The following is a 56,230-nucleotide window of genomic DNA, read 5'->3' as shown; positions in this document are numbered from 1 at the left end:
GCAGGCGGGTGGCGGCATTGTCGTCGAGCGCGGACATCACCATGCCGTCGACGATCACACGTCCCGCGTCGGGCGCGTCCAGGCCCGCGATCAGGTTCAGCAGGGTCGACTTGCCCACCCCCGATTCGCCCATGATCGCCACGAAGCGGCCCGCTTCGAACACGTGCGACAGGCCGGCCAGCACGCTGCGGCCGCCATAGGATTTGCTGAGATGGTCGAGTTCGAGCATGGCTTATCGCGTCATCATCGGGTCAAGCTGCGCCGCAGCAGGTAGCTGGCGGCGTCGACCAGGGCCACCAGCAGCAGCATCGCGATCACCACCGTGGCGGCGCTCTGCATCTGGAACAGGGACAAATGGTACTTCAGCATCTGGCCCAGGCCTCCGGCCCCGACCACGCCCAGCACCGCCGCCGCGCGGATATTGTTCTCCCAGCGGTACAGCGTGTACGACAGCATCTGCGGCAGCGCCTGCGGCAAGGTAGCGTAGAAGAAGGCGCTCAGGGCCGGCGCGCCGTTGCTGCGCAGGCTCGCTTCCGGCAGCGGCGGCACGTTCTCCAGCGCGTCGGCGAACAGCCGTCCCAGCACCCCGCTGGTATGCAGGGCCAGCGCCAGGGTGCCGGCCAGCGGTCCCAGGCCGGCCGCGATCAGGAGCACCACGGCCCAGACCAGCTCGGGCACCGAACGCAGCACGTTGAGCACGATGCGCAAGGGGGCGCGCACGGCCGCGCCGAGCCGCCCGGACGCGGGCAGGGCCAGCGCCAGCCCGGCCAGCGCGGCAAGCAAGGTGCCGACGGCCGACATGGCCAGGGTCTCGAACAGCGCGTCCAGGCATTTGCGCAGGAAGCTCGGGGCGAGATCGGGCGGCGCGAAGCCGGCCACGAATTCGCGCGCCGAGCCGATGGCTTCGGCCGTGAAGAAGGCGCTCCATTGCAGCGGCAGCGAGGCGAAGCTGGCCGCGACCAGCGCCATCAGTCCGGCGAGCAGTGCCAGCGTACCGTAGGAGGGGCGAGGGCGCGGCGGCAGATTCATCCCAGCCTCCGGCGCAGCAGCTTCGAGACCAGGTCGGCGCAGGCCACCAGCAGCACGAACACGATCAGCATGGTCGCCACTTCGCCGCCCGCCATCATCTTGGTCGATTCGTCCAGGCGCTGGCCCAGGCCGCCGGCGCCCACGAAGCCCATCACGGCCGAGCCGCGGATCGCGCACTCCCAGCGGTAGACGGTATAGGACACCAGCTCCGCGCTCGACTCGGGCAGGGCGCCGTAGAGCAGGGCCGGCAGGCGCCCGCTGCCGTTGGCGAGCAGGACGTCGGTGGCGTGGGCGTCGGAGGATTCGAGGATTTCGGCATACACCTTGGCCAGCATGCCGCAGTAGGACAGGGCGATGGCCAGCACGCCGGCGGTGGGGCCCAGGCCGACGATGCGCACGAACAGCAGCGCCCACACCAGCTCGGGGACGCTGCGCAGGAACACCAGCACCCAGCGCAGCCCCTGGCGCAGGGCGGCGCCGGCGGGATGCATGCGGCCGGTGCCCAGGCGCGACACCGACAGGCGTTCGGTGATCAGGATGGTCGCGGGGATGGCCGCGGCAAGCGCCAGGCTCAGGCCCGCGGTGGCGATGGCGATGGTCTGCCAGGTGTCGCGCAGCACCATGCGCAGGAATTCCGGCTCGAGCGAAGGGCGCAGGAAGTCGCCCAGGAACATGGCCGTGGCGCGCAGGCTTTGCGGATCGAACAGGATCCAGGGCTTGAATTCGCTGGCCGCCAGCATGGGCCACAGCAGGGCCAGGAAGACAAGGGAAGCGGTGACGCGGGTGCGCCAGGCCGGATCGCGGAACTGCGCGCTCATCTCAGTAGCAGGCGCCGACCGCCAGCCGGTCCGGCGTTTCGTGCGGCGGCTGCGTCTGCGGCTGCACGCTTTCGTTGGCGTACAGCTCGGCGATCATGGCGTCGCTGACCTCGGCGCTGGGCGCGTCGAACACGATGCGGCCCTCGCGCAGGCCCACCAGGCGCGGGAACTGCTCGCGCGCGAGGTCGACCTGGTGCAGGCTGCACACCAGGGTGGCGCCGCGCGCCGAGGCTTCCTCGCGCAGGATGCTCAGCGTATGGCGCGCCAGCAGCGGGTCGAGGGCGGCGATCGGCTCGTCCACCAGGAAGGCTTCGGCGCTCGAGAGCAGCAGGCGCGCCAGGCCGCAGCGCTGGCGCTCGCCGCCGGACAGGCGGTCGACGCGCGCGTACAGCTTGTCGCCGAGGCCGAAGCGCGCCAGGGCCGCGTGCGCGGCTTGCGGGTCGCTGGGGTGGACCAGCGAGGCCAGCGCGCGCCACAGGCTCCAGTGCGGCAGGCGCGCGGCCAGCACCGCCGTCACCACGCGCTGGCGCGGCGGCAGCGGCGGCGTCTGGGGCGCCAGGAACAGATGGGCGCGCAGGCGGTGGCGCTCGCCGTGGGTCAGGCGCCACGGCTCCTGGTGCAGCACTTCCAGGCGGCCCTCGGCGGGACGGTGGGCGCAGGCCAGGGTGGACAGCAGGGTGGTCTTGCCGGCGCCGGACGGGCCGATCAGGGCCAGCTGCTCGCCGCGCCGCACTTCCAGGTCGAGCGCGTGCAGGGCGGGCGCCTTGCTGCCCGCCAGGTGGCGCACTGTCACGCGCTGGAGCCGAAAGGTGGTCATGTAAGCGCCGGGATTACTTCAGCAGGCCCGCGTTGCGCGCGGCCGCTTCGATGGCGGCGTAGTTCGCGGTCTTGGTCGGCACGAATTTGGTCGCGCGCTGCAGTTCCAGGATCTCGCGGCCTTGCGGCGTCGATGCGTCCAGCGCCAGGAAGGCGTCCGTGATCTTTTTCTTGAGCGCCGGGTCCATGTCGCTGCGCACGGTCCAGTTGTAGTCGTAGTAGCCCGGCGTGGTGTAGAACACGCGCACCACCTTCGGGTCGACCTTCTTGGCTTCGACCAGCTTTTCCCACACCGAGATGTTGAGCGCGCCGGCATCGACCTTGCCGCCCGCCACCGCCGCGACGGTCGCGTCATGCGCGCCCGAGAAGGCGACGCGCTTGAGGTCTGTATCCGGATTGATCCTGGCGCCGAGCAGGAAGGAACGCGGCATCAGGTGGCCCGAGGTCGAGGATTCCGAACCGAAGCTCAGGGTCTTGCCGCGCAGGTCTTCCAGCTTGGTGATGCCGGGCTGGGTGGTGATGAAGACCGAGCGGAATTTCTCGTCTTCGGCGCGCTGCACCAGCGGCGTGACCTGGCCCTTGCTGCGCACGTTGGCTTGCACGAAGGTGAAGCCGCCGAACCAGACCATATCGATCTTGCGCTGGATCAAACCTTCGACCGAGGCCGCGTAATCGGTCACCGGGGTAAACTCGACCTTGAGGCCGGTCGCCTTGGCCAGGTAGTCGCCCAGCGGCTTGAACTTGCGCTGCAGTTCGGTGGGCGCCTCATCCGGAATGGCGGACACGCGCAGCACGCCGCTGCTGCTCTGGGCAAAGGCTGCGCCGGTGAAGAGCAGGGCCCCGGCCGAGGCAGCGAACAAGGTGTGCAGGAAACGACGACGGAGGGAAAGGGTCATGATGGTTCTTCTTTTTGAGTCAGGGAAATGGTGCGCCGAAGGGGAAGCACGCTAGAAACTGGCGGGTGCGGTGCAATGGCGGATTCCGCTATGATAGCAAAAACTGCAAGAGTTCCAGGCCATCTCGCATGGTGCGGCATGGCGGCACGAATGATAAACCTTATGCTGACATCCTGCACGACCGACAATCTGTCCAGCGCTGCGATGGCGCAGGTTGCAAATGCGCACGTAGCCGACGAATTGCATGCGGGCCTGCTGGCGCCGGAGGCCTGGATCTCGCCCAAGTTCCTCTACGATGCGCTGGGCTCCAAGCTGTTCGAAGCCATCTGCGAGCTGCCCGAGTATTACCCGACCCGTACCGAGGCCGGCATCTTCGAGCGTCATGGCGCCGAGATCGCGCGCGTCGCCGGCAGCGGCGTGACCCTGATCGACCTGGGCGCGGGCAACTGCGCGAAAGCGGCCTCGCTGTTTCCGCTGCTGCAGCCGGCCCAGTACGTGGCGGTGGACATCTCGGCCGAGTTCCTGTGCGACGCCCTGGCGCGCCTGCGCCAGCGCTTCCCGCACATCGCCATGGAAGGCCTGGGCATGGATTTCTCGAACCGCTTCGAGCTGCCGCCGCAGGTAGCGGCCGAGCGCCGCCTGTTCTTCTATCCCGGCTCGTCCATCGGCAACTTCACGCCCGAGGAAGCCCACGGCTTCCTGCAACGGCTGCGCGCCCAGTGTGGAAAGGACGGAGGGGTGCTGATCGGCATCGACCTGGCCAAGGACAAGGCCGTGCTCGACGAAGCCTACGACGACGCGCTGGGCGTGACGGCCGCCTTCAACCTGAACATCCTGCGCCACGTGAACGGGCTGGTGGAGGCCGACTTCGACATCCGCCAATGGCGCCACCACGGCTTCTACCGGCCCGAGCTCGGCCGCGTGGAAATGCACCTGGAGGCGCGCGCCGCCCAGGACGTGCACTGGCGCGGCGGCAGCCGGCGCTTCGAGCCGGGCGACTGCATCCACACCGAGAACAGCTACAAGTACCAGCAGGCCGACGCCATCGCGCTGCTGGAGCGTTCCGGCTTCGAGGCGACCCATGTCTGGACCGATCCCCAGCGCTGGTTCGCGGTCATCCACGCGCAGGCGATCTGAATGGACGCGCTGCGCACAGGAGGCATGCCGATGGGCGAACTGGCGCAAGCCTTTGCCGCGGTCCGCCAGCGCTCGCTGGGCATTGCGGCGCCGCTGTCCGCCGAGGATTGCTGCGCCCAGTCGATGCCGGACGCCAGTCCGGTCAAATGGCACCTGGCGCACACCACCTGGTTCTTCGAGACCTTCGTGCTGGAGCCGCACGAGGAAGGCTTCGCGCCTCACCACCCGGCCTTCCGGATGCTGTTCAACTCCTACTACAACGGCATCGGCGACAAGCATCCGCGTCCGCGCCGCGGCTTGCTGACGCGGCCCTCGCTGGACGAGGTGCGCGCCTACCGCGAGGACGTCGACCGGCGCGTACAGCGCCTGCTGGAAGGACAGCCGCGCGAGGCGCTGGCCAGGCTGGTGGTGCTCGGCCTGCAGCACGAGCAGCAGCACCAGGAACTGATGCTCACCGACCTCAAGCACCTGCTGGCCCAGAATCCGATGTATCCCGCCTTCACGCCCGATACGCTGGACAGCGCCGCGGCGCCGCCGCCGCTGGAATTCATCGAGTTCGACGGCGGTCTGGCCGAGATCGGCTACGGGGGCAGGGGCTTTTGCTTCGACAATGAACTGCCGCGCCACCGGGCCTACGTGGCGCCGTTCTCGCTGGCTTCACGCCTGGTCACGAACGGCGAATACCTGGAATTCGTCGAGGCGGGCGGCTACCGCGATCCGGCGCTGTGGCTGGCCGAAGGCTGGGACCGCGTCTGCGCGGGCGAGTTCAGCCAGCCCTTGTACTGGCTGCGGCAGGACGGGGCATGGCAGGAGTTCACCTTACACGGCGTACAGGCGCTCGACCTGGCGCGGCCCGTCACCCATGTGTCGCTATACGAGGCCGACGCCTACGCGCGCTGGCGCAAAGCACGCCTGCCGACCGAGTGCGAATGGGAATTCGCCGCGCGCCAGGCCTCGCTGTCCGGCGGCAGCCTGCACCCGGACGGCGCCGACGGCGAGGGCCTGCAGCAGATATTCGGCGCCTGCTGGCAGTGGACCAGCAGCAGCTACGGACCGTATCCAGGCTACGCCCCGGCGCCGGGGGCCATCGGCGAATACAACGGCAAGTTCATGGTCAACCAGTATGTCTTGCGGGGTTCCTCCTGCGCCACGCCCGACGGCCATGCGCGTCCGAGCTACCGCAACTTTTTCCCGGCTGGAGCGCGCTGGCAGTTCACCGGGATCAGGCTGGCGCGATGATCCGCGCGCGAGACTGGCGTGCGCGCCTGCTCGACCACCGCGCCAACCGCTACGTACTGTCGCATCCGCTGGCCTTCACCCTGCAGGTCATCAAGTGTTTCCGCGCCAACCAGGGCCTGCTGCTGGCCGGCGCCGTCGCCTATTACGCGCTGCTGTCCATCGTGCCTTTCCTGATGCTGGTGGTGGTGGTGCTGTCCCACTTCATCGACCAGACCGAGCTGCTCGACACCCTGCGCCGCTACCTCGAGCTGCTGGCGCCGGGCCAGTCGCGCTCGATCGTCACCGAGGTCGCGAACTTCCTCGACAACCGGCCCATCATCACCTGGGTGCTGGCGCTCACGATGCTGTTCTTCAGCTCCCTGGCGTTCACGGTGCTGGAGAATGCGATGAGCGTGATCTTCGTGCACCGTTTCGCGGTGCGGCGCCGCCATTTTCTGGTGTCGGCCGTGCTGCCGTACTGCTACATCGTGGCGCTGGGCTTCGGCATCATGATCGTCTCGCTGGTGGCGGGCGCCCTGCAGGTGATGGGCACCGAGAGCGTCTGGCTGTTCGGCTACGAATGGTCGCTGGGCGGGGTGTCGGGCGCGCTGCTCTACCTGCTCGGCCTGGCGGGCGAGATCCTGGTGCTGACCTCGATCTACCTGGTGATGCCGGTCGGCCGCCTGTCGGTCTGGCATGCGCTGATCGGGGGCGTGACGGCGGCCTTGCTGTGGGAGCTCGCACGCCACGTGCTGGTCTGGTATTTCTCGACCGTGTCGCAGGTGAACGTGGTCTACGGCTCCATGACCACGGCCATCGTGGTGATGTTCAGCCTGGAGATCGCGGCGACCCTGCTGCTGCTGGGCGCCCAGACCATCGCCGAATACGAACGGGTGGGACAGCTGGGCGGGGGCACGCCGCCGCCGTCGACCGACACCTTGACGACCGAACCGGCGCCGCCGGTCACCGGTTCCTGAGTATTGCGCTTAATCAATTTTCCCTTCCAACCGTAGTGGCAGAGTACGGTCTTGCGCCAAACCAATCGGGCGCAACAAACCTGGAGGGATGTGATGAACCAAGTCTTCTTGCCCCTGCCGGTCGCACTCGCGCTGGGCGCCGTGCTGCTGGTCCTGCTTGCGGTGACGGCTATCTTGGTCTCGTTGCGCAAGCCGGTCCGGGTGCGGGCGCCGGACTGGGTGCATGGACGCGAGTTCGAGGCAGCGCAGGGCGACGATGGGGAGAGCATGTTCCATCTCGGCTGCCGCCGGATCGAGCCTACGGCCGGCCTGTCAGTGCCGCCGGACGGCCGGCAATGAAGGACTCGCGGCCTGGCCGCATGAGGCGCGCTCAGCTACACTGCCGAGCATGGCGCACTTTACATTCTGCTGGGAGCTGGGCGGCGGACTCGGTCACGCCGGCCGCATCCGCTCGCTCGCACAGCCCTTGAGCGCGCGCGGCCACCGGGTCAGCCTGGTGCTGCGCGACCTCGTCCTCACCCGCAAGCTGCTGGCCGACCTGAAGCTGCCGAGCTTCCAGGCCCCGGTCTGGCTGCACCGCACCGCCGGCCTGCCGCCCGAGCCGGCCAGCCTGGCCGAGATCCTGCTCGCCTGCGGCTACCTCGACGCCGACGCGCTGTCCGGGCTGGTGGACGGCTGGCGCGCCCTGCTTACCCTGGACCAGCCCGATCTCGTGATCGCCGATTACGCACCGACCGCGCTGCTGGCCGCGCGCAGCATGGGGATCAAGAGCGCATCGGTTGGCGCCGGCTTTTATATGCCTCCGGCACACGCGCCTTTGCCGCCGCTGGCCCTGCACGGCGAACTGCCGGCCAGCCGCCTGGCCGCCGGCGAACAGCGCCTGCTGGCGTCTTGCAACGCGGTGCTGGCGGCGCACGGCGCAGCCCCGATCGCGCATGGCGCCGAGCTGCTGCTGGGCGATCATCCGCTGCTGTGCACCTGGCCGGAGCTGGACCATTACGGACGCGGCGGCGCCAGCACCTGGCTGGGACCCAACCTGCCGGCAGGCGGCGGCATCGCCCCGGAATGGCCGCAAGGAGAAGGGCCGCGCGTCTTCGTCTACCTGTCGCGCAACGGGGAGGAAGACAGCGCCTGCCTGGCGGCGCTGGTCCGCCAGGGATGCCGGGTGCTGTGCTATGCGCCCGCGATCGCGGCGGGCAAGGCGCCTCCATTCGCCGCGCCGGCCTTGCGCTATGCGCGCGCGCCGCTGGCGCTGGAGCAGGTGTTCGCGCAGTGCGAACTGTTCGTCGGCGTGGCGGGGGAGTCGAGTGTGACGCGCGCCCTGCTGGCGGGCGTGCCGGTGCTGTTGATGCCGCATTCGGCGGAGAGCTTCATGCTGGCGCGCCGGGTGCGCCATCTTGGCGCGGGCATCAACGTGGCCGAGACCTCCCGTCCGCACGACTGGGACGGGATGGTGCGCGCGCTCCTTGGCGCGCCGGGCTACCGCGCGGCGGCGAGGGCCTTCGCCGCGCGCTACGCGGACTACCGCCCCGGCGAGCAGGCGCGCATGCTGGCCGGGCGCTTCGAGCAGATGGTGGCTTAGGCGACGCGTACGCGCGCTGCGCCGGCTTCCATGCGGCCGATGACCGCGGCGTCGCCGAAGCCTTCGCGCTGGAACAGGGCCAGCACCTCGTCCACGGCGGACGGATCGCAGGAGACCAGCAGGCCGCCGGAGGTCTGCGGATCGGTCAGCAGGGCTTGCTGGGCCGGGGTGATCGCCGGGTCCAGGTCCACGTCCTTGCCGTAGGCGTCCCAGTTGCGGCCGGAGGCGCCGGTGAAGAAGCCGTCGTGGGCAAGCTGCAGCACGCCGGGGAGCAGCGGCACCTTCGCCATGTCGAGCTGCGCCGCCAGCCTGGCGCCGCGCGCCAGTTCCAGCAGGTGGCCCAGCAGGCCGAAGCCGGTGACGTCGGTCAGCGCATGCACGCCCGGCATGTCGGCCAGCAGGCGGCCTGGCTTGTTGAGCTTGGTGGTGTTGGCGATCATGGCGGCGTAGCCGTCCGCGTCCAGCTTGTCCTTCTTGAGGGCGGCCGAGAGCACGCCCACGCCCAGCGGCTTGCCGAGCACCAGCACATCGCCGGCGCGCGCGTCCGCATTGCGCTTGACCTTGGACGGGTGCACCAGGCCCATCACCACCAGGCCGTAGATCGGCTCGACGGAATCGATGGTGTGGCCGCCGGCGATCGGGATGCCGGCTTCCGAGCACACCGACTCGCCGCCGCGGATGATCTGGCCGATGGTCTCCAGGGGCAGCTTGTTGACCGGCATGCCGACCAGGGCCAGGGCCATGATCGGGGTGCCGCCCATCGCGTACACGTCGGAGATCGCGTTGGTGGCGGCGATGCGGCCGAAGTCGAAGGGATCGTCGACGATGGGCATGAAGAAATCGGTGGTGGCGATCAGGGCCTGCTCGTCGTTGAGCTTGTAGACCGCGGCGTCGTCGGCGGTCTCGATGCCGACCATCAGCTCCTTCGGCACCGGGAAGCCGCTGGACTTCTGGAGGATTTCCGCCAGCACGCCGGGAGCGATCTTGCAGCCGCAGCCGCCGCCGTGCGAGAAGGAAGTGAGTTTGATGGCTTGTTCGGGCGTGGTGCTCATGTCGGTTGCTATCCTTGTGTGTTGCGTTACATATTTGCGTGCAGCAGATTATCCACCAAGTCGCGCAGGGCCGCTTGTTCGGCCCCTGGGGCGAACAGGCGGGCGCGTTCGGCGCACTGGCGGCGCAGCAGCGCGTAAAAATCCGGGTCGGCGATGCTGCGCTCGATCAGGCGCGCCAGGGCCTCGTGGTCGCCGGGCGGGAAGTAGCCGGCATAGTCCGCGCCCAGCATCCCGCGGTTGCCGCCGATGTCGGAAGCGAAGACCGGCACGCCGCAGGTCACGGCTTCGATGATGACGTTGGCGCCGCCTTCCATTTTCGAGGCGATCGCCATGGCGTGGCAGCGCTTGAGGCGCTGGCGCGCGTCGGCGTGGGGCAGGGGTCCGAGCCAGCGGTAGCGCGGGCGAGGCTGCATTGCCGCTTCGCCCAGCGCCGGGTCGAGTGCGCCGCCGATGTGCAGAAGGCGCGCCGCCGGATGGGTGAGGTGCCCGGCGGCGCGGATGAAGGTCAGCGGGTCTTTTTCGTCGCGCAGGTGGCCGATCATGCACACGTCGATGTAGCGGCGTTGTGCCGGCGGATGCCAGGGACGCAGGGCTGGCGCCGACTGGTAGATGACGTGGGTCCGGGTGCGCAGCGCGGCGGGGAGCTGGTTGACGGCGTCGCCTTGCAGGGCGACCAGTGCGGTGGCGCGCTGCAGCGAGGCCTGGGCCTCCTGCGACTCGTGGATGTCGCGGTACACGTCGGTGCCGGTCAGGACCAGGAGCGCGGGCTTGTCCGGGTGCTTGTCGGTGAACGCCGCCAATGCCGCAGCAGAGCGGCGGGCGTGCAACGCGATCAGCAGGTCGGGGGCGGGATCGCCAGGTTGCCAGGTGTCGGTCACCTCGACTTCATGGACACTGCGCAAGAAACGCGCCCAGCGGCTGGCCGTTTGCCAATTGCCGTTGTTTGCCCGCGCCAGGGCGGGGCTGACGATGAGGATGCGCTTTCTCAATGCTCGTGTCTCCGTGTCGGAACCCAAGTTTATAAGAGCAGCCAGAAATAAAAAACGGCCACCCGCAGGCAGCCGTTCTTCACTACAGGCTTTTCAGCCCAGCTTATTCACCAAACGAACGACGCGAGCCGTCCATCGAGCGCGGGTGCGAGCCCTTGTAGCCGCCTTCGCGGCGCTGGCCGTCGCGCTGGCCGCCGAAGCGGTTGCCCTCACGCGGAGCAGGGGCGGCAGCGCCGGCCGGGCGGCGCTGGTCGCCGTAGCGCGGCGCGCCTTCGCGCGGAGCGCGTTCCGCGTACTGCGGACGCTCGCCCTGGCCTTCACGCGGACCACGGTCGGCGTAGCGGCTTTCGTACTGCGGACGCTCGTAGCCGCCGGTGCGCGGAGCGCGGTCGTACTGCGGACGCTCGGCCTGTCCTTCACGCGGCGCGCGGTCGTACTGCGGACGCTCGTAGCCGCCCTGGCGCGGACCCGAAGGCTTGCCGAAGCTGCGCTGGCCCGGCTTGCCGTTGCGGCCGTCGCCCGGCTTCCAGCCCGGACGGGCGGTCGGGGTGGCGCGCTTCGGCTCGAAGCCTTCCACCACGTCGACCGGGATCGGCTGCTTGGTGAAACGCTCGATGCGGCGCACGTTCATGTTCTCCGCGTGGTTCACCAGCGAGATCGCGATGCCGTTGCGGCCGGCGCGGCCGGTACGGCCGATACGGTGCACGTAGTCCTCGGGGAACTTCGGCAGGTCGTAGTTCACCACGTGGGTGATGTTAGGCACGTCGATGCCGCGAGCGGCGACGTCGGTCGCCACCAGCACCTTGATGCTGCCGCGGCGCAGGCTGTCCAGGGTGCGGTTGCGCGCGCCCTGGTGCATGTCGCCGTGCAGGGCGGCGGCAGCGAAGCCGCCGATGTTCAGGCGGTCGGCGATCATGTCGGCGTCGCGCTTGGTCGCGGTGAACACCACGGCCTGGTCCAGCGTCTCGTCGCGCAGCAGGTGGTCGAGCAGGCGGTTCTTGTGCGACAGGTCGTCGACGAAGTGCACCTTCTGCACGATGTTCTCGTGGCGCTTGGTGGCGCTGGCGATCTGGATCACCAGCGGATCGTTGGTGATGCGGCGCGCCATGTTGCCCACCACGCCGTCCAGGGTCGCCGAGAACAGCATGGTCTGGCGGGTCGACGGGGTGGCTTCGACGATCTTCTCGATGTCTTCGATGAAGCCCATGTCCAGCATGCGGTCGGCTTCGTCCAGCACCAGGATCTTCAGTTCCGAGAAGTCGATCTTGCCCGACTCCATGTGGTCGATCAGGCGGCCCGGGGTCGCGACCAGGATCTCAGGATTCTTGGACAACAGCTGCATCTGCTTCGGATACGGCATGCCGCCCAGGATCGACACGGCGCGGATGCGGCGCATGTCGGTGGTGTATTGCTCGGTCGCGTTGGTGACCTGCAGGGCCAGCTCGCGGGTCGGGGTCAGGACCAGCATCTTCGGCTGGGCCGGTTTAAAACGGACGCGCTCGCCGCGCGCTCGGGCCGACTGCGCTTCTTGCGCAGGAGTGCGGCTCATCGGGGCGGACTCGATGCCGGCCAGCTGGTGCAGGGCCGGCAGCATGAATGCCGCGGTCTTGCCCGAGCCGGTCTGCGAAGAGACGAGCATGTCGCGGCCGGCGATGCCGGCAGGGATCGCCTGCTCCTGCACCGGGGTCGGAGCGGTGTAGCCGGCAGCGGTAACTGCCTTGACGAGGGACGCGTGTAAGCCTAGTGCTTCAAAACTCATTGTATTCTTTACTCTTTCGGATAATTCATGCGCATTCGCGGCACAAACACTGCGAACGCAAAATAGCAACGCGAACCGACAAACGAAATGACTCAGAATGAAAGAAATTTCGGCACAAAAGCTTTGCGCCGGGACGGTGTCTGACAACGACACGCAGGGCGGGAGGGCTTTATGGGAGGCGCTCGAAAGAGCCGCCTGGGTTTGCGTAGCTGCTAAAAGTGCTGCTGCTGTGGGCTGTCGCCGGCGACGATGGTCGCGGATTTTTGCAGCGCACAAACCGTACTATACAGGAGTTTCGCAAAGCGTGCACGCACACGGCATAGCCGTGTGCACCTTGTGCCTTGCGGAAACGACTGGAAAGCGCTGCCGGATCAGCGGCGCTTGCGGGTCGAGCTGGTGTTGCGCGACTTCTTGGTGCTGGAGACGCCGGCCTTGGCCTTGAAGCGCTGGGCCTTGCCGGCCTTGGCGCGCTTGACGGCGCTGCGCTCGGCCTCGAAAGCGACCACGGCGTTGTCGATGATGTTCTCGGCGATGTCGGTGTGGGCCATGGCCGAGGTCTTCGGCACCAGGATGGTCGAACCGGCCTTGAGGCGGGTGCGGTCCGGGATGTTGTTGGCCTGGCGGATCACTTCCGGCGTGGTGCCGAACTTCGAGGCCAGCGATGCGATGCTTTCCTTGGCGCTGGTGATCTTGTGGGTGGTCCAGGACGACAGCGCCTTGCCGAACGAAGCCAGGTTGACGTGGAACTTCTCCGCGTTTTCCTTCGGCAGCAGGATCTTGGTCTTTTCGCCGCCGGTGATGACCGGCTTCTTGAACTGCGGGTTCAGGGCCTTGAATTCGTCGACCGACATCTCGGCCAGCTGGGCGGCGACGGCCAGGTCGATGTCGCTGGTCTTGTCGATCGCGGTGAAGTAGGGCTGGTTCTCGATCGCCGGCAGGGTCACGTTGAACTGGTTCGGGGCGGCGACGATGTTCTTCACCGCCTGCAGCTTGGGCACGTAGTTGCGGGTCTCGGCCGGCATCAGCTCGGCCAGGCTTTCGAAATCGGTCGGCTTGCCCAGCGCCTGGTTCTTCTTGATGGCGCGCTGAACATTGCCTTCGCCCCAGTTATACGCCGCCAGGGCCAGGTGCCAGTCGCCGAACATGGTGTACAGGCGCTGCAGGTAGGTCAGGGCCGCATCGGTCGAGGCGACCACGCCGCGGCGCTCGTCCTTGAACATGTTCTGCTTGAGGTCGTAGTCCTTGCCGGTGCCCGGCATGAACTGCCAGATGCCGACTGCGTTGGCGGTCGACAGGGCCTGCGGATTGAAGGCGGATTCGATCACCGGCAGCAGGGCCAGCTCGGTCGGCATGCCGCGCTTTTCCAGTTCCTGCACCACGTGGTACAGGTAGAGCGAGGCGCGGCCGGAGATGCGCGCCAGGTAGTCCGGGCGGCTGCTGTACCACTGGGCGTGGCGGTTGACCAGGGTGTTGTCGACGTCCGGAATCGCGTAGCCGCTGCGGATGCGCGCCCACAGGTCGGTTTCGCGGTACTCGTCGGCCTTGAAGTCGGTCTTGGCGGGGGCCAGTGCCTGCGGCAGAGCCGGACGGGCGTTTGCGGCGGCTGCCGCCAGCGAGGCGGGAGCGGACGGCGTGTCCATCGCGTGGGTCAGCGGTGCTGCGGCCAGGAGGCCCAGCGCGGCCAGCGCGAGGGTGGAGCGGGTCGTGTCGTGCATAGCGAGTCCAGTGTTGCGTTCAGGAACTAATCACATGGTTCAAGGGGCCAGTGTACGAATGAAGCGCTGAGCCAGTCAAGAAATAATCGGCCTCGGTTACAAAAAACTTTACTCAAGTCATTTTTGCAAGTTGGCATCATGAAAACTGAAGATGCCGGGAGTATCACACTTTTTGCCGCTAATTAAGGGCTGGGACGCCGGCATTTTCCGGATGCCCGGCGGGGTATGTTTCCCTTGGGTGGTGGAGCGGTGCACCGGCCTGAGCCTTGTTGGAACCTTAGCCTTGCCAGCCTGTCAACCTATGAGGCCGCGCAAAGAGTGCGTACAATCCGGTCTTCGCAGAATGCTTTTTCTTATCGAGATTCCATCATGAGTACCCCCAACCTGAATGTGGACGATGACGCCGTCATCGCCGCGACTCGCCGCTGGCTGGAGCGGGCCGTCATCGGCCTGAACCTGTGCCCCTTCGCCAAATCGGTCTACGTCAAGGAGCAGGTGCGCTATGTCGTCTCGAACGCCACCACCCCGGAGGCGCTGCTCGAGACCCTGATGGACGAGCTGCAGCACCTGTCGGACACCGATCCGGAGCAGGTCGACACGACCCTGCTGATCCATCCCTTCGTGCTGAACGATTTCGAGGATTACAACGAATTCCTGGACGTGGCCGACGCCGCCGTCGAGGACATGCAGCTCGAGGGCGAGCTGCAGGTGGCAAGCTTCCACCCGCAGTACCAGTTCGCCGACACCGACGTGAACGACATCGCGAACTACACCAACCGCGCGCCGTATCCGATCCTGCACCTGCTGCGCGAGGACAGCATCGCGCGCGCCGTGGAAGCCTTCCCGGACGCCGCCGAGATCTTCGAGAAGAATATCGACACCATGGAACAGCTCGGCCATGAAGGCTGGGACAAGCTCGATGTCGGCCCCGCGCGCTGACCAGGCGGGCGGAGCGCCCGCGCGTCCGGATACGCCCTGCGTGGCGGTCTGCTCGACCACCTTCGACGAAGTCTGCCGCGGCTGCGGCCGCACGGTCGCCGAAGTGGCGAACTGGGTCGCGATGAGCGCCGAGGACAAGGAAAGGGTGTGGGTGCGGATCCTGTCCCAGGGCTACCCGCGCCGCAACACCTGATTGATTACTCGTACTCGCCGATAAAGTCTTTTTTACCGATCGGCACCCCGTTATGGCGCAGGATCGCGTAGGCGGTCGTCACGTGGAAGAAGAAGTTCGGCAGCGCGAAGCGGGTCACATAGGCTTCGCCGCTCGGGAAGTGGCGCGCCCGTTCGCCGGCGCCGTGGGTGATGGCGCGCTGGGCGCCCGCGTCGACTTCCGCCTGCGCCACGCTGTCGACGAAGCCCAGGGTCTTGGTGATGCGCTGCTGCAGTTCGGAGAAGCTCTGTTCGTTGTCGTCGTAGCGCGGCACCTCGACCCCGGCCAGGCGCGCGGTGGTGCCCTTGGCAAAGTCGGCGGCGATCTGCACCTGGCGCACCAGCGGGAACATGTTCGGGAACAGGCGCGCCTGCAGCAGGGCGGCGGGCTCGATCTTGTTGTCCTGCGCGTGCCGTTCCGCCTTTTCCAGCACATCGGCCAGAGCGCCGAGGATCTGGCGGAACACCGGCACGGTGGCCGTATACATGGTCATGCTCATGCGTCTCTCCTTGAAAAGAATTCAATCATAGCAATTCCTGTCGCGCGGCGCAGACACCAGCGCGGCCGCAGGTGCATGCCGTCTGCATATTTAGTGACGCATGGCAAGCTTCTGTGCATAATCTGACAATGGCATTGCAAGTGCAATACCGCTGCGTCCGTCGGGCGCCCGGCTCTTCGGCGCCGCCACGTTCCATGTCCCGCTCATGTCCAAGTCCCGCATCGATCTCCGCGCCTTGCCGTCCCGCCTGATGCGGCTGTACGGCCGTTCCCTGTATGGGGCGCTGCTGCTGGTGGTGTTCGCCAGCCTGGCGGTGCCGGCCGCGGTGGGCGGCTATCTGCTGCTCGGCGTGAAGGAGCGCGAGGAGACCATCGCCTCCCTCAACGAAGCCGTGGAGCGCAAGGCCGAGGTGCTGGCCCTCGGCATGCAGGAATCGCTGTGGGACATGAACGTCGAGGCGGCGCGCTCGCTGGCCGATTCCTTCATGCGCGACCCGGCGGTGGTGCGGGTCGAGGTGCGCGGCCTGTCCGACGCCGACTTCATCGACGTGCACGCCCAGGGCGATCCGCTCGGACGCCTCTACCGCGCCGAGCGCGGCATCGTGGTGCGCGGCCAGCAGATCGGCCGCGTGGCCATCGAGATGGACGATTACCGCAGCCAGCAGGAGCTGAGCGCCAAGCAGCGCAACTACGCGCTGGTGCTGGCGCTGCAGGTGGGCGTGTCGCTGCTCCTGATCGCGCTGCTGCTCAAGCGCCGCCTGCTGTCGCCGCTGCGCACCCTGACCGGGTTTTCCGACCGCCTCGCGCGCGGCGACTTCGAGACCCCGCTGGCGCTGTCGGCCGGCGACGAACTGGGGCGCCTGGGCAACCAGATGGAGCGCATGCGCATGGCGATCCGCGACCTGTTCGCCGACATCGGCCGCCGCGAAGAACAGTTCCGCACCATCGTCACCCAGGTGCCGGGCGCGGTTTTCCGCGTGCGTCCGGGCGGACCGATCGATTTCGTCAGCGACGCCATCGAAGCCATTTCGGGCTATCCGGCCGAGCGCTTCATGCTGGCCACCACCGACAACTGGGAAGACATCATCCATCCCGAGGACCGGCGCATGCACCGCCAGCTGGTCAAGGATGCGGTGCTCGCCGGCCGCGCCTACGAGATCGAATACCGTATCCTCGATGCCGGCGGCATCGAGCGCTGGGTGCTGGAAAACGGCCAGCCTTTCGGGCGGCCGGACGGCGAGGCGTTCCGCGTGGACGGGATCATTTCCGATATCAGCGAGCGCAAGCACAACGAGATGCGCATCGAGGCCCTGCTGACCGAGCAGGGCGCGATCCTGGACAATGTGATGTTCGGCGTGCTGTTCGTGCGCCAGCGCCGCATCGTGTCGGCCAACCGCCGCTGCGAAGAGCTGTTCGGCTACGGCGACGGCGAGCTGGCCGGCGGTTCGACGGCGCTGCTGTTCGCCGGGGAGGCTGATTATGCGCGCGCCCTGAGCGAACACCACGAAGCCATGCGCCAGGGCGCGGACCATGGCGAGGAGCGCCAGTTCCAGCGCCGCGACGGCAGCACCTTCTGGTGCCTGGTGAGCGGCTGCGCGCTCGATCCGGCGCGCCCGGACGAGGGCAGCATCTGGGTGTTCGCCGACATCACCGAGCGCAAGCAGGCCGAGGAAAAGCTGCGCCTGTCCGCCACCGTGCTGGAACACATCGCGGACGGCGTCATGGTGCTCGACGTGGATGGCAGGATCGCCGCCACCAACCCCGCCTTTACCCAGATTACGGGGTATACCGAAGCGGAAGCCCTGGGGCGGCATTCGAACCTGACCCATGGCGCCTGCAGGGACGAGCAGTTCTGCCGCGACCTTTGGCGCGACCTGGCCGAGACCGGTTTCTGGCGCGGCGAACTGTGGGATACGCGCAAGAACGGCGAGGTCTACCTGGAATGGCTCACGGTGTCCGCGGTGCGCGACGACCACGATGCGGTGACCCATTATGTATGCGTGTTCAGCGATATCACCAAGGTCAAGGAATCGCAGGAAAAGCTCGACCACCTGGCCCACCACGACCCGCTGACCGCGCTGCCCAACCGCCTGCTAGTGCACGACCGCCTGCAGCACGCCATGGCCCGCGCGTCGCGCGACGGCGAGCAGCTGGCGGTGCTGTTCATCGACCTGGACCGCTTCAAGAACGTCAACGACACGCTCGGCCACCATGTGGGCGACGAACTGCTCAAGCAGGTGGCGAGCCAGCTGGCCGGCTGCCTGCGCGAAGGCGACACCCTGGCGCGCCTGGGCGGCGACGAGTTCCTGGTGCTGCTGGAAGGCGTGGACGGCGCGCTGGGCGCGGCCAAGGTGGCGGAAAAGCTGATGCGCATGTTCGAGCGTTCGTTCACGGTCTCGGGCTACGAGCTGTTCGTCACCGGCAGCGTCGGCATCAGCCTGTTCCCTCAGGACGCCGCCGACCTGAATATGCTGATCCGTAACGCCGACGTCGCCATGTACCAGGCCAAGGCGCGCGGGCGCAACGGCTATGCCTTCTACGCGCCGACCATGAGCGGCGAGGGCGTCGAGCGCCTGCGCCTGGAAGCCCTGCTGCGCCGCGCGGTGGACAAGAACGAGATCTTCCTGACTTACCAGCCGCAGGTGGAAATCGACAGCGGCCGCCTGATCGGCGTCGAGGCCCTGGTGCGCTGGCAAAGCCCGGAACTGGGCCTGGTGACCCCGGACCGCTTCATCCCGCTGGCCGAGGACACCGGCTTCATCGCCCACCTTGGGCAGTGGGTGCTGGCCGAAGCCTGCCGCCAGATGGTGGCCTGGGATGCGAAAGGCCTGCGCGTGCCCAAGATGGCGGTCAACCTGTCGGTGCGCCAGTTCGAGCGCGGCGGCATGGCCGGCATCGTGGCCGGCGTGCTTGCCGACACCGGCCTGGAGGCCGCCCGCCTGCAGCTCGAAGTGACCGAGTCGGTGATCATGAACACCGGCGACGCGCTCCAGTTCATCAACGACCTGCATGCGGTCGGCGTGGGGCTGGCGATCGACGACTTCGGCACCGGCTATTCTTCGCTGGCCTACCTGAAGCAGATGCCGGTGCAGACGCTCAAGATCGACCGTTCATTCATCAAGGATATTTCGACCGACGCCAACGACGAAGCCATCGCAATTGCTATCATTCAGCTCGGCAAGAGCCTGAACCTGTCCGTAATCGCCGAAGGCGTGGAGCGCGAGGAGCAGGCCGCCTTCCTCCTGCGCCACGGCTGCAACCGGGCGCAGGGCTACCTGTACAGCAAGCCGGTACCCGCGCACGAGGTGCTGGCACGATGGGGACACGATCGCAATGAGGAATTTGAAGCTGGTGCCGCCTCCGGCGCCGCAGACTGACCCGGCCTTACCCGCGCGGCGCGGCCGCCGGCGCTTTTTGATCGGCGGCGTGCTGGCGACCGGCGCGCTGCTGGTCGGCTGGGGCGTGCAGCCCCCGCGCCAGCGCCTGCACACGGCCGATCCGCTGCCGGTGACCGATGGCGCGGTGGCGCTCAACGGCTGGGTCGCGATCGCGCCGGACGGCACGGTGTCGGTGGTGGTGCCGCGCAGCGAAATGGGGCAGGGCGTGCACACCGCGCTGCCGATGCTGCTGGCCGAGGAGCTCGATGTGCCGCTGGCCGCCGTGCGCGTGGCCAGGGCCCCGATCGACAAGATCTTCGCCAACGTCGCCGTGATGCGCGAGAACCTGCCTTTCCATCCGGACGACGAGGGCGGCGTTAGCCAGGGCGCGAACTGGCTGCTGGCCAAGGTCGGGCGCGAGCTGGGCATCATGTTCACCGGCGGATCAAGCAGCGTGCGCGACGCCTGGACGCCGATGCGCGAAGCGGGCGCCGTGGCGCGCGCCATGCTGCTGCGCGCCGCCGCCGCACAATGGAAGGCGGACCTGGCCGACTGCCGCACCGAAGACGGTTTCGTGATCCATGCGGACGGCCGCCGCGCCGGCTATGGCTCGCTTGCCGCGCGGGCGGCCGAGCTGGGCGCCGAGGTCGATCCGGAAGACGTGCGCCTGAAGGAGCCGGGCGCCTTCCGCCTGATCGGCAAGCCGGTGCCGCGCGTGGACAGCCGCATCAAGACCGATGGCAGCGCGCGCTTCGGCATCGACGCGCGCCCGCCCGGGATGGTGTACGCGGCGCTCAAGATGTCGCCCGTGGTGGGCGGCAAGGTGGGCGGTTTCGATGCCGCGCAGATCAAGGGCATGCCCGGCGTGATCGCGGTGACCGATTTCTCGTCGGCGCTGGGCGAGCGCACCGGCGCTGGCGCCGGCGTGGCCGTGGTGGCGTCCAGCTGGTGGCAGGCGCGCCAGGCGGTGAATGCGCTGACGGTGAACTGGCACGAGGGCGAGCATGCCGCGCTGTCGAGCGAGGGCGTGTTCGAGCAGCTGGCGCGCGCCCTCGACGAGGAGAGCGGCTACGTGTACCACGACAGCGGCGCCCAGGAGGTGAAGACCGCCCGGCGCATCGATGCCGAGTACCGCGCGCCTTACCTGGCGCACGCCACGATGGAGCCGATCAACTGCACCGCCCAGGTGGCGGACGGCAAGGTCAGGCTGTGGGCCTCGACCCAGGTGCCGAGCATCGCGGTCGACGTGGCCGCGCGCGTGGCCGGCGTGGGGCGCGAGCAGGTCCAAATCGAGGTCATGCTGCTGGGCGGCGGCTTCGGCCGGCGCCTGGAAGTGGACATGGTGGCCCAGGCGGTGGCGGTGGCCGCCGCCCCGGCCGTGCGCGGCCAGCCGGTGCAGCTGATCTGGACCCGCGAGGACGACACCACCCACGACGTCTATCGGCCGGCGGCGCTGGCGCGCTTCCGCGCCCACCTCGACGCCGAAGGGAACATCGTCGCCTGGAACAACAAGTCGGCCAGCGCTGCCATCGGCCACCAGTACTTCCCGCGCAACCTGGGCTTGCCCGCCGTGGGGCCGGACAAGACCACGGCCGAGGGGGAATTCGACCAGCAGTATGCGATCGAGAACCTGCGCGTGGAGCACGTGACCGTCGACAGCGCGGTGCCGATCGGCTACTGGCGCTCGGTCGGGCATTCGCACAACGCCTTCTTCAAGGAGAGCTTCCTGGAGGAGCTGGCGCATGAAGCCCGCCAGGACAGCGTGGCTTACCGGCGCGCGCTGCTGGCGGGTCAACCCGCCGCGCTCGCGGTGCTGGACGCGGCGGTGAAGCAGGCCGGCGAGCCGGCGCCAGGCCGCGCGCATGGCGTGGCGCTGCACCGCTCTTTCGGCACCACGGTGGCCCAGGTGGCCGAGGTGTCGGTCGAGGGCAAGGATATCCGCGTGCACCGCGTGGTGTGCGCGATCGACTGCGGGATCGTGGTCAACCCGAACATCGTGGCCCAGCAGGTGGAATCGGCGGTGGTGTTCGGGCTGTCGGCGGCGCTGGGCGGCGAAATCACCCTGCGCGACGGGCGCGTGCAGCAGTCGAACTTCGGCGATTACCCGGTGGTCCGGATGGACCGGGCGCCGCATGTCGAGACCATCATCATGCCGAGCGCGGCGCATCCGGAAGGCGTGGGCGAACCGGCCGTGCCGCCGGTGGCGCCGGCCGTGGCGGCGGCGCTGTTCAAGCTGACGGGGCAGCGGCTGAGAAGTTTGCCGCTACGGCTGGCGTAGGGTGGACGGCTCTGCCGTCCACGCGGTGATAGTTGGCAGCTAGGTCATCGAGCCTGGAATCGGAGCCGTTAGCGATCACCGCGTGGGCGGGGGAGCCGCCCACCCTACGTCAGCAAGTTCCGCAGGTTGCAGTCCCGCTGCCACCCGCGCCGCTCCTCGCTCGACTGGGCCAGCCTTGCCAGTTCGTCATCGCTGAGTTCCGCCTGCGCCTGCACCAGGCGGTCGGCCACGGCGCCGTCCGGCAGCATGGTGCCGAAGAAGGCCACCGTATCGCCGTGCTGGAGCAGCAGGGTGGGGAAGTTTTCCACGTCCAGGTCGCCGACCAGGTCGGCCTGGTCTTCGATGTCGATCCAGACGAAATGCTTGTCGGGGTGGCGCGCGGCCACCTGCTCGAAGGTGGCGCGGTAGGACGAGCAGGTGCCGCACCAGGCCGCGCACAGGCAGGCGACCGTCCAGCCGTCGCCGTCGAGGGCGGCGGCGATGGTGTCGCGGGTGGTGGAATCGAGGGTCAGGCTATGCATGAGCGGCATTCTAACGCGAGTCGGCGGGTGCGTCGCAAGTGCGTCGCAATCGCGCCGCGGACCGGCCCCGCCATGGTTGCCGCGCGGCCGAGCGGTTAAAATACGGCATGCCTAACATCCTCGCTATCGAAACCTCGTCCGAGCTCGCCTCTTGCGCCCTGCTGGCCGGGGACAACGTGTTCGTGCGCGCCTCCTCGGGCGTGCGCACCCATTCGCAATCGGTCCTGCCGATGGTCCAGGAACTCCTGCAGGAATCCGGCCTCGCGCTGGCGCAGCTCGATGCGGTCGCCTTCGGCGCCGGTCCCGGCTCCTTCACCGGCGTGCGCACCGCCTGCGGCGTGGCCCAGGGCCTCGCCTATGGCGCCGGCCTGCCGGTGCTGCCCATGGTAACCCTGGAAGCGATGGCCGAGGCCTGCCGCGCCCGCAGCGGCGCGCACGAGGTGCTGGCCGTGCTGGATGCGCGCATGGGCGAGGTGTACTGGGCGCAGTACCGTCATGAAAACGGCGCCTGGCGCGAAGTCGCCGCGCCCGCGCTGAGCGCGCCGCAGGACGTGGCGCCGGTGGCGGCCGCGGGACTGCAAGCCTGCGGCAACGGATTCTCGGCCTATCCCGAGGCCTTCGCGGACCAGCCCTATGCGGCCGGTGCGCTGGCGGACATCGTGCCGCATGCCCGGGAACTGGCCGTGCTGGCCCCCGGCGCGCTGGCGAGCGGGCAGGGCGTGCCCGCCGCCCAGGCCCAGCCGCTCTACCTGCGCAACAAGGTGGCCTATACCAGCGCCGAGCGCCAGGCCATCAACGCCGCCAAGGCCGCCGGGAACGACAAATGACCGGGATGCCAGCATTTTCCCAATTGGCCTATGCGCCGATGACGGCCGGTGACGTGGACGAGGTGTGGGCGCTCGAGCAGAGCGTTTTTCCCTATCCCTGGAGCCGCGCCAACTTCGCCGAGTCGCTCAGCAGCGGCTACGACGCCTGGACCGTGCGCGACCCGGCGGGCGCGCTGGCCGGCTACTATTTATTGATGTACGCGGTCGATGAAGCCCACCTGCTCGATGTGGCGGTGTCCGGCGCCCGCCAGCGCCAGGGACTGGGCCGCCACCTGCTGGACCGGATCGCCGCGCGCGCCCGCGACCAGGGCATGGCCTCGGTGCTGCTGGAAGTGCGCCCGTCCAACGAACGCGCGCTGGAGGTCTACCGCCGCCACGGCTACGCCGAAATCGGCCGCCGCAAGGGCTATTATCCCGCCGGACCGGGCGGACGCGAGGATGCCATCGTGATGAGGCTCGAGTTATGAAGAAGATCAGCGAACGCGACGCCGTATTCCTGACGGAGATGGGAATCGGCCCGCTGTGGCAGCTGCGCAGCGCGCCCGAGGCTGTTGACGTGCCGGAAGCGGAAGAGGCGTCGGTCGTGGCCGAGCTGGCGGAACCGCCTGCCGAGACACCGGCAGAAACGCCCGCCGAAGCTGCGCCCGCGCCGGTCGCCAAACCGGCGCCTGCCCCCGCCGGAGACGCATTCGAAGCGGCGTGGGACGATGCCGCGGTGCCGGAAGAAACGGTCACCGACATCGCCCGCATGGACTGGGCCGCGCTGCGCCTGGCGGTGGCCAACTGCCGCCGCTGCGGCGCCTGCAGCGAAGGCCGCAAGCCGATGTTCGGTTCCGGCCCGCGCCAGGCGCGCTGGATGGTGGTGGCCGGCACGCCGGGCGCCCAGGACGAGCAGGCTGGCCAGCCGGTCAGCGGCGATGCCGGCAAGCTGCTGGAGAACATGCTGCACGCCGTCGGCCTGTCGCGCGAGCGCGATGCCTATGTCACGCCGCTGGTGAAGTGCCGCCCGGTCAGCCCCAAGGGCGGCGACCGCGCGCCGACGCTTGAGGAAGTGGAAGCCTGCCGCCCCTACCTGGAGCGCGAACTCGCATTGAGCGGCGCATCGACCGTGCTCACCCTGGGCCAGGTCGCGGCCAACGGCCTGCTCGGCCGTCCGCTGAGCGAACCGCTGGCGGGCGCGCGCGGCGCCGTGCACCGGTTGGGTGAGGTTCCGCTGGTGGCGACCCTGCATCCGGGCGAACTGCTGCGGCGCGGCCAGGACAAGGCGCTCGCATGGGCCGATTTGTGCCGGGCGAGGGCGCTCGATGCCGGCGGCCGCTGAGAGCTACCAGGAATCCTTCCATCGCCGCTGGGGCCACCTGCGGCGCGCCCGGGTCCGGGCGCTTGCCTGGCTGCTCGACGCGCCCGACCTGCTCGACATTCACGATCCGGCCTGGATTGGGCGTGTCGCCACCCTCGGCCCGGTGGCGCCCGAAGTCGCGGCCTGGCTGGCGCGGGTCGACCACGACCCTTCGGAGCTCGACGCCGCCCTTGGCGCGAAAATGTACACCCGTCTTGGCCTGTATGCCGAAAAGCTGATGGCCTTCTACTTCGAGCAGCAGGGCCGGCTGGTGGCGCATGGCCTGCAGGTGCGGGCCAGCCGCAACGACACCATCGGTGAATTCGACTTCCTGCTGGACGCCGGCCCGGACGCGGTCGAGCACATCGAGTTCGCCACCAAGTTCTACCTGCTGGACGGGGACGGCGGCCAGGAATTCGACGCCCTGGTCGGCCCCAACCTGGCCGACAGCCTGGGCAAGAAGATGCGCAAGGTGTTCGACCGCCAGCTGACCCTGGGCGCGCACCCGGCCGCGCAGGAAGTGCTGCCGCGCCCCGTGACGCAGGCGCGCGCGCTGGTCAAGGGCTGGCTGTTCTATCCGCGCGGGAGCTGGCCGCTGATGCAAGGCATCGCGGCCGGCCATTGCCGCGGTTTCTGGTGCGCACTCGATGAACTCGACGAGATCGAAGGCGACGACTTCCTGATCCTGCCGCGACTGCAATGGCTCGCGCCGTTCCGCGCCGCGTCGGCGGTGTGGATGCTGAGCCGCGGCCAGCTGTTCCAGGAGCTGTCCTACCAGTTCGAGAACGCCAGCAAGCCGGTGCTGGTGTCGGTGGTGCGCCAGCGTCCCGGCTGCATCGAGGAGGTCGAGCGCGGGTTCATCGTGCCCAACGACTGGCGCGAGCGCGCCAGCGAAGTGAGGATGGTGAAGCCGGTCGGGTAGGACGCGCTAGGCCGATCAGCGCTTCAGGGACCTGCCGCCTTTGATGAAGGCGGCGATCTTTTCATGCTCCACGAGCAGGGCTTCAGGATTGCTTTCATCGAATTCGTGGAAACCGAACACTTCCACGCTGCCGTCCGGCGCCTTGGCCGACTGCAGCATGTTCTTCAAGGGGGCGCCATTGTCGGGCACCACAAACGGGATCGCCACCATCTTGTAGCCCTTCAGCTCCAGGTCGTGGGAGCGCAGCATCTTCTGGGGCCAGTTGACGTGATTGCCGAAGGCCTGGTTCATCCATGCGGGAGCGACCCACGCGTATCCTGGACCCTTGCCCAGGGACGTCAGCAGACTCTTGTTGGTCATCGCAATCGATGCGAACATGGCGATCCACGCCGTGGTGCCTTTGGCATTGATGAGATACTGAGGTTCGATCGCCGCGCCCGTATAAATCGCGGAGCGGGCATTGACCGAAGACAGCAGGCCGCTCATCAGCTCCTGCGACAGGTCGATGTCGCTGGGCTTCTTGTTAGTGACGGCGACGAAGTACATCCACTTCCATGCCGTCGCGGACGCGAAATTCGTCGCCGGGGCACGTTCTCCCTGAGGATTGGCGTTCTTCACATCGGCAGCATTGCCGGTACAAGCCAGGAACATCGCGGCGAAGAGCAAAGCGAAACGTTTGGTCATGGGGTGTCCCGTCGCGAGTGGGTGAACTTAGTGCTTGCCCTCGCCAATCAGCCCGAGCGAATCGTGCTCGCGCTGGTTGAGCGCATGGCGGCGCTGGATCAGGAACATGATGCCCGCCACCGACAGGCCGAACACCACGATGATGACGTCCAGGTCCAGGTTCAGGGTGATCATGATCGCGTAGGCCGCGAGCATGGTCAGGATCGACAGGTTCTCGTTGAAGTTCTGCACCGCGATCGAGTGGCCCGCGCTCATCAGGACGTGGCCGCGGTGCTGCAGCAGCGCGTTCATTGGCACCACGAAGAAGCCCGACAGGAAACCGATCAGGGCCAGCAGTGGGTAGGCCAGGTTCACCGAGGTCACGAAGATCATGCTGGTCACGACCAGGCCCATGATGATCCCGAGCGGGATCACGGTCAGCGATTTGCGCAGCGGGATCATGCGCGCCGCCATCACGGCGCCCAGGGCGACGCCAATGGCCACCACGCCGATCAGGTTGGTCGCTTTATCCAGCGGCATGTGCAGCGAACGCTCGGCCCACTTCAGCACGATGAATTGCAGGGTCGCGCCGGCGCCCCAGAACAGGGTGGTCACGGCCAGCGAGATCTGGCCCAGCTTGTCGCGCCACAGGGTGGCCGAGCAGTTGGCGAAATCGACGATCAGCTTGGCCGGATTGCGTTCCTGGTGCTCGTAGCGGGCGCCGGTGTCCGGAATGCGCAGGTTGAACAGGGCGGCCAGCACATAGATGCCGACCACGACCGCCATCGCGGCTTCGGCGCCCGTATCGATCCCGGTGGCCATGCCCGGCAGGTCGAAGCCGAGCAGGAAGGCGCCGCCGCGTTCGCTCACCAGGGTGCCGCCGAGGACGGTGCCGAGGATGATGGACATCACGGTCAGGCCCTCGATCCAGCCGTTGGCCGGTACGAGCTTTTCAGGCGGCAGGAGTTCGGTCAGGATCCCGTACTTGGCGGGGGAATACACGGCCGCGCCGAAGCCGACGACGGCATAGGCGAGCAGCGGATGGACGGTGAAGAACATCAGCGCGCAGCCGGCGATCTTGATCAGGTTCGCGATGAACATCACGCGGCCCTTGGGCAGCGAATCGGCGAACGCGCCCACGAAGGCGGCCAGCAGCACATAGAACAGAACGAATGACAGCTTCAGCAGCGGGGTCAGCGAAGCCGGGGCGTTCATCGACGTCAGCAGACTGATAGCAACAAACAAAAGCGCATTGTCTGCCAGCGACGAGAAAAACTGCGCCGCCATGATGGTATAAAAACCACGGTTCATTCGAAAAGTATAAAATCTTGTCCGAGTTGCTTTATACCATGAAAGGTCTCCGTTCCAAAGAAACAAAAGTTGGCTGGCGCACGGCTCAGCCTGGGCTAAGGTAAAATAGACCCTTTCGCGAAGACACCATTTTCACCATGCCACGTCCGCTTTGCGCCACCATCCACCTCGACTCCATGCAGCACAACCTGAACCGTGCGCGCAGCTGCGCGCCGCTGGCCAAGCTGTGGGCGGTGGTCAAGGCCAACGCCTACGGGCATGGCCTGGAACGCGGCATGCGCGGCTTCGCCCAGGCCGACGGCCTGGCCCTGGTCGAGACCGAGAGCGCGGTGCGCCTGCGCGAGAGCGGCTGGATCAAGCCGATCCTGCTTCTCGAGGGCATTTTCGACGCCTCCGACGTGCCGCTGCTGGCCGAGCACAATATTAATAGTGCGGTGCACTGCATCGAGCAGATCAAGATGCTGGAGTACACCCAGCTGTACCGCCCGATCGACGTCCACCTGAAGATGAACACGGGGATGAACCGCCTGGGCTTCCGCCCGGAGGATTATGCGGCGGCCTACAAGCGCCTGCGCGCCATCCCCGGCATCCGCAACATCACCCACATGACCCACTTCGCCAATGCGGACGAACTGGAGCATCCGCTGCTGGCCATCGGCGAGCAGGTCCGGCGCTTCCGCGCAGGCGCGGACGGCTTGCCGGGCGAGCGCAGCCTGTCGAATTCTGGCGGGGTGCTGCACCAGCCCCAGCTGGCGGACGAACTCTCCAGCGACTGGGTCCGCCCAGGCATCATGCTCTACGGCGGCACGCCGGGCGGACGCAGCGCCCAGGACTACGGGCTGCGCCCGACCATGACCCTGCGCTCGGAGATCATCGGCATCCAGCAGCTCCAGCCCGGCGACACGGTGGGCTACGGCAGCCGCTTCGTGGCCGAGAAGGCCATGACGATCGGCGTGGTCGCCTGCGGCTACGCGGACGGCTACCCGCGCCATGCGCCGCACGGCACCCCGGTAGTGGTGGACGGCGTGCGCACCACGCTGGTGGGACGGGTGTCGATGGACATGATGACGGTCGACCTGACGCCCATCGCCAATGCGCGCGTGGGCAGCAAGGTCACCCTGTGGGGCGACGGGCTGCCGATCGACGAGGTGGCGCAGGCCGCCGGCACCATCGGCTACGAGCTGATGTGCGCCCTGGCGCAGCGCGTGCGCGTCACTGAAGGAAGAATGGGAACAGATGGCTAAGGCAAAGACGAATTACACCTGCAGCGAGTGCGGCGCGATCGCCAGCCGCTGGACCGGCCAGTGCGGCGATTGCAAGGCCTGGAACACGATGGTCGAGACGGTGGTGGAAGGCCCCGGCCTGAACCGCATGTCGCAGACCCAGCATAAATCCCTGGCGCAGACCGCGCCGGTGCTGTCCCTCGCGGATATCGAGGCGATCGACGTGCCGCGCTTCGGGACCGGCATCGAGGAATTCGACCGCGTGCTGGGCGGCGGCCTGGTGGCCGGCGGCGTGGTGCTGATCGGCGGCGATCCCGGCATCGGCAAGTCGACCCTGCTGCTGCAGGCGCTGTCGAACCTGGCCGCGACCCGCAACACTTTATATGTGAGCGGCGAGGAATCCGGCGCCCAGATCGCGCTGCGCGCGCGCCGCCTGGCGGTCGACGCCAAGGACCTCAAATTGCAGGCCGAGATCCAGCTCGAGAAGATCCTCGGCACCCTGGCCGACCTCAAGCCGGAAGTGGCGGTGATCGACTCGATCCAGACGCTGTACTCCGACGCGCTGACCTCGGCGCCGGGTTCGGTGGCCCAGGTGCGCGAATGCGCGGCCCAGCTTACCCGCGTGGCCAAGCAGACCGGCATCACCATCATCCTGGTGGGCCACGTCACGAAAGAGGGCGCGCTGGCCGGCCCGCGCGTGCTTGAGCACATCGTCGACACCGTGCTGTACTTCGAAGGCGACACCCAGTCCAGCTTCCGCCTGGTGCGGGCGATCAAGAACCGCTTCGGCGCCGTCAACGAGCTGGGCGTGTTCGCGATGACCGAGAAGGGCCTGAAGGGCGTCTCGAACCCCTCGGCGCTGTTCCTGTCGCAGCACGACAGCCAGGTGCCGGGCTCTTGCGTGATGGTAACCCAGGAGGGCACGCGCCCGCTGCTGGTCGAGATCCAGGCCCTGGTCGACGCCAGCCACCTGCCGAATGCGCGCCGCCTGTCGGTGGGCCTGGAACAGAACCGCCTGGCGATGCTGCTGGCGGTGCTGCACCGCCATGCCGGCATCGCCGCCTTCGACCAGGACGTGTTCATCAACGCGGTGGGCGGGGTCAAGATCACCGAGCCGGCGGCCGACCTGGCCGTGCTGCTGGCGATTAACTCGTCGATGCGCAACAAGCCGCTGCCGCGCGGCCTGGTGGTATTCGGCGAAGTCGGCCTGGCCGGCGAGATCCGCCCGGCGCCGCGCGGGCAGGAGCGCCTGCGCGAGGCGGCCAAGCTGGGCTTTTCGGTGGCCGTCATCCCCAAGGCCAACGCGCCCAAGCAGAAGGTGGAAGGCATGACGATCGTGGCCGTCGAGCGCATCGACGAAGCGTTCACGAAATTGCGGGAACTGGACTGACCGGCTTCATGCTCGTCCGTTTTTTCCTATAATGCTGCCTGGCTCATCTCTTCCGGAACAGTATGTTTGGAGATCAAAGGAAATCCGCCCGCAAGGTCCTGAAAACCAAGGCCATGGTTGCCATGGAAGGCGATGCGCCCATCCTGGGGCGCACCTCGGACGTGGGGGGCAATGGCGTCAGCGTCGGCGTGCCGAATCCGCTGCTCGTCGGGCAGACGGGACAGGTGAGTTTCGACATCCTGGTGGACGGCAAGTTCGTTACCATCAGCGCCCGCGCCAAGGTGATGTATTGCATTATCAGCAATAACGAATTCAAGGTTGGCTTCCAGTTCCTGAATCTGGAACTGGCGGCGATGACCTCGCTGGCGCGCTTCATGCGCTGAGCCCATCTCCCTGAAACGACCAACGGCGAGCGCCTGAGGCCTCGCCGTTGTCGTTTGCAGCCCGCTGAGCGGGCTGATCCACTATGCTTTATTCGTGATAGTGGTCGTACAGGCCGTCCGAGCCGCTGCGTGCTGCTTCGATAGCCTGGAGGGCTATGATACCGACGAGCCCGGACAAAATACCAAATACCAGTATATTAAACATAACAGCCGAACACCTTTCGGCATCCCCTCCTTATCAAGCAACTGCGGATTACCCGATTTCAGCTTAGCACTGTGTGCAGGAATTACAAGGATTGGTGCCGCAGTTCATGTCATATTTCAGCGGGAAATTTTTGCTGGACAAGCGCTCCTCCATAGGGGAAACAGCCGCTTGCCCGGCTGTCATCTTCGTGTCACATTGGCGAAAGATGTCATGAAGTTGTCATATTCGGCCGGTAGACTGCGCAGCAGTTCACCGGGGGTTTCCCCTTACTTCAAGAGGATCTGATATGCGCATGAAGCATCTGTTCGTTTCCATCGCCGTTGCCGCCGCCTCGCTGGCTTCCAGCGTCCAGGCCGCCAACATCACCGGCGCCGGCGCGACTTTCCCGTACCCGATCTACGCGAAATGGGCCACCATGTACAAGGCCGCCTCCGGTAACGGCCTGAACTACCAGTCGGTCGGCTCGGGCGCCGGCATCAAGCAGATCAAGGCCAAGACCGTCGACTTCGGCGCCTCGGACATGCCGCTGCCGGCCAATGAACTCAACGCCGCCGGCCTGTTCCAGTTCCCGGCCGTGATGGGCGGCGTGGTGCCGGTCGTGAACCTGCCGGGCGTCGCCCCGGGCCAGCTCAAGCTCACCGGCGCCGTCGTCGGCGATATCTTCCTGGGCAAGATCACCAAGTGGAACGCGCCGCAGATCGCCGCGCTGAACCCGGGCGTCAAGCTCCCTGGCGACGACATCACCGTCGTGCACCGCGCCGACAGCTCGGGCACGTCCTTCCTGTGGACCGACTACCTGAGCAAGACCAATCCGGAATGGAAGGCCAAGGTCGGCGCCGGCACCACCGTCAAGTGGGCGGTGGGCGTGGGCGGCAAGGGCAACGAAGGCGTGGCCGCCAACGTGCAGCGCATCAAGGGCGGCATCGGCTACGTCGAGTGGGCCTACGCCAAGAAGAACCGCATGTCGCACACCCAGCTGCAGAACGCCGACGGCGCTTTCCTCCAGCCTGACGACTCCGCCTTCGCCGCGGCCGCCGCCAGCGCCGACTGGGCCAAGGCCCCGGGCTTCGCCGTGGTGCTGACCAACCAGCCGGGCAAGGCCAGCTGGCCCGTCACCGGCGCCTCCTACATCCTGGTGCACAAGGCCCAGGCTGACGCCGCCAAAGGCAAGGAAGTGCTGAAGTTCTTCGACTGGGCCTACAAGAACGGCGACGCCGCCGCGGCCGAGCTGGACTACGTGCCGATGCCGGACGCCGTCACCAAGCTGGTGCAGGACGCCTGGCGTGCCAACGTCAAGGACGCGGCCGGCAAGGCGCTCTGGTAATCATCTTCGCAGCGCAGGGGCCGGCCTTCCAGCCGGCCTTTCGCTCACCAGCAATATTGATAAAAACATATGAGCGTTCACTCCCCAGCCGTCCTGCGCGACCTGCCTGATCAGGCGTCCAGCGAAGCCGAGGCGCGCCAGGCGGCCGCGCTGCGCAGCACCATGCGCAAGCAGCGCATCCAGGACTTCTTCTTCCATAAAATCACGCTGCTGTTCGCGTTCTCGGTGCTGCTGGTGCTGGTCGGGATCATTGTCTCGCTGGCGATCGGCGCGGCCCCGGCCTTCAAGGAATTCGGCGCCGCTTTCGTCACCCGCGTCGAGTGGGATCCGGTGGGCGACCAGTTCGGCGCCCTGATCGCGATCTGGGGCACCCTGGCCACCTCCTTCATCGCGCTGGCGATCGCCTTCCCGATCAGCTTCGGCATCGCCCTGTTCCTGACCGAGATCTGCCCGGCATGGCTGCGCCGCCCGATGGGCACCGCGGTCGAGCTGCTGGCCGGCGTGCCTTCGATCATCTACGGCATGTGGGGCCTGTTCGTGTTCGCGCCGCTGTTCGCCGACCACGTGCAACCGCTGCTGAAGGAAACCATCGGCCAGGTGCCGGTGATCGGCCAGCTGTTCCAGGGCCCGACCATGGGCATCGGCATCCTGACCGCCGGCATCATCCTGGCCGTGATGATCATTCCCTTCATCTCCTCGGTGATGCGCGACGTGTTCGAGATCGTCCCGACCGTGCTCAAGGAATCGGCCTACGGCCTGGGCTGCACCAAGTGGGAAGTGGTGCGCAAGGTGGTGCTGCCTTACACCCGCAACGGGGTGGTCGGCGGCGTCATGCTGGGCCTGGGGCGCGCCCTCGGCGAGACCATGGCTGTCACCTTCGTGATCGGCAATGCCCACGACCTGTCCTGGTCGCTGTTCGCGGCCGGTAACTCGATTTCCTCGACCCTGGCCAACGAATTCGCCGAGGCGGCAAGCACCTTGCACTCGTCCTCGCTGTTCGCCCTGGCACTGATCCTGTTCGCGATCACCTTCATCGTCCTGTCGGCTGCCAAGCTGATGCTGGTCGGTATGTCGCGCAAGGAAGGCGCTAAATAATGCAAACCATCGCCAAGAACCCCGTCTACCGCAAGCGCCTGCTGGCGCACCGCGTCGGCATCGTCCTGTCCGTGATCGCCATGGCGATCGGCCTCGGCTTCCTGTTCTGGATCCTGGCCACGCTCCTGATCAACGGCTTCGGCGCCGTCTCCAGCCTGCTGTTCACGGCCGATACGCCGGCCCCGGGCAGCGAAGGCGGCGGCCTGCGCAACGCCATCATGGGCAGCCTGATGATGGTCGGCCTGTCGACCCTGGTCTCGACCCCGATCGGCATCCTGGCCGGCATCTACCTGGCCGAGTACGGCGACAACAACAAGTTCGCCAGCGTGACCCGCTTCGTCACCGACATCATGCTGTCGGCGCCGTCGATCGTGATCGGCCTGTTCGTGTATGCGATCTACGTTGCCAACGTGCAGCACTTCTCGGGCTATGCCGGTACCATCGCGCTGTCGCTGATCGCGGTGCCGGTGGTGGTGCGCACCACCGACAACATGCTGCGCCTGGTGCCGAACTCGCTGCTCGAAGCCGCCTACGCCCTCGGCGCGCCGCACTGGAAAGTGGCCATGACCGTGCGCCTGCGCGCCGTCAAGGCCGGCGTCGTGACCGGCGTGCTGCTGGCCCTGGCCCGCATCTCGGGCGAGACCGCGCCGCTGCTGTTCACCGCCCTGAACAACCAGTTCTACAGCACCGACATGAACGCCCCGATGGCCAACCTGCCGGTGGTGATCTTCCAGTTCGCCATGAGCCCCTACGACGACTGGCGCTCGCTGGCCTGGGGCGGCGCGCTGCTGGTGACCTTTACCGTGCTGCTGCTGAACATCCTGTCCCGGACCCTGTTCAGCCAGAAGACCCCGCGTTAATCTATCCTGACATTTGTGATGACCCAACCTATGCCCACTTCGGCCCCGGCCTCCGCCAAGACCAAGACGATCGAGATCTCCGGCCTGGACTTCTTCTACGGGAAGACGCAGAGCCTCAAGAACGTCAGCCTGGACATCCACGACAAGCAGGTGACGGCCTTCATCGGCCCCTCGGGCTGCGGCAAGTCGACCCTGCTGCGCACCCTGAACCGCATGTACGACCTGTACCCGGGCCAGCGCGCCGAAGGTTCGATCCTCTACCGCGGCCGCAACGTCCTGGAGCCGGGTGTCGACGTCAACATGCTGCGCGCCAAGGTCGGCATGGTGTTCCAGAAGCCGACCCCGTTCCCGATGTCGATCTACGACAACATCGCCTTCGGCGTGCGCCTGTACGAGAACCTGTCCAAGGGCGAGATGGACGAGCGCGTCGAGTGGGCGCTGAAGAAGGCGGCCCTGTGGGAAGAAGCCAAGGACAAGCTGAGCAAGAGCGGCCTGTCGCTGTCGGGCGGCCAGCAGCAGCGCCTGTGCATCGCGCGCGGCGTGGCGGTCAAGCCGGACGTGCTGCTGCTCGACGAGCCGACCTCGGCGCTGGACCCGATTTCGACCGCCAAGATCGAGGAACTGATCAGCGAGCTCAAGCAGGACTACACGATCGCCATCGTGACCCACAACATGCAGCAGGCCGCGCGCTGTTCCGATTACACTGCCTACATGTACCTGGGCGAGCTGGTGGAGTTCGGCGAGACCGACCAGCTGTTCATGAACCCGGCGCGCAAGGAAACGCAAGACTACATCACCGGCCGCTTCGGTTGATCGGCCGGCGCTTTTACTGAACAATACGAACACTGACGGAGAGTTGTAATGACAGGCGAGCATTCATCCAAGCAGTACGACCAGGAGCTGGAGGCGATTCGTTCCAAGGTCCTGCTGATGGGCGGCATGGTGGAAACCCAGTTCGACGCGGCGCTGGAGTGCTTCCGCGTCGGCGACACCGAGCGCGCCGAGCGCGTGATCGCCGAGGACCAGGCCGTCAACCAGCTGGAAGTCTCGCTGGACGACGCCTGCAGCCACCTGATCGTGCGCCGCCAGCCGACCGCCAACGACCTGCGCACCGTGATGGCGACCATCAAGGTGATCACCGACCTGGAGCGCATCGGCGACGAGGCGACCAAGGTGGCGCGCATCGCCAAGGGCCTGCACGAGCGCGGCCCATCGTCCTTCAACCACTACGACATGATCCGCACCATCTCCAAGGCCACTTGCGACCTGCTGCACGACGCGCTCGACGCCTTCGCCCGCCTGGACGGCAAGCAGGCCTTGCAGCTGATCGCGGCGGACGAAGTGGTGGACCATGAATTCCGCACCATCATGCGCACCCTGGTGACTTTCATGATGGAAGACCCGCGCACGATCTCGAACGCGCTGGATACGCTGTGGGTGGCCAAGGCCATCGAGCGCATCGGCGACCATGCCAAGAATATCGCCGAGTACGTGATCTACGTGGTGGAAGGGCGCGACATCCGCCACAGCAAGCCGGCGGCGCTCGAGCAGCCGGGCGCGTGACGATGGCGGACAATACCAATGTGCTGGTGGTGGAGGACGAGCCCGCGATCGTCGAGCTGGTGAGCTACTCGCTGCGCGAGGCGGGCTGGGACATCCGCAGCGCCGACACGGCGCAGGGGGCCTGGGAAAGCATCAGCCGCGGCAAGCCGGACCTGGTGCTGCTGGACTGGATGCTGCCCGACCAGAGCGGCCTGCGCCTGCTGGCGCGGCTGCGCGCGGACCGCGACTTCCAGGACATCCCGGTCATCATGCTGACCGCCAAGAGCATGGAAGAGGACAAGATCGCGGGGCTGAACAACGGCGCCGACGATTACGTCACCAAGCCGTTCTCGCCACGCGAACTGCTGGCCCGTTCGCGCGCGCTGCTTCGCCGCAAGAGCCCGCACCTGGCCGAGGCGCCGCTGCGCGCCGGCGCCGTGACCCTGGATCCGAACAGCTGCACGGTGGTGGTGGAGGGGCAGCAGATCGAGATCGGGAATGCGGAGTACAAGCTGCTCAAGTTCCTGATGGCGCACCGCGAGCGCGTGTTTTCGCGCGCGCAGCTGCTCGACAAGGTGTGGGGGGACCATGCGGTGATCGAGGAGCGGACGGTGGACGTGCATGTGCTGCGGCTGCGCAAGGCCTTGAAGAGTGCGGATGGCTTGATTCGTACGGTACGCAGTGTTGGATATATGCTGTCCGAGAAATAAGGTGCTGCAAGGCGGGGTGCGCAATCTGCTCATAGAACTAAGGTTCCGGCCTTCGCCGGAACGACGTTCCAACGTAGCGAGCTGACGGCAAATGGGGTGGCACGCAGCTTACGCACGTCATCCCGGCGAAGGCCGGGACCCAAGTTTGCGTGATCGCCGCATCGTCCCTTGCAACACAACCCCTCAACATCGCCCACAATAACGATTTTCCGAACCCCGCGATGAACCCCAAAATCCTGTTCTGGGTCCCGGCGCTCCTGCGCCTCAGCCTCGTATTCGCCGCCGCCGGCATGTGCTGGTGGTGGTTTGGCCCCGTCCCCGGCCTGGCCGTGGCGCTGGCCGGCGTCGTGGTCGCATTCTTCGTCCAGCTCTCCTACCTGTACGAGCTGGGCGAGTGGCTGAACGAACCCCACAGCTCCCGCCTCCCTGACGGCTGGGGCGCCTGGACCGACGTCTTCGCCCGCCTGTACCGCCTGCGCCGCGAGGACGAGCGCAACCAGGCCGAACTCTCGGAATGGCTGGCGCGCTTCCGCCAGGCCATGCAGCTGCTGCCGGAAGGCGTGGCGATCATGGACGACGTCCTGTTCCTCGAATGGTGCAACGGCGCCGCCGAGCGCCACCTGGGCCTGACCATGGAGCGCGACAAGGGCCTGCGCGTAACCAACCTGGTGCGCCATCCGGACTTCATCGACTACATCGTCCTGGGCCGCTACGAGCAGCCGTTGACCTTGTCCTTCCGCGGCCGCAAGCTCGAATGCCGCATCATCCCCTTCGAAAACCGGCGCCAGATCCTGGTGACGCACGACGCCACCGACACCGAGCGCATCGAAGCGATGCGGCGCGACTTCATCGCCAACGCCTCGCACGAGCTGCGCACGCCGCTGACGGTGATCGTCGGTTTCCTCGAGATCGCGATGTCCGACCCCGGCCTGGACGTGGCCACGCGCACCACGCACCTGAAGCTGATGACCGAGCAGGCCCAGCGCATGCAGCGCCTGATCCAGGACATGCTGACCCTGTCGCGCCTGGAATCCGACGAATTCCCGCTGCGGCGCGAGCGCGTCGACATGAAGGCGATGGTCGAATCGGTGGCGGAGGAGGCGCGCGCCTTGTCGAATGGCCGGCACGAGATCGAGGTGAGGGTGGACGGCCCCGACGTGATGGGCAGCCCGGAAGAGCTGCGCAGCGCCTTCGCCAACCTGGCCTCGAACGCGGTGCGCTACTCGCCGGGCGGCGGCACGATCCGCCTGCGCTGGATGCGCGGCGAGGACGACCTTCGCTTCCAGGTGACCGATTGCGGCATCGGGATCGAGCCTTCGCACATCCCGCGCCTGACCGAGCGCTTCTACCGTGTCGACAAGAGCCGCTCGCGCGATACCCAGGGCACCGGCCTGGGGCTGGCCATCGTCAAGCATGTCCTGCTGCGCCACGGTGGGCGCTTGTCGATCGCCTCGGAGCCGGGACGAGGCAGCACCTTCACCGCCGCGCTCCCCAATACCACGCTCCCTGGCTAACACCCTTAATTAGGGTCAGAGTCGAATTATCGGGAAAGATTGTTAAATTTCCCAACAAGTCGACTCTGACCCTCATTGTGAAGGCTGCGTTTTTCGGCAGGCTTGCTGCTCGAGTCCGGCACCCAGAGCTTGCACACGGCTGCGCAGCCGCCCAATCCATTGCCCACTTGCACAACTGCCTATGAAGCAGGCAAAAACTAATTAGGGTCAGAGTCGAATTGTTGGGAAATTTTCCAAAGTTGCCAAACAATTCGACTCTGACCCCAATTTGTCGTGGGGGCTAGATCTATCTGGCAAATGGGGTCAGAGTCGAATTGCAGGAAATATTTGAGAATTTCCCAGCAATTCGACTCTGACCCTCATTGTTGGGGAAGGGGAGTGGGGGCGTGCCCTTGGGGACTGGTCGGGGTACAATCTGGCCTCGTTCTTTTCGGCACCGTTTATGTTCTCTCGTCGTACTTCCCTCATCGCCTGCGCCGCATTGCTGCTCGCCGCTTGCGGCAGCACTCCGACCACGCCACCGACCGCGCCCGCAGCGCCGGTCGCCCAGGCGGCGCCGCTGCCTCCCAAGAAGATCAAGATCGGCCTCGCCCTCGGCGGCGGCGCCGCACGCGGCTTCGCCCACATCGGCGTCATCAAGGCCCTCGAAGCCCAGGGCATCGTGCCCGAGATCGTGGTCGGCACCTCGGCCGGCTCGGTGGTCGGCGCACTCTACGCCTCCGGCCTGAACGGCTTCGCGCTGCAGAAGACCGCCCTCCAGATGGACGAGGCGACGATCTCCGACTGGGCCCTGCCGTTCTTCAACCGCTCCTCGGGCGTCCTGAAGGGCGAAGCGCTGCAGAGCTACGTGAACAAGGCGGTGAGCAACGTGCCGATGGAGAAGCTGAAGATCCGCTTCGGCGCCGTGGCGACCGACCTCAAGTCCGGCCAGCCGATCCTGTTCAATCGCGGCAATACCGGCATGGCGGTGCGCGCCTCGAGCGCCGTGCCGAGCGTGTTCCAGCCGGTGAGCATCGGCGGCAAGACCTACGTCGACGGCGGCCTGGTGGCGCCGGTGCCGGTGCGTTTCGTGCGCGAGATGGGCGCCGACTTCATCATCGCGGTCAACATCTCCAGCCAGACCGAGGGCGCGGCCACCGCCAGCTCGCTCGACGTCCTGATGCAGACCTTCAGCATCATGGGCCAGCGCCTGAACCACTACGAGCTGAAGGAAGCCGACATCGTCATCACGCCGGCCCTCGGCAACATGGGCTCGGCCGACTTCAACAGCCGCAACCTCGCCATCCTGGCGGGCGAGCAGGCCGCGGCCAGCGTCATGTCGCAACTCAAGGCCAAGCTCAAGGCCAAGCAGCAGCCATAACAACAAGGACCCACATGAACACCAAACCTTACCTGACCCTCGCCGACGTCAAGACCATCGCGGCCGCGGCCGAAGCGGAAGCCCTGCGCAACAACTGGGCGGTGACCATTTCCATCGTCGACGACGGCGGCCACCTGCTGTGGCTGCAGCGCCTGGATGGCGCGCCGCCGATCTCCTCGCATATTTCCCCGGCCAAGGCGCACACCGCCGCGCTGGGCCGCCGCGAATCGAAGATCTATGAAGACCTGATCAACAACGGCCGCATCTCCTTCCTGAGCGCTCCGGCCATCGAGGGCATGCTCGAGGGCGGCGTGCCCGTCATCGTGGATGGCCACGTGATCGGCGCCGTCGGCGTGTCGGGCGTGAAGTCGACCGAGGATGTCCTGATCGCCAAGGCAGGCATCGCGGCGCTGGGCGTCTGAGCCCAGCTCGCCGGCAATCGAAAGGCGCCTGCGGGCGCCTTTTTCGTTTTAGCGTGTTTATTGCGCGCAGGCAGCAAATGCAGCGTTTCTGGACGGTTTCGGCCACCGCGGCGTCGAATTCGGCCGCACTTTTATAAAATTGCTGCATTGCCGAAGAGGGCGATTCGCGCTATAATTTGGAAGTTTAACCATTCACACATCAGCCGTAGCGACTACCCACCATCCCTCATTCAACTTGGCCTCCAAGCCCTGGCGACACACACCTGCCCAGGACCATTGGATGTCGGTCTGACGTGGCGCAGCTACGGTAACTTTATTGGGAGTTACCCTTGCCGCCATTTTTTTCTGGCCCAGCCGTCCCAGCCGTCCTGGCTCTCGCAGACGGAACGATTTTCAAAGGATATTCCATTGGCGCAGTCGGCCATACGACCGGCGAAGTGGTGTTTAACACCGCGATCACCGGCTACCAGGAAATCCTCACCGACCCCAGCTATTCGCGTCAGATCGTCACCCTGACGTATCCGCACATCGGCAACTACGGCGTCAACCCTGCCGACGTGGAAGCCTCCAAAGTCCACGCCGCCGGCCTGATCATCCGCGACCTGCCGCTGCTGGCCTCGAATTTCCGTTCCACCCAATCGCTGTCGGACTACCTGAAGCAGGAAAATGTCGTGGCCATCGCCGGCATCGACACCCGCAAGCTGACCCGCATCCTGCGCGAAAAGGGCGCGCAAGCGGGCGCCATCCTGACCGGCAGCGCAGGCGCGGAGCCGTCCACCGCCCAGGCGCTGGAACTGGCGCGCTCCTTCCCGGGCCTGGCGGGCATGGACCTGGCCAAGGTGGTCTCGGTGAAAGAGCCGTACGAATTCCTTGAGACCGAGTGGAAGCTGGGCCAGGGCTTCGGCAAGCAAGAGAATCCCCAATACCACGTGGTCGCCTTCGACTACGGCGTCAAGCGCAACATCCTGCGCATGCTGGCCGAGCGCGGCTGCAAGGTTACCGTGCTGCCGGCGCAAGCCACCGCCGAAGACGCGCTGGCGCTGAACCCGGACGGCATCTTCCTGGCCAACGGCCCCGGCGACCCGGAACCCTGCGACTACGCCATCAAGGCTTCGCGCGAACTGATCGAGAAGGGCATCCCGACCTTCGGCATCTGCCTGGGCCACCAGATCATGGCCCTGGCCTCGGGCGCCAAGACGATGAAGATGAAGTTCGGCCACCACGGCGCGAACCACCCGGTGCAGGACCTCGATTCGAAGAAGGTCCTGATCACCTCGCAGAACCACGGCTTCGCCGTCGACCCGGAAACCCTCCCGGCCAACTGCCGCGTGACCCACGTGTCGCTGTTCGACGGCTCGCTGCAGGGCTTCGAGCGCCTAGATAAGCCGGCCTTCTGCTTCCAGGGCCACCCGGAAGCCTCGCCCGGCCCGACCGACGTCGCCTATCTGTTTGATCGCTTCATCAGCCTGATGCAAGCCCGTGGAGAAGAAATAAATGCAGAGGAAAAAGTAAATGCCTAAGCGTAGTGATATCAAAAGCATCCTGATTATCGGCGCGGGCCCGATCGTCATCGGCCAGGCGGTCGAATTCGACTACTCGGGCGCCCAGGCCTGCAAGGCCCTGCGCGAAGAAGGCTACAAGGTCATCCTGGTCAACTCGAACCCGGCGACCATCATGACCGACCCGGAAACGGCCGACGTGACCTACATCGAGCCGATCACCTGGAAGGTCGTCGAGCGCATCATCGAAAAAGAGCGTCCGGACGCGATCCTGCCGACCATGGGCGGCCAGACCGCGCTGAACTGCGCGCTCGACCTGCACCGCAACGGCGTGCTGGACAAGTACAAGGTGGAACTGATCGGCGCCACGCCGGAAGCCATCGACAAGGCCGAGGACCGCGCCAAGTTCAAGGACGCGATGACCAAGATCGGCCTGGGTTCGGCCCGTTCGGGCGTCGCCCACTCGATGGAAGAATCGTGGGCCGTGCAGCGCGAGCTGGGCTTCCCGACCATCATCCGTCCGTCCTTCACCATGGGCGGCAGCGGCGGCGGCATCGCCTACAACGAAGAAGAATTCGAAGCGATCTGCAAGCGGGGCCTGGAAGCCTCGCCGACCAACGAGCTGCTGATCGAAGAATCGCTGCTCGGCTGGAAAGAGTACGAGATGGAAGTGGTCCGCGACAAGAAGGACAACTGCATCATCATCTGCTCGATCGAAAACCTGGACCCGATGGGCGTGCACACCGGCGACTCGATCACCGTGGCGCCGGCGCAGACCCTGACGGACAAGGAATACCAGATCATGCGCAATGCGTCGATCAACGTCCTGCGCGAGATCGGCGTCGACACCGGCGGCTCGAACGTGCAGTTCGCGATCAACCCGAAGGACGGCCGCATGATCGTCATCGAGATGAACCCGCGTGTCTCGCGTTCCTCGGCGCTGGCCTCGAAGGCCACCGGCTTCCCGATCGCTAAGGTCGCGGCCAAGCTGGCCGTCGGCTTCACCCTCGATGAGCTGCGCAACGAGATCACCGGCGGCGCGACCCCGGCCTCGTTCGAACCTTCGATCGACTACGTGGTCACCAAGATCCCGCGCTTCACTTTCGAGAAATTCCCGACCGCCGACAAGCACCTGACCACCCAGATGAAATCGGTGGGCGAGGTGATGGCGATGGGCCGCACCTTCCAGGAATCCTTCCAGAAGGCCCTGCGCGGCCTGGAAGTGGGCGTGGACGGCCTGAACGAAAAGACCCGCGACCGCGAAAAGATCGAAGAGGAGCTCGGCGAGCCGGGTCCGGACCGCATCTGGTACGTGGGCGACGCATTCGCCCAGGGCTTCACCCTGGAAGAAGTGCACAACCTGACCAAGATCGACATGTGGTTCCTGGTGCAGATCAAGGAGATCGTGGACATCGAGCTGTGGCTCGAGACCCAGACCCTGGAAGCCCTGGACAAGCCGCTGCTCTATAAACTGAAGCAGAAGGGCTTCTCGGACCGCCGCATGGCCTTCCTGCTGAAGACCACGCCGGCAAGCGTGCGCGCGCGCCGTCACGCCCTGGGCATCCGCCCGGTGTACAAGCGCGTCGACACCTGCGCCGCGGAGTTCGCGACCAACACCGCCTACATGTACTCGACCTACGACGAGGAGTGCGAGTCCAACCCGACCGACAAGAAGAAGATCATGGTGCTGGGCGGCGGTCCTAACCGCATCGGCCAGGGCATCGAGTTCGACTACTGCTGCGTGCACGCGGCCCTCGCCATGCGCGAAGACGGCTACGAGACCATCATGGTCAACTGCAATCCGGAGACCGTCTCGACCGACTACGACACCTCGGACCGCCTGTACTTCGAGTCGCTGACCCTGGAAGACGTGCTGGAAATCGTGGAACTGGAAAAGCCGGTGGGCGTGATCGTCCAGTACGGCGGCCAGACCCCGCTGAAGCTGGCGCTCGACCTGGAAGCCAACGGCGTGCCGATCGTCGGCACCTCGCCGGACATGATCGACGCCGCCGAAGACCGCGAGCGCTTCCAGCAGCTGCTGCAAAAGCTCGGCTTGCGCCAGCCGCCGAACCGCACCGCGCGCACCGAAGCCGAGGCGCTCGAACTGGCCCAGGAAATCGGCTACCCGCTGGTGGTGCGCCCGTCCTACGTGCTGGGCGGCCGCGCGATGGAAATCGTCCATGAGCAGCGCGACCTGGAGCGCTACATGCGCGAAGCGGTCAAGGTCTCGAACGATTCGCCGGTGCTGCTGGACCGCTTCCTGAACGACGCCATCGAAGTCGACGTCGACTGCATCTCGGACGGCGAAGCCACCTTCATCGGCGGCGTGATGGAACACATCGAACAGGCCGGCGTGCACTCGGGCGACTCGGCCTGCTCGCTGCCGCCGTACTCCCTGTCGCAGTCGACCATCGATGAACTGAAGCACCAGACCTCGCTGATGGCCAAGGCCCTGAACGTGGTCGGCCTGATGAACGTGCAGTTCGCGATCCAGCAGACCGAAGTCGAGGGCAAGCTTGTCGACACCGTCTACGTCCTGGAAGTGAACCCGCGCGCCTCGCGCACCGTGCCTTTCGTGTCGAAGGCGACGGGGCTGCAGCTTGCAAAAATAGCGGCGCGCTGCATGGTGGGCCAGACCCTGGCCCAGCAAGGCATCACCACCGAAGTCGTGCCGCCGTTCTACAGCGTCAAGGAAGTCGTGTTCCCGTTCGTGAAATTCCCGGGCGTGGACACCATCCTGGGACCGGAGATGAAGTCGACCGGCGAAGTGATGGGCGTGGGCCAGACCTTCGGCGAAGCCTTCGTGAAGTCTCAGCTGGCGGCCGGCATCATCCTGCCGAAGAGCGGTGTGGTGTTCCTGTCGGTGAAGGCCTCGGACAAGCCGCGCGCCGTCGGCGTGGCGCGCGAACTGGTCAAGCTGGGCTTCTCGCTGGTGGCGACCAAGGGAACCGCGGCCGTGATCGCGGCGGCCGGCATCCCGGTGCGCCCGGTGAACAAGGTCCTGGAAGGCCGTCCGCACGTGGTCGACATGATCAAGAACCGCGAGATCGTCATGGTCGTGAATACGGTGGAAGAAAAGCGTTCGGCGATCACCGACTCGCGCACCATCCGTACCTCGGCCCTGCAATCGCGCGTGGTGACCTATACCACCATCGCGGGCGCGGAAGCGGCGATCGAGGGCATGTCCCACATCGACGAACTGCGTGTGTACGATTTACAAGGCCTCCATAACACCTTAAACTAAGCGGCAAGTAGTACCCGCTTCAGAATAAAACCACAGAGCTCGCGCGGCCGTGCGCCGTGTGCCTCTGTGGTTTTCACTTTGAGTGGCGGGTATGGGCCTCTAACGATTGAAACAGAAGACCATGAACACTCCATTGACCAAATACGGCGCTGAACTTCTCAAGGAAGAACTGCACCAGCTTAAGACCAAGGAGCGCCGCATCGTGATCGACGCGATCGCCGAGGCGCGTTCGCATGGCGACCTGTCCGAAAACGCCGAGTACGATGCCGCCAAGGAGCGCCAGGCTTTCGTCGAAGGCCGCATCGCCGAGCTGGAAGGCAAGCTGAGCACCGCCCAGATCATCGACCCGGCCACCCTGGACGCGGAAGGCCGCGTGGTGTTCGCCTCGACCGTCGACCTGGAAGACCTGGACAGCGGCCAAAAGGTCAGCTACCAGATCGTCGGCATCGATGAAGCCGACCTGAAGATGAACAAGGTGTCGGTGACTTCGCCGATCGCCCGTGCGCTGATCGGTAAATACGCCGGCGACGTGGTCGAAGTGCAGGCCCCGTCGGGTCCGCGCGAGTACGAGATCCTGGAAGTCCGCTACGTCTGATGGCTGTCGACGCCGCGCCTGTCCAGGCAGTCCGTTCAGGCGGACGCCTGGCCGGCGCGCGCCTGTTGCTGGCCTGCCTGTGGGCGGGCGGCCTGTGGGCGCTGGGCTATATCGCGGCGCCGGCGGCGTTTGCTGTCCTGCCGAGCAAGCTGGCGGGCGATGTCGTGTCGGTGCTCCTGAGCCGCCAGGCCTGGCTGTCGATTGCCTGCGCCATGCTGTTGCTGGTGCTGCTGAAGTTTTCGGCTGATCTGCCGCCTGCCAGGCGGCGTTTCCTGGGCTGGCTGGTGCTGGCGATGCTGGCGTGTACGCTGGTGATCTTTGTCGGGCTGCAGCCCGCCATGGCCCACCTGCGCGAGCTGGCGGGAGCGGGCGGGGTGAGGGCGTCTCCGTACTGGACCCAGTTCGCGGTGATGCATGGGGTGTCGCAGCTGTTCCATCTGGTGGAGAGCTTGCTGGGGGCTTGGCTGATTCTGAAGAGCCGTTGAGCCTCTATTTGACCCGCTGCCCCGGCACGTCGTTCCGGCGAAGGCCGGAACCCAATTCCCTTGAATACTGAGATTATCGGCTTGCACCGGTCAGGGTGAAAGCGAAAGAAAGTGGTTTGCAGCGAACTTGGGTTCCGGCCTGCGCCGGAACGACGGATTAACGGTTGCGTGTCGAAACGATAAGCTCGGCCATTCTGACGACAGACGAAAAAAAACCGGGTCACCCCGGTTTTCATCACTTGTTCAGCGAATTTTTCTTGGTACTGGTCTGACGCGGCTTGGCGCGCTTGATGTTGCCGCCCGCCGTCACGCGTTCATTCCCCTTGAGCATGACCTTGGTGACGCTCGGCTTCTTGGTGCCGCTGGCGCTGGCCTTGACGATGGTGACTTCGCGCATGCCGGGGCCCGACTTGCCGCTGCGTTCCTTGACGGCTTCTTTCTTCGGGCGGTACAGCACCAGCAGCTTGCCGATGTGCTGGACCGGCGCCGCGCCCAGTTCCTCGCAGATCTGTTCGTACATGGCGACACGTTCCTCGCGCTCGTCGCCGAACACGCGGACCTTGATCAGGCCGTGGGCGTCCAGGCTCGAGGAGATTTCTTTCATGACGGCTTCGGTCAGGCCCTCGCCGCCGATCATGACGACAGGATTGAGTCCATGGGCTTCCGCGCGCAGTGCGCTGCGCTCGGCCGGAGTGAGTTTAAGCATAATATTTTTTGGAAGTACCTTTAAAAGCAGTATTCTACGCGAATGGCCAAGAACAAATTAAACAAAAACTGGTTGCACGACCACATTAACGATCCGTACGTCAAATTGGCGCAAAAAGAGGGCTACCGCGCCCGCGCCGCCTACAAGCTCAAGGAAATCGACGAAAGCGAAAAGCTGATCAAGCCGGGCCAGGTCATCGTCGACCTCGGCTGCACCCCCGGCAGCTGGGCCCAGTACACCCGCCGCAAGCTGGCGGGCAAGGAGGGCGGCGGCATCCACGGCACCATCATCGGCCTCGACATCCTGCCGATGGAGCCGGTGGCCGACGTGCATTTCATCCAGGGCGACTTCCGCGAAGAGGAAATCCTCGACCATCTCGACGAAGTCCTGGGCGGCCGCAAGGCCGACCTGGTGCTGTCCGACATGGCGCCCAACCTGTCCGGCATTCCGCACGCGGACGCGGCGCGCATGGAGCATTTGATCGACCTGGCTATTGAGTTTTCTCAATTGCACCTGAAGCCGAGTGGCGCATTACTGGTAAAGTGCTTTAAAGACATGGGCTTCACCCAGATCCTGGAAAAGTTTCGGGAGGAATTCCGCACCGTCAAACAGGTCAAACCCAAGGCCAGCCGCGACAAATCGTCCGAAATTTTCCTGCTGGGCCGTGGATTGAAACATCCGGCCGGGCCGAAATCGGGCGATGACGATAGTGAAGACTCTTGATTTTTCGCGAGCAAGCCACACATCAGCCGCGTGAGGCTGGCACGACGCAAACGCTTGCGTATGCATGTCGAACTTAAAATTATGGCATTTCAGCACTATTGCTTGCGTTGCGTGGCGGCGTCGGCTTATTGCGGTTAAAATCGTCGTACTGTAATCGGTAGAGATGCAGAACGCATCGGAGGAGTTCTCGTGAATAATATGTTTTCCAAATCCGCCATCTGGGTGGTGGTCGCACTGCTGCTGTTCATGCTGTTCAAGCAGTTCGACACCCATAGCGTGGCTGGCGGCAGCAAGACCATCGCTTATTCCGAGCTGCTCGACGATGTGAAGGCACGCCGCATCAAGGACGTCGTGATCGAGGGCTCGAACATCACCGCGACCCGCACCGACGATTCCAAGGTGCGCGCGACCGCGACCATCCTCGACCGCGGCCTGATCGGCGACCTGCGCGAGAACGGCGTGCGCTTCGACGTCAAGCCGCCCGAGGAACCGTCCTTCCTGCAGCAGGTCTTCATCTCCTGGTTCCCGATGCTGCTCCTGATCGGCGTGTGGGTCTTCTTCATGCGCCAGATGCAGGGCGGCGGCAAGGGCGGCGCTTTCTCCTTCGGCAAGTCGAAGGCGCGCATGCTCGATGAAACCAACAACACCGTGACCTTCTCCGACGTCGCCGGCTGCGACGAGGCGAAGGAAGAAGTGGGCGAGATCGTCGACTTCCTGAAGGACCCGACCAAGTTCCAGAAACTGGGCGGCCGCATCCCGCGCGGCGTGCTGATGGTCGGTCCTCCGGGTACCGGCAAGACCCTGCTGGCGCGCGCCATCGCCGGCGAAGCGAAAGTGCCGTTCTTCTCGATCTCGGGTTCCGACTTCGTCGAGATGTTCGTCGGCGTGGGTGCGTCCCGCGTGCGCGACATGTTCGAGAACGCCAAGAAGCACTCGCCCTGCATCATCTTCATCGACGAGATCGACGCGGTCGGCCGTCACCGCGGCGCCGGCATGGGCGGCGGCAACGACGAGCGCGAACAGACCCTGAACCAGCTACTGGTCGAGATGGACGGCTTCGAAGCCTCCTCGGGCGTGATCGTGATCGCCGCGACCAACCGCGCCGACGTGCTGGACAAGGCGCTGCTGCGTCCGGGCCGTTTCGACCGCCAGGTGATGGTCGGCCTGCCGGACATCCGCGGCCGCGAGCAGATCCTCAACGTGCATATGCGCAAGGTCCCGATCGGCACCGACGTCAAGGCCGACATCCTGGCGCGCGGCACCCCGGGCTTCTCGGGCGCCGACCTGGCCAACCTGGTCAACGAGGCCGCGCTGTTCGCCGCGCGCCGCAGCAAGCGCCTGGTCGAGATGATCGACTTCGAGGACGCCAAGGACAAGATCTTCATGGGCCCGGAACGCAAGTCCATGGTCATGCGCGAGGAAGAGCGCCGCAACACGGCCTACCACGAGTCGGGCCACGCGGTGGTCGCCAAGCTGTTGCCGAAGGCCGATCCGGTGCACAAGGTCACCATCATGCCGCGCGGCTATGCCCTGGGCCTGACCTGGCAGCTGCCTGAGCACGACAACCTGTCCGGCTACAAGGACAAGATGCTGGAAGAGATTTCGATCCTGTTCGGCGGCCGCATCGCCGAAGAGATCTTCGTCGGCCAGATGTCGACCGGCGCCTCGAACGACTTCGCCCGCGCCACCAAGCTGGCCCGCTCGATGGTGACCCGCTTCGGCATGTCCGAGAGCATGGGCGTGATGGTCTACGAAGACAGCGAGAACGACGGCTTCTTCGGCGGCAGCACCAAGACCATCTCGGAGGCGACCCAGCAAAAGGTGGACGCCGAGATCCGCGCCATCCTCGACACGCAGTACGCCCTGGCGCGCCGCCTGCTCGAAGAAAACCGCGAGAAGGTCGAGATGATGACCAAGGCGCTGCTCGACTGGGAAACCATCGACGCCGAGCAGATCAACGACATCATGGCCGGCCGCGAGCCGCGCCAGCCGAAGGCCGGCCTGCTGACCAAGCGTACGCCGCCGGGCGACAGCGGCCCGGGTGGCGTGGCGCCGAACGCCACCGCACCGGCCTGATGCGCTGATCCGTTTCTCCAAGAGGCATCCGACAGGATGCCTCTTGTACGTTAACGCCACTTACTCCCTGTATGTCCAAGAACCTGCACTGCGGCCGTTTCAGCTTCCCGCTGGAAGGCCCGGACGCCGGGATGCCCGTCGTGATGGGCATCCTGAACGTCACTCCCGATTCCTTTTCCGATGGCGGCCGCTACCAGGGGCTGGAATTCGCCATGTCGCACGCCGAGGAGATGATCCGCGACGGCGCCACCATGATCGACATCGGCGGCGAGTCGACCCGCCCCGGTTCGCCCAGCGTGCCGCTGGATGAGGAACTGCGCCGCGTGATGCCCGCGCTGTACGCGCTCAAGACCCTGGATGTGGCCCTGTCCGTCGATACCTGCAAGCCGGAGGTCATGCGCGAAGCCCTGATCGCGGGCGCCGACATGATCAACGACATCAACGGCTTCCGGGCGCCCGGGGCGATCGAGGCGGTGCAGGACAGCGATTGCGGCCTGTGCATCATGCACATGCAGGCCACGCCGGAGACCATGCAGCAGGCGCCGCAGTACAACGATGTCGTGGCCGAGGTGATCGCATTCCTGGGCGAGCGGGTGAAGGCAATGACGGCCGCCGGGATCGCGCGCGAACGCCTCTGCCTCGACCCCGGTTTCGGCTTCGGCAAGACCGTCGAGCATAATTACGCCTTGCTGCGCCACCTGGCGCGCATCCGCGACGAGCTCGGCCTGCCCGTACTGGCAGGGATGTCGCGCAAGTCCATGATCGGGGCCGTCACCGGGCGCCCGGTCGAGCAGCGTGTCGCCGGCAGCATTGGGGCGGCATTGGCTGCGGTAGCGCATGGCGCTAGAATTGTGCGTGTGCATGATGTAGCAGACACCGTCGATGCCCTGAAAGTGTGGCATGCGGCGACCATCGATTAATCAAGGAAAGAAAAGAAGACAAGAATGGCACGCAAATATTTCGGTACGGACGGCGTCCGTGGACTCGTGGGCGTTGCGCCGATTACCCCGGATTTCGTCATGCGCCTCGGCTATGCCGCCGGCACGGTGCTGGTGAAAGGCGCCAAGTCGAGCAGCGGCCGTCCGGTCGTGCTGATCGGTAAAGACACCCGTATTTCCGGCTACATGCTGGAAGCCGCGCTGGAAGCGGGCTTCTCGGCCGCCGGCGTGGACGTGATGCTGGCCGGCCCGATGCCGACCCCGGCGATCGCCTACCTGACCCGCGCGCTGCGCCTGCAGGCCGGCGTCGTGATCTCGGCCTCGCACAACCCCTTCCAGGACAACGGCATCAAGTTCTTCTCGGAACACGGCACCAAGCTGCCGGACGCCGTCGAACTCGAGATCGAAGCGGCGATCGACCAGCCGATGGGCTGCGTGCCCTCGGACAAACTCGGCCGCGCGACCCGCCTGCGCGACGCCCAGGGCCGCTACATCGAATTCTGCAAGAGCACCTTCCCGAACGAACTGGACCTGCGCGGCCTGAAGATCGTGGTCGACAGCGCCAACGGCGCCGCCTACAACATCGCCCCGCACGTGTTCCACGAACTCGGCGCCGAGGTGATCTCGATCGGCGCCCAGCCGGACGGCTTCAACATCAATGACGGCGTCGGCGCCACCGCGCCCAAGGCGCTGTCGGAAGCGGTCGTGAGCAACAAGGCCGACCTCGGCATCGCCCTGGACGGCGACGCCGACCGCCTGATCATGGTCGACGCCAACGGCCGCATCTACAACGGCGACGAACTGCTATACGTGATGGTGCGCGACCGCATGGCGACCGGCCCGGTGGCCGGCGCCGTCGGCACCCTGATGACCAATATGGCGCTGGAAGTGGCCTTCAAGCAGATGGGCGTCGGCTTCGCGCGCGCCAAGGTCGGCGACCGCTACGTGCTGGAAGTGATGAAGGAACGCGGATGGCTGCTGGGCGGCGAGGGCTCGGGCCACCTGCTGGCCCTGGACAAGCACACCACCGGCGACGGTATCGTCTCGGCACTGCAGGTGCTGTCGGCGCTCAAGCGCGACAACAAGGGGCTGGCCGAGTGCTGCGCCGAGCTCAAGCTCTATCCGCAGACCCTGATCAACAAGAAAGTGCCGGCCGGTTTCGACTGGACCAAGGACGCGGCCCTGGTGGCGGAAAAGGAAGCCGTCGAGCGCGAATTGGGCGACGGCGGCCGCGTGCTGATCCGCGCCTCGGGCACCGAGCCCCTGATCCGCGTCATGGTGGAAGCCAAGGAAGCGGACGTCGCGGAAAGCATGGCGCGCCGCATCGCCGACAAGCTGGCGGCTTGACAGGCGTCAAGCACGATTGAAGGCCGTCACCGGCTTCAATCGTGTCCGGGTTGGCGCGGCGCTCCTTCGGGAGTATCATGAAATCGCGTCGGAGTGTAGCGCAGCCCGGTAGCGCACCTGCTTTGGGAGCAGGGGGTCCAAGGTTCGAATCCTTGTACTCCGACCAGCCGGACAAACAAACAGGCCGTCCACGACGGCCTGTTTTTCGTGCGTCTCCAGCATGCCCACCAAGTTTGCACACTGAGTAGTGCCGTGTTGCAAGCCCCCGCTTGGCGCGCTATAGTAGCGCCTCTCTTCATTCCGCCCTTAGCTCAGTTGGATAGAGCAACAGCCTTCTAAGCTGTGGGTCGGGGGTTCGATTCCCTCAGGGCGGGCCAGTTTCCTTCGCCGACCCGCCCGTCGGATCTTCATCACGCAGCGCGGTCGTCCAGGCCGGAGCGCGTGCGCCACAGCGAATAGCCGATACCCGCCGCGATCAGCACCGCCGTCACCGCCAGCGACAGGCTGGCCGGCACCTTGCCGTCGAACACGAAGTCCCCCAGGAAGATCTTGGAACCGATGAACACCAGCACCGCCGCCAGCGAGTATTTCAGGTAGGTGAAGCGTTCCACCATGGCCGCCAGCGCGAAGTACAGGGCGCGCAGGCCGAGCACCGCAAAGATATTCGAGGTGTAGACGATGAAGGGATCGCTGGTGATGGCGAAGATCGCCGGCACGCTGTCGACCGCGAAGATCACGTCCGTTATCTCGACCATGCACAGCGCCAGGAACAGCGGCGTGGCCAGCAGCAGCGTATGTCCCGGGCGGGCCGGATCCGGCTCGCGCACCAGGAAGGCGTTGCCGCGCATGCCCTCGGTCATGCGCAGGCGGCCTTTCAGCCATTTCAGCACGGCGCTGTCGCGGATCTGGTCCGGATTGTCGGAAGCGAAGAACATCTTGATGCCGGTGATCACCAGGATCGCGCCGAAGATGTACAGCACCCAGTAGTAGCTGGCCACCAGCGCCGAGCCCGCACCGATCATGATGCCGCGGGTCAGGATCACGCCCAGGATGCCCCAGAACAGCACCCGGTGCTGGTAGGCCGCCGGGATCGCCAGGGTCGCGAAGATCAGCGATATCACGAAGATATTGTCCAGCGACAGGCTCTTCTCGATCAGGAAGCCCGTGTAGAAGTGCAGGGCCTTTTCGCTGCCGAAGGCGTGCCAGACCCATAGGCCGAAGGCCAGGCCGGCCGCGATGTAGAGGGCCGACAGCTTGAGGCTTTCACGCACGCCGATGACGTGGTCATCCTTGTTGAGCACGCCCAGATCGAAGGCGAGCAGCGCCACCACGATGGCGACGAAGCTCGCCCACATCCAGACGGGTGCGCCGAGCCAGACGGTATAGAGCAGATCCATGATGTCCTCCTGGCGTCGTCAGCTGTCGGCGGGTTCGAGGGCCGGCATCCACGCGTGGGTCGCTCGGCGCAGCAGCCGGCGTTCGCGGTGGTCGATCACCTTGTCGGCGCGCACGATGTCGAGCATGCCCTGCAGTACCAGCACGCGCAGCAGGGGTGCGTCGACCTCGGCCAGCAGGCGGTCGATGGTCTCGGGATCGAGTTCCACCTCGCCGCCGCTCGCGCCCGCCTGGCGCGCGCTCGCCGCCGCCAGCAGGTCCTGGCAGAGTTCGCCGGCAGTCTCGTCGAAGATGTCCTCGCTGACCTCCAGCCGGCGCAGCAGGCCGCTGTGGTGCAGCGCCTTGAGTTCCTGCGGCGCCAGCCGTCCGTCGATGATCATCGCCAGCGCGAGCAGGCGCGAAATGGCTTTATGGCTGTTGGGGGCATAGGTTCTCATGGCAATCCTCTCGGGTGGTGAACTGGAACACCCACTATACGAAGCGACAATGCGAAAGTAAAATCGAATAAACTTTCGCAATCATCAAATTTTTTGGATGGATTCGCCGGTGATCAATTACAAGCACCTGCAGTACTTTCACGTGGTCGCCACCACCGGCACCGTGGTGCGGGCCGCCCAGCAGCTGCATGTCTCGGCGCAAGCCATCAGTACCCAGCTGCAGGTGCTCGAGGCCCAGCTGGGCGAGGAACTGTTCCGCAAGAAGGGGCGCCTGCTGGAGCTGACCGAGGCAGGCAAGACCGTGCTGCAGTATGCCGAGCAGATTTTCAGCATCGGCAACGAACTCGAGCAGGCGATCCGGCGCGGCGTCTTCACCGGGGCCGAAACCCTGCGCGTCGGCATCTGCGACGTGATACCCAAGACCATGGCTTTCCGCCTGCTGCAGCCTGCCCGCGACGCCGGCCTGGCGATGCGCCTGGTGTGCCGCGAGGGCCGCTTCGCCGACCTGGTCCAGGAATTGAGCGCGCACCGGCTCGACCTGGTCATCTCCGACCAGGGGCTGCCCCCCGGCGGCACCGTGCGCGGCCATACCCATCTGCTCGGGTCCAGTGCTGTGGCGGTCGTCGGCCATCCGGACTTGTGCCGGGCCCGGCCGGGGGCATTTCCCCAGCGCCTGAAAGAGGCGCCGTTCCTGATGCCGGGCCAGGACGCCACCCTGCACAGCCGGCTCAAGGCCTGGCTCGAAGCGCAGCGCCTGCGTCCCATCGTGGTCGGCGAATTCGACGACGGCGCGCTGCTCATGTCCTTCGCCGGCGCCGGGGCAGGCTTCATGGCGGTGCCCGCCGTGCTGGCGGCCGGCGTGTGCGGGCAATACGGCCTGGAACAGGTGGGCATCGTCGACACCATCGTCGAGCAGTTCTACGCCGTGACCGTGGAAAGGCGGGTCCATCACCCTGCGCTGCAGCGCATCCTGGACCGGGCGGGCCAGCTGTTCGAGCACGGCGGCTAGGCGCGGATTTGGGGAGGAGGGCGGCGCCGGGTTATCATGCGTGCTGCAAGCCACTGCCGCCGCCGCGGCTGCCGTCCCGCGCGCCGCCGGGACGATTCGATCGATCTTTACCTGTCACACACCATGCAGTTTCTCGATGTCCCATACGCCGACAAGGACGGCGCCAAAGCACTCGGCGCCAGATGGAATCCGACCCGCAAGCGCTGGTACGTGCCAGACGGCGTGGCGCTCGACGCCTTCGAAAAATGGCTGCCCAAGGGCGGCGCCGTCTCGCCCACGGGAAGAGTCGACGCCTACGCCGCCAAGATCGTGATCGGCGCCAACTGCATCGATTACACGCACGACTGCAATCCCTTCGAGCCTTGCGCGACCTGCGAAGCGGCGCTGGCCGGCACCGACTGGGCGGCCGCACGGCGCCGCATCGCCGAGCTCAAGCCCGGGGCCTGAACCTTCGAAGCGTACGCCTGCCCGCGCGCACGCGTGCTACTGTGCGTCAGCGCGAACCAGCCGGTTCGCCCTGACCGGAGGAACACGCATGACCCTTGCCCGACCGCTGCACCGCCTGGCCCTGGCGACGCTCTTCACATGCGCCGCAGCGCTCGCGCATGCCCAGGAGCAGGCTGAGGCCCAGGCTGAAACCCAGGCTCGGAGCCGGGCGCAGACGCAGGCCGAGGTCCCGCAAGGAGACATGTTCACCCTGCAGCTCGCGCCTGCGGCGGCGGCTTCGGGCGAGGGCAGCGTGCAGTTCATCGGCACCGCGACCGTGCTGATCCGCTTCCAGGGCTTCACCATCCTCACCGATCCGAATTTCCTGCACAAGGGCGACCATGTGCACCTGGGCTATGGCCTCAAGTCCCAGCGCCTGACCAATCCCGCCATCGCCTTCGAGAACCTGCCGCCGATCGACCTGGTCGTGCTGTCGCACCTGCACGGCGACCACTTCGACCAGCTGGTGCAGGAAAAACTGGGCCGCGCCACGCCGATCGTCACCACCAAGGAGGGCGGGGAAGGACTCAAGCGCATGGGGTTTACGCGCGTCTATGGACTGTCGGTGTGGGACCGCCTGGAAGTGCGGCGCGGGGAGGCGCGCCTGCGCGTGACGGCCACGCCGGGCCGCCATGGACCGGCCGGCGTGGCGGCCCTGCTGCCCAGGGTGATGGGGGCGGTGCTCGATTTCGGCCCGGATCCACAGGCGCCGGCCTACCGCATGTACATCAGCGGCGACACCCTCGTCTACGACGACATCAAGGCCATTCCGACCTACTTTCCGGGCATCGACCTGGCCCTGCTGCACCTGGGCGGCACCCGCATCCTCGGCGTCGTCAAGGTCACCATGGACGGCAAGGACGGGGTGCGCATGATGCAGCTGGTGCGGCCGAAGAAAACGGTGCCGATCCATTACAACGACTACGACGTGTTCAAGTCCCCGCTCGCGGAATTCGCCCGCGAAGTCCAGGCGGCCGGCCTGGAAAAGGACGTCATTTACCTGAAACACGGCGAAACCTACCAGTTCGCGCCCGCCCGGCCCTGAGCGCCGCCCCTTGTTGACACGCCGCGCAGGCGGCGCGATTCCTATCGTGCACGTCTCGCACAACGGCTGAGTAAACGCTAAGATGCCTGCTTGACAATATCGCAAGCAGAAGGGCATGCCGACAGCGAACGCACGCAGCCGACACCAGCAGCAAAGCCGCGCCGACCGGCGCCTCGCGACTGGCGTGGCGGTGTCGGTTCTGCTTCATGCGCTGCTGCTCTCGCTGCAGTTCGGCGTGCCCGGACTCGATCTCGGCAGTGGCGGGCCGATCACCGTGAGCCTGGCGCCATCCGTCCCGCCCGCGCCCTTGTCGGAGCCGCTTCCTCCGACGCCCAAGCCGGATCCTGCGCCACTGCCGGCGCCGGCGCTTGCACCTGCACCACTGGCTGCGCCGCGTCCTGCCGTCCCCGCTCCCCAGGCGCCCGTCGCCGGACTGCGCCTGGTCGATCCAGTTCCGCCCGCGCCCGCGCAAACGGCGCCTGCGCCCAAGCCCAAGGTCAAGGCCAAGGCCAAGGCCAACCCCACCAAGCGCGTGCGGCCCGTCACGCCGCGGCGGCGGGTAGCGTCAGTGACGACACCCCTGATCGCCGCCGAGGCGCGTATCGAGTCGGAGTTCGTCGTTCCGCTGCCGGAGGTCGCACCCGCGCCTGAAGCCTTGCTGGCGGATGCGGCGCCGGAGCCTGAAGCAGCGGGCGAGCCGCCTGAGCCGATCGCTCCGGACATGCCCGAAGCGGCGACCGCGCAGCGAGCGGATACCGCGGTGGAAGAACAGAGCGACCCGAACGCGCAGGCGGAGGCGGAAGCCTTGCGGCTGGCCGCCGAGGACGAAGCGCGGCGCGTTCGCGAAGAAGAAAGGGAGCGCCTGGCTGCGGCCGAACGGGAGAACGAGGCGCGCCTGCTGGAAGAGCGCCAGGCCCGGGAGCTTCTCGCGCGGCAGCAGGCCGAGCAGGCGAGGGCACAGGCCGAACAGGCCTGGGCGGACGAGGAGCACCGTGCGCGCCTGCTCGCCGAACGCCAGCGCGCCGCCGAGGAAGACGCGCGCCTCGCGCAAGAGGCAGCTGCGCAATTACGCCAGCGCGAACAGGAGGAAGTGGCGCGCCAGGTCCAGCAGCGCATGGCGGAGGAAGCGGCGGCGCGCGAGGCCCAGGTCGCGGCGCAGCGCCGCGCGCAGGAGGAACAGCGCCGGCTAGCGGAGCAGCTGGCCCAGCGCCAGCGCGAGGAAGCCCAGCGGCTGGCGCAGGAGCAGGCGGAACGCCGCCGCATCGAGGAAGCGCAGCGCCGGCTGGCGGAGGAGCGCGTCCAGCAGGAGGCCGCGGAGCGCGCCCGCGCCGAGCGCCTGGCCC

The 56,230-nt window shown here is 66.4% G+C and carries 52 protein-coding genes, 2 tRNA genes and 1 pseudogene (1 of these 55 cut by a window edge); 39 read left to right on the top strand and 16 right to left on the bottom strand.

Annotated features, from left to right (window positions below):
- The 5 genes in view from J8847_RS14595 to J8847_RS14575 are tightly spaced (at most 14 nt apart) and all read right to left on the bottom strand, a layout consistent with a single transcriptional unit that may run on beyond the window.
- A protein-coding gene (locus J8847_RS14595) for an ABC transporter ATP-binding protein (RefSeq protein WP_211525440.1) crosses the window boundary here: on the bottom strand, nt 1-229 show its beginning. It extends 416 nt beyond the left edge of the window; the window shows 229 of its 645 coding nt (coding positions 1-229); the start codon lies at nt 227-229; the stop codon falls past the left edge of the window.
- A 14-nt stretch (nt 230-243) separates the two neighbouring features.
- Nucleotides 244-1,029: a phosphonate ABC transporter, permease protein PhnE gene (gene phnE / locus J8847_RS14590; protein WP_211525439.1), complete on the bottom strand. Its 786-nt coding sequence runs from the start codon at nt 1,027-1,029 to the stop codon at nt 244-246.
- Nucleotides 1,026-1,847: an ABC transporter permease gene (locus J8847_RS14585; RefSeq protein ID WP_211525438.1), complete on the bottom strand. Its 822-nt coding sequence runs from the start codon at nt 1,845-1,847 to the stop codon at nt 1,026-1,028. Before J8847_RS14585 ends, phnE begins: the two co-directional genes overlap by 4 nt.
- Before the next feature lies 1 nt (nt 1,848).
- Nucleotides 1,849-2,664: a phosphonate ABC transporter ATP-binding protein gene (locus J8847_RS14580; RefSeq protein ID WP_211525437.1), complete on the bottom strand. Its 816-nt coding sequence runs from the start codon at nt 2,662-2,664 to the stop codon at nt 1,849-1,851.
- Between the two features lie 13 nt (nt 2,665-2,677).
- Nucleotides 2,678-3,559 carry a putative selenate ABC transporter substrate-binding protein gene (locus J8847_RS14575; RefSeq protein WP_211525436.1) on the bottom strand — a complete coding sequence of 294 codons (882 nt, stop codon included), beginning with the start codon at nt 3,557-3,559 and terminating at the stop codon, nt 2,678-2,680.
- Between the two features lie 204 nt (nt 3,560-3,763).
- On the opposite strand from J8847_RS14575, the gene egtD reads away from it, so the two are divergent.
- The 5 genes from egtD to J8847_RS14550 all read left to right on the top strand — a co-directional run bounded on the left by egtD (nt 3,764) and on the right by J8847_RS14550 (nt 8,473).
- A complete protein-coding gene (egtD, locus tag J8847_RS14570) occupies nt 3,764-4,696 on the top strand; it encodes an L-histidine N(alpha)-methyltransferase (protein WP_229512849.1) in 933 nt (310 codons plus the stop codon).
- Nucleotides 4,697-5,935: an ergothioneine biosynthesis protein EgtB gene (gene egtB, locus J8847_RS14565; RefSeq protein WP_211525434.1), complete on the top strand. Its 1,239-nt coding sequence runs from the start codon at nt 4,697-4,699 to the stop codon at nt 5,933-5,935. It begins immediately after the preceding gene.
- Nucleotides 5,932-6,891 (top strand): YihY/virulence factor BrkB family protein, encoded by a 960-nt coding sequence (locus J8847_RS14560; protein ID WP_211525433.1) that lies wholly within the window; start codon nt 5,932-5,934, stop codon nt 6,889-6,891. Before egtB ends, J8847_RS14560 begins: the two co-directional genes overlap by 4 nt.
- Before the next feature lie 93 nt (nt 6,892-6,984).
- On the top strand, nt 6,985-7,230 hold the full coding sequence (locus J8847_RS14555) for a hypothetical protein (protein WP_211525432.1): 246 nt from the start codon (nt 6,985-6,987) through the stop codon (nt 7,228-7,230).
- Between the two features lie 49 nt (nt 7,231-7,279).
- Nucleotides 7,280-8,473, top strand: a complete 1,194-nt coding sequence (locus tag J8847_RS14550; protein ID WP_211525431.1) for a glycosyltransferase — start codon at nt 7,280-7,282, stop codon at nt 8,471-8,473.
- Here the strand turns inward: J8847_RS14550 and selD are convergent.
- The 4 genes from selD to J8847_RS14530 form a co-directional block, all read right to left on the bottom strand.
- Nucleotides 8,470-9,525, bottom strand: coding sequence for a selenide, water dikinase SelD (gene selD, locus J8847_RS14545; RefSeq protein ID WP_211525430.1), 1,056 nt, complete (start codon nt 9,523-9,525; stop codon nt 8,470-8,472). The two genes, J8847_RS14550 and selD, sit on opposite strands and share 4 nt — an antisense overlap.
- Nucleotides 9,526-9,551: 26 nt before the next feature.
- Complete coding sequence (gene senB, locus J8847_RS14540; RefSeq protein WP_211525429.1) at nt 9,552-10,514, bottom strand: selenoneine biosynthesis selenosugar synthase SenB; 963 nt, start codon at nt 10,512-10,514, stop codon at nt 9,552-9,554.
- Between the two features lie 103 nt (nt 10,515-10,617).
- Nucleotides 10,618-12,273: a DEAD/DEAH box helicase gene (locus J8847_RS14535; RefSeq protein ID WP_211525428.1), complete on the bottom strand. Its 1,656-nt coding sequence runs from the start codon at nt 12,271-12,273 to the stop codon at nt 10,618-10,620.
- A gap of 371 nt (nt 12,274-12,644) precedes the next feature.
- On the bottom strand, nt 12,645-13,988 hold the full coding sequence (locus tag J8847_RS14530) for a transglycosylase SLT domain-containing protein (protein WP_229429933.1): 1,344 nt from the start codon (nt 13,986-13,988) through the stop codon (nt 12,645-12,647).
- 369 nt (nt 13,989-14,357) lie between these two features.
- Between J8847_RS14530 and J8847_RS14525 the strand changes: the two genes are divergently transcribed.
- Together J8847_RS14525 and J8847_RS14520 are read left to right on the top strand one after the other, a co-directional pair.
- Nucleotides 14,358-14,927: a DUF1415 domain-containing protein gene (locus J8847_RS14525; protein WP_211525427.1), complete on the top strand. Its 570-nt coding sequence runs from the start codon at nt 14,358-14,360 to the stop codon at nt 14,925-14,927.
- Nucleotides 14,908-15,120 (top strand): DUF1289 domain-containing protein, encoded by a 213-nt coding sequence (locus J8847_RS14520; protein WP_211525426.1) that lies wholly within the window; start codon nt 14,908-14,910, stop codon nt 15,118-15,120. Before J8847_RS14525 ends, J8847_RS14520 begins: the two co-directional genes overlap by 20 nt.
- A gap of 4 nt (nt 15,121-15,124) precedes the next feature.
- Here the strand turns inward: J8847_RS14520 and J8847_RS14515 are convergent, their stop codons facing one another.
- Nucleotides 15,125-15,637, bottom strand: coding sequence for a DUF1993 family protein (locus tag J8847_RS14515; RefSeq protein WP_211525425.1), 513 nt, complete (start codon nt 15,635-15,637; stop codon nt 15,125-15,127).
- Nucleotides 15,638-15,842: 205 nt separating this feature from the next.
- Here J8847_RS14515 and J8847_RS14510 point away from each other — a divergent pair, with 205 nt between their 5' ends.
- Together J8847_RS14510 and J8847_RS14505 are read left to right on the top strand one after the other, a co-directional pair.
- Nucleotides 15,843-19,013: an EAL domain-containing protein gene (locus tag J8847_RS14510; RefSeq protein WP_211525424.1), complete on the top strand. Its 3,171-nt coding sequence runs from the start codon at nt 15,843-15,845 to the stop codon at nt 19,011-19,013.
- Nucleotides 18,970-21,291 carry a molybdopterin cofactor-binding domain-containing protein gene (locus J8847_RS14505; RefSeq protein WP_211525423.1) on the top strand — a complete coding sequence of 774 codons (2,322 nt, stop codon included), beginning with the start codon at nt 18,970-18,972 and terminating at the stop codon, nt 21,289-21,291. The genes J8847_RS14510 and J8847_RS14505 overlap by 44 nt, the downstream gene beginning before the upstream one ends.
- 104 nt (nt 21,292-21,395) lie before the next feature.
- Here the strand turns inward: J8847_RS14505 and J8847_RS14500 are convergent, their stop codons facing one another.
- Nucleotides 21,396-21,812, bottom strand: a complete 417-nt coding sequence (locus J8847_RS14500; RefSeq protein WP_211525422.1) for a thioredoxin family protein — start codon at nt 21,810-21,812, stop codon at nt 21,396-21,398.
- Between the two features lie 107 nt (nt 21,813-21,919).
- On the opposite strand from J8847_RS14500, the gene tsaB reads away from it, so the two are divergent.
- Genes tsaB through J8847_RS14480 form a run of 4 tightly spaced genes read left to right on the top strand, consistent with a single transcriptional unit; the run spans nt 21,920 to nt 24,900 of the window.
- The gene (tsaB, locus tag J8847_RS14495; RefSeq protein WP_211525421.1) at nt 21,920-22,639 is read left to right on the top strand and encodes a tRNA (adenosine(37)-N6)-threonylcarbamoyltransferase complex dimerization subunit type 1 TsaB; all 720 of its coding nucleotides are present in this window, start codon (nt 21,920-21,922) and stop codon (nt 22,637-22,639) included.
- Nucleotides 22,636-23,106 (top strand): ribosomal protein S18-alanine N-acetyltransferase, encoded by a 471-nt coding sequence (rimI, locus tag J8847_RS14490; protein ID WP_211525420.1) that lies wholly within the window; start codon nt 22,636-22,638, stop codon nt 23,104-23,106. Before tsaB ends, rimI begins: the two co-directional genes overlap by 4 nt.
- Nucleotides 23,103-23,960 carry a uracil-DNA glycosylase family protein gene (locus J8847_RS14485; RefSeq protein ID WP_211525419.1) on the top strand — a complete coding sequence of 286 codons (858 nt, stop codon included), beginning with the start codon at nt 23,103-23,105 and terminating at the stop codon, nt 23,958-23,960. Before rimI ends, J8847_RS14485 begins: the two co-directional genes overlap by 4 nt.
- Nucleotides 23,944-24,900: a DUF1853 family protein gene (locus J8847_RS14480; RefSeq protein ID WP_211525418.1), complete on the top strand. Its 957-nt coding sequence runs from the start codon at nt 23,944-23,946 to the stop codon at nt 24,898-24,900. Before J8847_RS14485 ends, J8847_RS14480 begins: the two co-directional genes overlap by 17 nt.
- 15 nt (nt 24,901-24,915) lie before the next feature.
- Here J8847_RS14480 and J8847_RS14475 read toward each other — a convergent pair whose 3' ends face one another.
- Both J8847_RS14475 and lplT read right to left on the bottom strand, forming a co-directional pair.
- Complete coding sequence (locus J8847_RS14475; RefSeq protein ID WP_211525417.1) at nt 24,916-25,584, bottom strand: hypothetical protein; 669 nt, start codon at nt 25,582-25,584, stop codon at nt 24,916-24,918.
- Between the two features lie 27 nt (nt 25,585-25,611).
- A complete protein-coding gene (gene lplT, locus J8847_RS14470; protein WP_211525416.1) occupies nt 25,612-26,874 on the bottom strand; it encodes a lysophospholipid transporter LplT in 1,263 nt (420 codons plus the stop codon).
- Between the two features lie 137 nt (nt 26,875-27,011).
- Between lplT and alr the strand changes: the two genes are divergently transcribed.
- The 16 genes from alr to J8847_RS14390 all read left to right on the top strand — a co-directional run bounded on the left by alr (nt 27,012) and on the right by J8847_RS14390 (nt 44,725).
- Nucleotides 27,012-28,118, top strand: coding sequence for an alanine racemase (alr, locus tag J8847_RS14465; protein ID WP_211525415.1), 1,107 nt, complete (start codon nt 27,012-27,014; stop codon nt 28,116-28,118).
- On the top strand, nt 28,111-29,487 hold the full coding sequence (radA, locus tag J8847_RS14460) for a DNA repair protein RadA (protein ID WP_211525414.1): 1,377 nt from the start codon (nt 28,111-28,113) through the stop codon (nt 29,485-29,487). The genes alr and radA overlap by 8 nt, the downstream gene beginning before the upstream one ends.
- A 62-nt stretch (nt 29,488-29,549) precedes the next feature.
- Entirely contained in the window at nt 29,550-29,870 is a 321-nt protein-coding gene (locus tag J8847_RS14455) for a PilZ domain-containing protein (RefSeq protein WP_211525413.1), read from the top strand.
- A 491-nt stretch (nt 29,871-30,361) separates the two neighbouring features.
- Entirely contained in the window at nt 30,362-31,399 is a 1,038-nt protein-coding gene (pstS, locus tag J8847_RS14450) for a phosphate ABC transporter substrate-binding protein PstS (protein ID WP_211525412.1), read from the top strand.
- Nucleotides 31,400-31,561: 162 nt separating this feature from the next.
- A complete protein-coding gene (gene pstC / locus J8847_RS14445) occupies nt 31,562-32,494 on the top strand; it encodes a phosphate ABC transporter permease subunit PstC (RefSeq protein WP_373888839.1) in 933 nt (310 codons plus the stop codon).
- Nucleotides 32,494-33,354: a phosphate ABC transporter permease PstA gene (gene pstA, locus J8847_RS14440; protein ID WP_211525410.1), complete on the top strand. Its 861-nt coding sequence runs from the start codon at nt 32,494-32,496 to the stop codon at nt 33,352-33,354. Before pstC ends, pstA begins: the two co-directional genes overlap by 1 nt.
- An 18-nt stretch (nt 33,355-33,372) precedes the next feature.
- Nucleotides 33,373-34,167: a phosphate ABC transporter ATP-binding protein PstB gene (gene pstB / locus J8847_RS14435; protein ID WP_229512847.1), complete on the top strand. Its 795-nt coding sequence runs from the start codon at nt 33,373-33,375 to the stop codon at nt 34,165-34,167.
- Between the two features lie 48 nt (nt 34,168-34,215).
- On the top strand, nt 34,216-34,917 hold the full coding sequence (gene phoU / locus J8847_RS14430) for a phosphate signaling complex protein PhoU (protein ID WP_211525409.1): 702 nt from the start codon (nt 34,216-34,218) through the stop codon (nt 34,915-34,917).
- A gap of 2 nt (nt 34,918-34,919) precedes the next feature.
- On the top strand, nt 34,920-35,606 hold the full coding sequence (locus tag J8847_RS14425) for a response regulator (protein WP_211525465.1): 687 nt from the start codon (nt 34,920-34,922) through the stop codon (nt 35,604-35,606).
- Nucleotides 35,607-35,827: 221 nt separating this feature from the next.
- Nucleotides 35,828-37,120: a phosphate regulon sensor histidine kinase PhoR gene (gene phoR / locus J8847_RS14420; protein WP_211525408.1), complete on the top strand. Its 1,293-nt coding sequence runs from the start codon at nt 35,828-35,830 to the stop codon at nt 37,118-37,120.
- 442 nt (nt 37,121-37,562) lie between these two features.
- Nucleotides 37,563-38,480, top strand: a complete 918-nt coding sequence (locus J8847_RS14415) for a patatin-like phospholipase family protein (RefSeq protein ID WP_211525407.1) — start codon at nt 37,563-37,565, stop codon at nt 38,478-38,480.
- A 14-nt stretch (nt 38,481-38,494) separates the two neighbouring features.
- A complete protein-coding gene (locus tag J8847_RS14410) occupies nt 38,495-38,902 on the top strand; it encodes a heme-binding protein (RefSeq protein ID WP_211525406.1) in 408 nt (135 codons plus the stop codon).
- Nucleotides 38,903-39,231: 329 nt separating this feature from the next.
- Entirely contained in the window at nt 39,232-40,422 is a 1,191-nt protein-coding gene (carA, locus tag J8847_RS14405; RefSeq protein ID WP_211525405.1) for a glutamine-hydrolyzing carbamoyl-phosphate synthase small subunit, read from the top strand.
- Nucleotides 40,415-43,645, top strand: a complete 3,231-nt coding sequence (gene carB / locus J8847_RS14400) for a carbamoyl-phosphate synthase large subunit (protein ID WP_211525404.1) — start codon at nt 40,415-40,417, stop codon at nt 43,643-43,645. Before carA ends, carB begins: the two co-directional genes overlap by 8 nt.
- A 121-nt stretch (nt 43,646-43,766) precedes the next feature.
- Nucleotides 43,767-44,240 (top strand): transcription elongation factor GreA, encoded by a 474-nt coding sequence (gene greA / locus J8847_RS14395; protein WP_211525403.1) that lies wholly within the window; start codon nt 43,767-43,769, stop codon nt 44,238-44,240.
- A complete protein-coding gene (locus J8847_RS14390; RefSeq protein ID WP_211525402.1) occupies nt 44,240-44,725 on the top strand; it encodes a DUF4149 domain-containing protein in 486 nt (161 codons plus the stop codon). Before greA ends, J8847_RS14390 begins: the two co-directional genes overlap by 1 nt.
- A gap of 235 nt (nt 44,726-44,960) precedes the next feature.
- Here J8847_RS14390 and yhbY read toward each other — a convergent pair whose 3' ends face one another.
- A complete protein-coding gene (gene yhbY, locus J8847_RS14385) occupies nt 44,961-45,431 on the bottom strand; it encodes a ribosome assembly RNA-binding protein YhbY (RefSeq protein WP_211525401.1) in 471 nt (156 codons plus the stop codon).
- Nucleotides 45,432-45,473: 42 nt separating this feature from the next.
- Here yhbY and J8847_RS14380 point away from each other — a divergent pair, with 42 nt between their 5' ends.
- From J8847_RS14380 to J8847_RS14355, 6 genes are all read left to right on the top strand, one after another.
- The gene (locus tag J8847_RS14380) at nt 45,474-46,154 is read left to right on the top strand and encodes an RlmE family RNA methyltransferase (RefSeq protein ID WP_211525400.1); all 681 of its coding nucleotides are present in this window, start codon (nt 45,474-45,476) and stop codon (nt 46,152-46,154) included.
- A 189-nt stretch (nt 46,155-46,343) separates the two neighbouring features.
- The gene (ftsH, locus tag J8847_RS14375) at nt 46,344-48,230 is read left to right on the top strand and encodes an ATP-dependent zinc metalloprotease FtsH (protein WP_211525399.1); all 1,887 of its coding nucleotides are present in this window, start codon (nt 46,344-46,346) and stop codon (nt 48,228-48,230) included.
- A gap of 71 nt (nt 48,231-48,301) precedes the next feature.
- Complete coding sequence (gene folP, locus J8847_RS14370) at nt 48,302-49,150, top strand: dihydropteroate synthase (RefSeq protein ID WP_211525398.1); 849 nt, start codon at nt 48,302-48,304, stop codon at nt 49,148-49,150.
- Nucleotides 49,151-49,174: 24 nt separating this feature from the next.
- The gene (gene glmM / locus J8847_RS14365; RefSeq protein WP_211525397.1) at nt 49,175-50,515 is read left to right on the top strand and encodes a phosphoglucosamine mutase; all 1,341 of its coding nucleotides are present in this window, start codon (nt 49,175-49,177) and stop codon (nt 50,513-50,515) included.
- Nucleotides 50,516-50,604: 89 nt separating this feature from the next.
- Nucleotides 50,605-50,681: transfer RNA gene (locus J8847_RS14360), tRNA-Pro, on the top strand.
- A 134-nt stretch (nt 50,682-50,815) separates the two neighbouring features.
- A tRNA-Arg gene (locus J8847_RS14355) sits at nt 50,816-50,892 on the top strand.
- Nucleotides 50,893-50,925: 33 nt separating this feature from the next.
- Here J8847_RS14355 and J8847_RS14350 read toward each other — a convergent pair.
- Nucleotides 50,926-51,912 carry a TerC family protein gene (locus J8847_RS14350; protein WP_211525396.1) on the bottom strand — a complete coding sequence of 329 codons (987 nt, stop codon included), beginning with the start codon at nt 51,910-51,912 and terminating at the stop codon, nt 50,926-50,928.
- Nucleotides 51,913-51,930: 18 nt separating this feature from the next.
- Complete coding sequence (locus J8847_RS14345; protein WP_211525395.1) at nt 51,931-52,347, bottom strand: TerB family tellurite resistance protein; 417 nt, start codon at nt 52,345-52,347, stop codon at nt 51,931-51,933.
- 109 nt (nt 52,348-52,456) lie between these two features.
- On the opposite strand from J8847_RS14345, the gene J8847_RS14340 reads away from it, so the two are divergent.
- The 4 genes and pseudogenes from J8847_RS14340 to J8847_RS14325 form a co-directional block, all read left to right on the top strand.
- The gene (locus tag J8847_RS14340) at nt 52,457-53,356 is read left to right on the top strand and encodes a LysR family transcriptional regulator (protein ID WP_211525394.1); all 900 of its coding nucleotides are present in this window, start codon (nt 52,457-52,459) and stop codon (nt 53,354-53,356) included.
- Between the two features lie 36 nt (nt 53,357-53,392).
- The gene (locus J8847_RS14335) at nt 53,393-53,803 is read left to right on the top strand and encodes a DUF5710 domain-containing protein (RefSeq protein WP_229429929.1); all 411 of its coding nucleotides are present in this window, start codon (nt 53,393-53,395) and stop codon (nt 53,801-53,803) included.
- A gap of 88 nt (nt 53,804-53,891) precedes the next feature.
- Entirely contained in the window at nt 53,892-54,887 is a 996-nt protein-coding gene (locus J8847_RS14330) for an MBL fold metallo-hydrolase (RefSeq protein WP_229429928.1), read from the top strand.
- A 190-nt stretch (nt 54,888-55,077) separates the two neighbouring features.
- Nucleotides 55,078-56,230 (top strand): annotated as a pseudogene (locus tag J8847_RS14325) (hypothetical protein); the annotation flags it as partial.

Origin of the sequence: Massilia sp. AB1, from assembly GCF_018119385.1 — a bacterium.
Taxonomy (GTDB): domain Bacteria; phylum Pseudomonadota; class Gammaproteobacteria; order Burkholderiales; family Burkholderiaceae_D; genus Telluria.
Note: the sequence above shows the minus strand (reverse complement) of the source record. Positions and strands in the feature narration are given on the sequence as shown.

Excerpts from the sequence above, each read along its gene's own strand:
- J8847_RS14505 (WP_211525423.1), top strand. The coding sequence starts at position 18,970 with ATGAGGAATTTGAAGCTGGTGCCGCCTCCGGCGCCGCAGACTGACCCG.
- selD (WP_211525430.1), bottom strand. The coding sequence starts at position 9,525 with ATGAGCACCACGCCCGAACAAGCCATCAAACTCACTTCCTTCTCGCAC.
- J8847_RS14585 (WP_211525438.1), bottom strand. The coding sequence starts at position 1,847 with ATGAGCGCGCAGTTCCGCGATCCGGCCTGGCGCACCCGCGTCACCGCT.
- J8847_RS14350 (WP_211525396.1), bottom strand. The coding sequence starts at position 51,912 with ATGGATCTGCTCTATACCGTCTGGCTCGGCGCACCCGTCTGGATGTGG.
- J8847_RS14580 (WP_211525437.1), bottom strand. The coding sequence starts at position 2,664 with ATGACCACCTTTCGGCTCCAGCGCGTGACAGTGCGCCACCTGGCGGGC.
- J8847_RS14335 (WP_229429929.1), top strand. The coding sequence starts at position 53,393 with ATGCGTGCTGCAAGCCACTGCCGCCGCCGCGGCTGCCGTCCCGCGCGC.
- pstB (WP_229512847.1), top strand. The coding sequence starts at position 33,373 with ATGACCCAACCTATGCCCACTTCGGCCCCGGCCTCCGCCAAGACCAAG.
- alr (WP_211525415.1), top strand. The coding sequence starts at position 27,012 with ATGCCACGTCCGCTTTGCGCCACCATCCACCTCGACTCCATGCAGCAC.
- yhbY (WP_211525401.1), bottom strand. The coding sequence starts at position 45,431 with ATGCTTAAACTCACTCCGGCCGAGCGCAGCGCACTGCGCGCGGAAGCC.
- J8847_RS14485 (WP_211525419.1), top strand. The coding sequence starts at position 23,103 with ATGAAGAAGATCAGCGAACGCGACGCCGTATTCCTGACGGAGATGGGA.
- J8847_RS14330 (WP_229429928.1), top strand. The coding sequence starts at position 53,892 with ATGACCCTTGCCCGACCGCTGCACCGCCTGGCCCTGGCGACGCTCTTC.
- J8847_RS14510 (WP_211525424.1), top strand. The coding sequence starts at position 15,843 with ATGTCCAAGTCCCGCATCGATCTCCGCGCCTTGCCGTCCCGCCTGATG.
- tsaB (WP_211525421.1), top strand. The coding sequence starts at position 21,920 with ATGCCTAACATCCTCGCTATCGAAACCTCGTCCGAGCTCGCCTCTTGC.
- egtB (WP_211525434.1), top strand. The coding sequence starts at position 4,697 with ATGGACGCGCTGCGCACAGGAGGCATGCCGATGGGCGAACTGGCGCAA.
- J8847_RS14530 (WP_229429933.1), bottom strand. The coding sequence starts at position 13,988 with ATGCACGACACGACCCGCTCCACCCTCGCGCTGGCCGCGCTGGGCCTC.
- pstA (WP_211525410.1), top strand. The coding sequence starts at position 32,494 with ATGCAAACCATCGCCAAGAACCCCGTCTACCGCAAGCGCCTGCTGGCG.
- J8847_RS14415 (WP_211525407.1), top strand. The coding sequence starts at position 37,563 with ATGTTCTCTCGTCGTACTTCCCTCATCGCCTGCGCCGCATTGCTGCTC.
- phoR (WP_211525408.1), top strand. The coding sequence starts at position 35,828 with ATGAACCCCAAAATCCTGTTCTGGGTCCCGGCGCTCCTGCGCCTCAGC.
- carB (WP_211525404.1), top strand. The coding sequence starts at position 40,415 with ATGCCTAAGCGTAGTGATATCAAAAGCATCCTGATTATCGGCGCGGGC.
- J8847_RS14480 (WP_211525418.1), top strand. The coding sequence starts at position 23,944 with ATGCCGGCGGCCGCTGAGAGCTACCAGGAATCCTTCCATCGCCGCTGG.
- pstS (WP_211525412.1), top strand. The coding sequence starts at position 30,362 with ATGCGCATGAAGCATCTGTTCGTTTCCATCGCCGTTGCCGCCGCCTCG.
- J8847_RS14425 (WP_211525465.1), top strand. The coding sequence starts at position 34,920 with ATGGCGGACAATACCAATGTGCTGGTGGTGGAGGACGAGCCCGCGATC.
- J8847_RS14535 (WP_211525428.1), bottom strand. The coding sequence starts at position 12,273 with ATGAGTTTTGAAGCACTAGGCTTACACGCGTCCCTCGTCAAGGCAGTT.
- phoU (WP_211525409.1), top strand. The coding sequence starts at position 34,216 with ATGACAGGCGAGCATTCATCCAAGCAGTACGACCAGGAGCTGGAGGCG.
- rimI (WP_211525420.1), top strand. The coding sequence starts at position 22,636 with ATGACCGGGATGCCAGCATTTTCCCAATTGGCCTATGCGCCGATGACG.
- radA (WP_211525414.1), top strand. The coding sequence starts at position 28,111 with ATGGCTAAGGCAAAGACGAATTACACCTGCAGCGAGTGCGGCGCGATC.
- pstC (WP_373888839.1), top strand. The coding sequence starts at position 31,562 with ATGCGCAAGCAGCGCATCCAGGACTTCTTCTTCCATAAAATCACGCTG.
- egtD (WP_229512849.1), top strand. The coding sequence starts at position 3,764 with ATGGCGCAGGTTGCAAATGCGCACGTAGCCGACGAATTGCATGCGGGC.
- J8847_RS14560 (WP_211525433.1), top strand. The coding sequence starts at position 5,932 with ATGATCCGCGCGCGAGACTGGCGTGCGCGCCTGCTCGACCACCGCGCC.
- J8847_RS14390 (WP_211525402.1), top strand. The coding sequence starts at position 44,240 with ATGGCTGTCGACGCCGCGCCTGTCCAGGCAGTCCGTTCAGGCGGACGC.
- J8847_RS14525 (WP_211525427.1), top strand. The coding sequence starts at position 14,358 with ATGAGTACCCCCAACCTGAATGTGGACGATGACGCCGTCATCGCCGCG.
- J8847_RS14500 (WP_211525422.1), bottom strand. The coding sequence starts at position 21,812 with ATGCATAGCCTGACCCTCGATTCCACCACCCGCGACACCATCGCCGCC.
- J8847_RS14555 (WP_211525432.1), top strand. The coding sequence starts at position 6,985 with ATGAACCAAGTCTTCTTGCCCCTGCCGGTCGCACTCGCGCTGGGCGCC.
- J8847_RS14455 (WP_211525413.1), top strand. The coding sequence starts at position 29,550 with ATGTTTGGAGATCAAAGGAAATCCGCCCGCAAGGTCCTGAAAACCAAG.
- J8847_RS14475 (WP_211525417.1), bottom strand. The coding sequence starts at position 25,584 with ATGACCAAACGTTTCGCTTTGCTCTTCGCCGCGATGTTCCTGGCTTGT.
- J8847_RS14380 (WP_211525400.1), top strand. The coding sequence starts at position 45,474 with ATGGCCAAGAACAAATTAAACAAAAACTGGTTGCACGACCACATTAAC.
- J8847_RS14410 (WP_211525406.1), top strand. The coding sequence starts at position 38,495 with ATGAACACCAAACCTTACCTGACCCTCGCCGACGTCAAGACCATCGCG.
- J8847_RS14550 (WP_211525431.1), top strand. The coding sequence starts at position 7,280 with ATGGCGCACTTTACATTCTGCTGGGAGCTGGGCGGCGGACTCGGTCAC.
- J8847_RS14520 (WP_211525426.1), top strand. The coding sequence starts at position 14,908 with ATGTCGGCCCCGCGCGCTGACCAGGCGGGCGGAGCGCCCGCGCGTCCG.
- phnE (WP_211525439.1), bottom strand. The coding sequence starts at position 1,029 with ATGAATCTGCCGCCGCGCCCTCGCCCCTCCTACGGTACGCTGGCACTG.
- greA (WP_211525403.1), top strand. The coding sequence starts at position 43,767 with ATGAACACTCCATTGACCAAATACGGCGCTGAACTTCTCAAGGAAGAA.
- J8847_RS14515 (WP_211525425.1), bottom strand. The coding sequence starts at position 15,637 with ATGAGCATGACCATGTATACGGCCACCGTGCCGGTGTTCCGCCAGATC.
- glmM (WP_211525397.1), top strand. The coding sequence starts at position 49,175 with ATGGCACGCAAATATTTCGGTACGGACGGCGTCCGTGGACTCGTGGGC.
- folP (WP_211525398.1), top strand. The coding sequence starts at position 48,302 with ATGTCCAAGAACCTGCACTGCGGCCGTTTCAGCTTCCCGCTGGAAGGC.
- lplT (WP_211525416.1), bottom strand. The coding sequence starts at position 26,874 with ATGAACCGTGGTTTTTATACCATCATGGCGGCGCAGTTTTTCTCGTCG.
- J8847_RS14345 (WP_211525395.1), bottom strand. The coding sequence starts at position 52,347 with ATGAGAACCTATGCCCCCAACAGCCATAAAGCCATTTCGCGCCTGCTC.
- J8847_RS14575 (WP_211525436.1), bottom strand. The coding sequence starts at position 3,559 with ATGACCCTTTCCCTCCGTCGTCGTTTCCTGCACACCTTGTTCGCTGCC.